We start from the raw sequence: 57671 nt of genomic DNA, 5'->3' as shown, positions 1-57671 counted from the left end.
GACAACAGAACACCGCCCGCGACCACGAATGGAATCATGTGTGAAGTGCCGTACAACAAGTGTTCTTTAAGGCGATTGAGAGATTGAGCCCAAGGGCTGAGCGGCTCGATGTACACTTCATGATAGTTGGAGGCGTAGTTGTCAAAAGAGTCAGAATTAGCTTCGAGAAACAACTCTAAAGCTTCCTCTACCGACTCCATCGCCTTTAATTTTGTAACAAAGTCATCTTCAATCAGTTTGGTCGATATTTGAGCCAATACCTCGATATGGTGATCATCATTGTTATCGGGTGAAGCGAGCATGAAGAACACATCAGACAATTCACCACCGTCGGCCCCATAATCGATTCCAGAACGACTGATACCAACGGCGACAGCAGGTTTAGCTACGGCTTTACTTTTCGCGTGTGGAATCGCAATACCATCATCAAATCCAGTATTACCTATAGCTTCACGCTTCCAGATATCATCAAGGAAATCACTTTTACTCGAGAGCTTACCGGCACGGTCGAGCAGTTCAACAAGCTCTTCAAATACCGCCTGTTTCGAGTCTGCCTGTAATTCCAAGCAGATAATCTCTGGCTCGATAATGTTAGTGATATCCATATGCTGCCTCGTACGAGTGCCGATTTAAGTAAATGAGCTAAAGAAGTTAATGAGATGAAAAGATTAACGACGCATGGCTTCTCAATATATAGGACGAAAAGTGCATTAACTGGATAATTGTAACCAAGAACTCAGAGTGTGACGTCCACCTTTGAATTAAAAACGGCAATCCATAAAATCCACAGATTCGGATAATAGTATCTGATCCACACAAGCCGAGAATAATAATGAGAATTGTAGCGGTAACTGCGTGCCCTACAGGCATTGCCCATACCTACATGGCAGCGGATGCATTAATTAAAACTGCCCCTAAGTTCAACGTTTCAATCAAGGTTGAAACGCAAGGTGCTATGGGTATCGAAAACTTACTGACAGATCACGACATCGTGCAAGCTGATAAAATCCTGATTGTCTCCGATATCGACATTGAACAACCAAACCGATTTGATCCTGCAAAAACCGTGTTGATCTCAATGGAGGAAGTACTGTTAAGCGTCGAAAAGGTCTTTATCAAGCATTGTCGTGACCTAAAACCTTGTCGTGATACGAAGCCTTGTCGCAGCTAATCCTCGGTATGAATGAATATCAGATCACCTTCTTCGTAGACGACCCAGCGGCTAATTCTCACGTTGCGCAGCCTCTCACCCGTTTGGCGAAGAAGTTCAAAAGTAACATCCGTATTATCAACATCACTCAAAATCGAACGGCCGATCTATCCAAATCTGTCGCGATGTTACAAGTCGGTCTACTTCGTGGTGATTTGTGTCAGATAACCGCTGTTGGTATCGATGCGGAACTGGCGTGCTTTGTTCTTAAAGACATAATCGCCGAGCATTACGCCATGGTTGGATCGCAAGTAAACCATGAGTTCTCTAACGATTTAATTCAGCGTATGCCGCAGATATGCCCACCTTGTGAGATCAAATGGCATCATGCCAAAGCACAAACTCAATTAACCAAATTCGAATGCTTAAAAGGACTCGCTCACTTAGTTCACCCAGACGATCCTGATGAGCTTATTCTGGCTTTCATTAAGCGAGAAGAACGCTCTTCAACGTGTGTATCGCCGGGCATCGCATTACCTCATGTGATGTTTGAATCGACCAAAGATCTTTCCATCGCGGTCATCGTCAGTGACGAAGCGATTGATTGGGCGTCTCAAATTGGCCAAGTACACGTTGCCATCGCACTTGTACTGCCAACCAAACCACAAAGAGAACATATTGTAGCGGCCACCAATCTAACCAGAAACCTGCTCCACGATCAGGTCAACGAGCGTTTACAGAAGACCCGCAGCAGCGTCGATCTGCAAGCCCTGTTGATGTACATCTCATCTCGCCTTATTTGATTCATCAAATAGCTTGGGACTAGATAGATCCACGGTATTCGGTTGGGGTTTTTCCGGTTCGGTTTTTAAATACTCGGCAGAAGTAGTTCACGTCTTTGAAGCCGCAACGAACCGACACTTCATTGAGCTTGAAGTTGTACTTCTTGAGCATGAATTTAGCGCGGTCAACTCGCACACGGGTGATGTATTCTGCTAGCGTCATGTGGCCTTGTTGACGGAACATTCGCGACAAGTGGTTCGATGAAATGCTAAAGCGCGAGGCGATGCTGTCTCGGGTGATTTGGCGGTGGAAGTTCTCTTGAATGTAGATACAAATCCCCTGATACACATCCTGAACTCGGCTGTGAGATTTTTCGACAGGCGCTTCCAGCATGGTTTTACTGTATTGCAGTAGAGCTTGCAGCAATAACTCATCCATCGGCTGCTTGTTACTCTCTCTCGCTAACGAGCTGAGCGCCTCCAAAATGTTATCAATCGCAAACCCAGAGCGAGTCTGAATACTGTGCTTTTGAATATCGTAAAAGCTCTCTTCCCCTTTGCGCTTACTCACCAAACTTAAACCCAGCTGACGACGCCCAAACAACATGCTCAACACAGAACAATCGGTATCCCAATTAGGCTTATTCCAGCAGTTAGGCGGAATGAAAATCGCATCTCCGGCTTTGGCAATAACGTTAGTTATCTTGCGATCATGACTTTCCATTTCATTAATATACTCTCCGTCAAGAACCAACTCTAAACGCGGAAAGTTCACCTGATAACTAAAAGCTGAAGGAGTATGAAAATCTCCAGCAAACCAGATGTTATGAAACGCTTCTCTCTCATTTAGCACCGAGGAGATTAAGTCATGAAATATCATTATTCGTACTCTGATGGGCAGCAATAAGGCTACGAGAATAGATATACCCCTTAGTGAAACATAGCGCTATTGAGCAAAATCACAATTTGAGATCTAGGTTACAAAAATCTAGTCTTGGAAATAAATCTCCAGTGAAGAAACCGATGAAGAACGTTATTTCCCAGATAACAAAACACGCCGCAGCCCTTATAAGTAAAAGCTTCAAAGTACGACAAACCTTGTCAACACAGGGCTAAAAACGCCCGTTCGACCGATCAAAATCACACTCCACTTATAACGCAACAATCATCCAGTAAATGCATTTTTTCTTCACTACAGAAGGCAAGCCGTAGATTCCAGAATACCTCTAACAAAATAAAAACAGAGTAGGGGTTCATTATGATCACGACATTGATCAATCAAGATTTGATTAAGCTTTCACTTAGCGCTAATTCAAAAGAAGACGTATTTAAAGAGCTAATAGACGTGCTTTATGCACAGGGTCGAATTTCAGATAAAACACAATTTCTTGCCGATATTAAGGCGCGTGAAGCACAAGGTAATACTGGCTTTGAAGAAGGTATCGCTCTTCCACACGCGAAAAGTAGCGCGGTAATCAAACCCGCGGTTGTGATCGGCGTCCACAAGCAGGGCATCGACTACGGCGCAGATGACGGTCAGCCATCCAAACTCTTTTTTATGATTGCCTCTCCAGATGGCGGCGATAACCATCACATCGAAGTTCTAGCAGAACTTTCTTCAAAACTGATTGAAGAAGGCTTTATCGAAAGCTTCATGAATGCCGACTCAGAACAAGCGGCGTTGGAACTACTGCTTACTAAACCTGAACCATCAACAACCGAAACCAACGTTGAGAAGCAAGGCTTCATCATTGGCGTGACTGGTTGCCCTGCAGGCGTTGCACACACTTATTTGGCAGCAGAAGCACTAGAGAAAGGCGCGGCGGCACTTGGTTACGACATCAAGGTCGAAACCAACGGTTCTATTGGTGTTAAAAACAGCCCAACTCAAGAAGAGATCGAACGTGCTGACGCGATTGTCGTGGCTTGTGACAAGCAAGTCGACATGGCGCGCTTTGCGGGAAAACGCGTCATCAGCACCAACGTAAAAGCACCAATCAAAGACGCACAAGGTTTGATTAAGCAAGCGCTCAACGCACCAAGTTATCAAGCAGACCAAACGCCGACCAACCAATCTGTTGTAGAAAAAGCCTCACAAGCGCGTTCAGACCTTTATCGTTACTTGATGAATGGCGTATCACACATGATCCCATTCGTAGTAACTGGCGGTCTTTTGATTGCGCTTGCACTGGCGATTGGCGGCGAGCCAAGTGAATCCGGCATGGCGATTCCTGCGGGCAGCATGTGGAACCAAATTCTAGAAGTGGGCGTGGTTGCCTTCACCCTAATGATCCCAATCTTGGCTGGCTACATTGCTTACGCAATTGCTGACCGCCCAGCCCTAACCCCTGGCTTGATTGGCGGTTGGATTGCGAACAACGGTTCTTTCTACGGCGCTGACGCAGGTACAGGCTTCATTGGCGCAATCATCGCAGGCTTGTTAGTCGGTTACTTCGTTAAATGGATTACCTCATTTAACTACCACAAATTCGTTCAACCACTTGTGCCTATCATGATCGCTCCGATCACTGGCTCTCTGTTCATCGCGGGTCTGTTCATCTTTGTGATTGGTGCACCTATCGCTGGGCTGATGGATGCACTGACTGCACTGCTAACGAGCATGAGTACAGGCAACGTGGTTCTACTAGGTATTGTCCTTGGTGGTATGGCAGGTTTCGATATGGGCGGCCCATTCAACAAGGTGGCGTTCCTATTCTCGGTCGGCATGATTGCCAGCGGTCAAACTCAATTCATGGGTGCAATGGCGTGTGCAATCCCTGTGGCTCCACTAGGCATGGCTATCGCGACCAGACTTGGACGTAAGTTCGACCTATTCGAATCATCTGAAATTGAAGCAGGTAAAGCCGCTGGCGCAATGGGCTTAGTGGGCATCTCTGAAGGTGCAATTCCTTTCGCAGCTCAAGATCCGATGTCGGTTATCCCTGCCAACGTACTCGGCTCAATGACTGCAGCGGTTATGGCGTTCTCATTTGGTATCACCAACAGCGTGGCTCACGGTGGCCCTGTTGTGGCTCTACTAGGTGCAATGAACTACCCAATGCTAGCGCTGCTGTGCATGGCGTCTGGTGCGGGTGTGACTGCGGTGACTTGTATCGCGCTTAAAAATCTACGCAAAGCCAAGCTAGCGACAGCAGCGGCTTAAGCCATTTCAACTCCAATGGCTTGAGCCCTTCTACTCTACTGTTTTTAGTAGCTAATACTTTAGTTGCAAATAGGCCGAATAGAGCTCAAGCCATGTTTCCCTTCATGGTGATTTCGATGTCTGATTTTTCTTTAGCGAACGACTCGTTCGTACAACGCTTTTTCTACCCTATGACCAACGTGATTCAAAACTACGCATGGGGTAGCCCTTCTTCGTTTAGCCAACTGTTTGGTATTGATAACCAATCTGGTGAGCCGCAAGCGGAGATCTGGATGGGCGCTCACCCCAATGGTTGTTCTATGGTGAACAATAACGGGCAGCAGACCACCCTATCGAGCTTGATCTCTCAGAACCTAAACCTGTTTCTAAGTGAGAAAGTGGCGAGTCGTTTTGGTGAGCTGCCGTATCTGTTTAAGGTATTAGCAGCAGAGAAAGCGCTCTCAGTTCAAGTACACCCGAATAAGCAACAAGCGGAATCTGGGTATGCACTCGAAGAGCAGCAAGGCATTCCAATGACGGCGGGCAACCGTAACTACAAAGATGCCAATCACAAGCCAGAACTGGTGTATGCCCTAACGGACTACACTGCGATGAATGGTTTTAGATCAATCAGCGAGATCCTTGAGCACTTCCACTACCTCGATATTCCAGAGCTGCATTCGATGATCAACGATTTAGCGGGCGATCAAACTCCCAATGGATTAGCGAGCTTTTTCGCAAGCCTGTTATCTTTGGAAGGCGAACAAAAAGGAATGGCACTCACCATGTTGTTGATGAAGGCCAAGCTTTCAGATACACCTGTGTTCCAGTTGATTTCAGAGTTGGAACAACAGTATCCGGGTGATGTCGGCCTGTTTGCCCCGCTGCTATTGAATGTGATCACTCTAAAGCCAGGGCAAGCCATGTATTTGGATGCCGAAACGCCCCACGCTTACATCAAAGGGACTGGATTAGAGATCATGGCGAATTCCGATAATGTGCTTCGTGCCGGGTTGACACCTAAGTACATGGATATCAATGAACTAGTCTCTTGTACTCAATTCAATGAAAAGCCTGCGGATAGGTTACTGCTAAGCCCAGTTGAGCAAGGTGATGTAATGGAATACCAAATTCCCGTCGAGGATTTTAAGTTCTCTATCGTCCTGAATTCTCATAAGAGAGAGATCACTACTGAGGGCGCAGAGATCTTGCTGCCGCTCGATGAATCCATGGTGCTCACCCATCAATGCGGTGAAACCTGTGTGATAGAGAAAGGCCAATCGGTTTTCATTCCCGCTTATGCTGAGAGTTACAAATTGGATTGTGTTGGGCGTGTTGCACGCGCTTACAGTTAGTCAGCACTGAGCAAATCTAAATAAACTCACACTGATCATGCCCTGCTTTTGCGGGGCATTTTTGTTTTTACGAAGCCTATTGGCGTATCAAAACATAATCAAAACGCCATTAAGTATGACCCGTATCACACTGCATTAATGATGCAAATCACACTTAATTTTGCTTGGTACAAATATGCAGTGAAGGGCTTTTATTTGCTATTTCGCGAATCGGGTTAATCCATTAATTTTAATTCAAGAACTTCAATAGTGAATGAGTTAATAAATGATCACACAGCTAACTAACGTCAACTTAATTAATAACAACCTTCAAGCGAAAAATAAAAAAGAACTGTTTGAAGAATTGGCAGGCATGTTATTTGAAAACAAGCGAATCAGCAGTAAAGAAGCCTTCTTGGCAGACATCGAAGTTCGTGAATCTCAAAGCATTACCTCAATGGACGGCATTTCTTACCCACACTCAAAAAGCAAGGCAGTCACTGAACCCGCAATTGCTGTCGGTGTTAAGCGTGAAGGCATTGAGTATGGCGATGAAGACGGCATCAATCCAACCGTATTTTTTATGATTGCATCACCAGATAACGGTGCTGACCATCATATTTATGTACTACAAGAACTATTTGGAAAATTCAGCGATGAATTTATTCAAAATATCCATAACGCAAAAGACGAACAACAAATCCTTAATATTTTAATTAATTCATAAGGCGTAGAAAATTATGAGCACCCTAGCAAATCAAGCTACCAATACCAGTAGCAATTCTAATAATAAGAATAGTAGTAGCGACTATAAAAAAATCCTCAGTACTATGAAAGGTCACCTGCTTTTTGGTACATCACACATGCTACCTTTCATCGTAGCCGGTGGTGTTCTGTTGGCTTTAGCGGTAATGGCATCGGGTAAAGGCGCAGTACCTGCCGACGGCTTGCTGGCAGACATCTCTAATATCGGTATCAAAGGCCTTGTTCTTTTCCCAATCATTCTTGGCGGCTTTATTGGTTACTCAATTGCAGATAAACCAGCACTTGCTCCTGCTATGATTTCTTCTGGCATCATGGCTGACATGGGCGGCGGCTTCCTTGGCTGTATCGTGGCAGGCTTTATCGCCGGTGGCGTCGTCTTCCAGCTTAAGAAGATCCCACTTTCTGCGAACATGACAGCGCTGGGTGCGTACTTCATCTACCCGCTTCTAGGCACTTTGATCTCTGCAGGTATCGTTCTTTGGGGCATCGGTGAGCCAATCAAACTGTTCATGTCTTCTATGAACGAGTTCTTAGCTTCAATGGCTGGCGCATCTAAGATGGTTCTAGGCACAATCCTTGGCGGTATGACGGCGTTTGACATGGGCGGCCCTATCAACAAAGTAGCGACCCTATTTGCTCAAACTCAAGTAGACACACAACCATGGCTAATGGGCGGTGTAGGCATCGCGATTTGTACACCACCTCTAGGTATGGCATTGGCGACTTTCCTATTCAAAAACAAGTTCTCTAAACAAGAGCAAGAAGCAGGTAAAGCAGCAGCAATCATGGGTTCTATCGGTATCTCTGAGGGTGCTATCCCATTCGCAGCGAATGACCCAATGCGCGTACTTCCTTCAATCGTTGCCGGTGGTATCGTGGGCTGTGTGTTCGGCTTCATGACAGACGTTCTACTGCACGCACCATGGGGCGGCCTAATCACTGCGCCAGTATCAAGCAACATTCCAATGTACGTGGTCGGTATTGCGCTTGGCTCACTAACCACAGCCGTTATCGTTGGCTTCTGGAAACCTGTAGCGGTTGAAACCGATGAAGACATGGCTGAAGCACCAGTACAAGCTCAAGCGGCTCCTGTAGCAGGAGAAGGCGAGTACGACATCGTAGCAGTAACATGTTGTCCTTCTGGTGTTGCACACACCTTCATGGCAGCAAAAGCATTAGAGAAAGCAGGTTTAGCAGCAGGCCTTAAGATTAAGGTAGAAACACAAGGTCAAAACGGTATTCAGAACCGCATCAGCGACCTAGATGTGGCTAACGCAAGGCTGGTTATCTTGGCTCACGATATTCAAGTGAAAGACGCACACCGCTTTGCTAACGCGAACGTGATTGAATGCTCGACTAAAGAAGCGATGAAGAAAGCCGCGACTATGGTCGCTATTTAAAGCCAAAGGTTATCTAAAGCCAAAAGCTATCTAAAAGAATCAATAAATTAGTGAATGCTCACTATTGATAAAGTAACTACCCCCTAGTAACTAAAATCCCCATTCGTTTATCAACGAATGGGGATTTTTTATAGTTAGGCTAACAGTATCCTTCTCGATACAAGTCATCTGTATCCCTGTCGCTTAGATGAAAAAATATTACGTTATGTTGTTGAACATGGTTCTTTTTCAGGGGTAAGACTTACTTTTAACTGTTTGGAGGACATCGGGTAGCCTAGATAATAACCTTGGGCTTGTTCGCAATTTAACGTTTTCAAAATTGACAACTGTTGAGCATTTTCAACCCCTTCAGCCACGACATTAATGCCAAACCCTCGCGCGATATCAATAATACCAGACGTTATGGCTCTAGAACGATAATCATCTTCTAACCCATTGATGTAACTGCGATCGACTTTGATTTCATCTACATCTAATTTGCTAAATATACCAAAAGAAGTGTAACCAACACCAAAGTCATCTATCGAAAAGGACACCCCTTGTTTTTTTAACGTCTGAACAGCGATTGCACACTGATCTATATCTTTCAAAATAGCGGTTTCAGTGATTTCAAGACAAAGTAAGCGAGCAAACTCGGGATCCTTTCGTAGATATTCATCCAGATGGTTCATGTCATCAACGCTATTTAGCTCTACCGCTGAAATATTGACCGAGACACTATTAAGCTCATTTCCTAGCAAGCCATTAGCCCTAAGTTGTGACGCAGTCTTCTCTAGAACTAACGTAGTCAAATCACGACAAAAATGATTCTCTTCTGCTAGCGCGACAAAGATATCCGGTGAAACGACACCATAGCGCTCATGCGTCCAACGAGACAACACTTCCACGCCAGCGACAAATTTACTTTCAATGTTGTATTTAGGCTGAAACACAATATCAATCGCTTTGTCATCAATCGCTTTACGTAATTCTTGCACCATTTCTTGACGTTGACGTTCAAGCTCTGTGAGTTTAGGGTCATGAAACTCAATCGTATTCTTGCTTTTCTTTGCTTCAGTTAAGGCGTGGATTGCTGATGCCATAAGTTGCTTGGCATTATTTCCATCAGAGGGGAATAGAGCAGCGCCAATACAACAAGTGGCGTTGATATCATAACGATAAGCACATTGGTTAAATCTACGATGTACGAGAGCAATGTAGGATTCAATATCTTCCTTATCATCGAGTTTGACTAAACATGCGAAACCATCGGAATGTACCCGTGACGAAAGTGGTTGATGCTCAATAGGAAGTTCAATCGATCGGGCGATGTCTTTTAAAAATAAATTCGTATTTTCGAACCCAATCTGATCAGCTACAGATTTGAAGTTATCAATGTCGAGTAAGAAGAGGACATAATGGTCACTGGCCTGGGATTTTTTTAGCCTTTTGTTTAAATATCGATAAAAAACTGATGGGCTATGAAGCCCAGTGACACTATCAAGATCGTTAGCGCTCTCTAAATCTCGATTATTTTTCCGAACCATTACCCATAACAAAGCAGACGTTAGAATGATAAATACCAGGCCTTTGACTGTCTGTGCTAAGGCGTGTTCTTGCAAGTCATTTGATAGTGATTCGACCGCGAGATCAGAAAATAAAACCCATAAAGATGACAGTATTAAGTAACTGAATACTATGTTGGCCGGATATCTTTTTGTCTTGTTCATCGTTAGCTGCTATCTCTCAGTCTAATGTGTCATGACTTATATGTTATAAATTGCTCATAACGTAGCACCAACATAAATCGCAATCTACCGCTCGCGTTTTTATTTTTAACTTTTGTTTACCGATTTTCGTCATCACTCTGCGCGACGAAAACCTTTAAAGGCTAAAACATGCCAAGAACAATTTGAGTGGATATTAGCTCTTAGCCAAACTAAGAGCTGCCAATCGCTTTTGTTGATGTCGAGTAACTGTCATATGACTCTTCAATTACAATTGTATTTCGTCCTTTAAGCTTTGCTTGATAAAGCGCCCTATCAGCGCGATCGACACAGTCTTTCCATTTTTCATTTTCTGATAGCAAGCTAATACCAAAACTAGACGTAATTGTTAAAGTTGGTTGTTGCTCAAGTTTGATCTTCTGAATTGCTGAGCGTAATTTCTCTGAAAGGGCTGCACACCAACTGCCAATGTTCTTGAAACAGTCGCTCGCAATGGGTGTCTTCGCTTTCGAGCTTGCCGTTAGTCAGTTCGATATCAACATTCTGACAAGGGGTGGTTGATGGCCAGTCCACCAGCTGAATATCGAGCCTGATAAAAGAGTATTTTTTATAGAAGGGTGGCAGGCGAGGAAGGCTTCTAAACTTTTTAGCTGCTGACTCACCGCAGCTTGTGTAACGCAAAGCTCTCTCGCGGCAGCGCCAATGGAACCGAGACGAGCAACAGCTTCGAACGCAACAAGGGCGCGTAGAGGGGGTAACATGGCTTCATTGAGCGATAGATCCAAGCTCGCATCAGACTTATCTATTCTTTGATGTAGCGATCTTTGGAATAACGCAGCTCTAGAAAATGCAGATATTTGCGAAGCACGCACCGCTTAAAGACGTTGAAGAGAGTAAACCCATCACATCTAAAGTAAGAGTACTCGCTCTACTATTTTAATATGATGAGTTTCTAGAAATTAAGGCTAGACGTATTTAAATAGCGCTCTAGCCTAACTGAATAAAAGTCTGATAATTCCTCGTCTTCTTCATCGTGGCAATCTATACAGCTATCCTTAGGATCAAATTCTTCATGAGGAAGATGACACTCGACGCACTCCATCTCCTCGCTCTCTTTGTGCTTTAGATTATGCTGGTGCCCCTCTAGATGCCCAAAATCATCATGACACTCCACGCAGCTGTTATATTCAAACTCAAGATCGTCAGAAGGTTCCTCGTCTAGATGGCACTGCCCCGCACATGTTTCATCCTTCAGGTGAATATTCGCTAGATTATGCTCATCTGGATTAGGTAAATCTTCAGCGACTACCAGAACGCATACTCCAGCAAGTAATACACCAATTAAATATTTAGTCGTACTCATAAAACTGGCTCCTTCTTACCGATGCGACTTAAGCGCTTTCTCACGCAGAATAGCTTCATGGCAGGTTGCACATAGCCCAATACGGAACTTCTTACTGATACCGATAATCGGGTCTGAATCTCGATGTAAATTGTGGCAGTTGGAACATGTTAATTTGGTGGCGTGTACATCGTGGGTCCACTCACTGGCCCTCAAGCTTTCTGGAGAATGACAGGCGATACACTTTTGGTTTTGTTCGAAAATTGGTAAGTCGACATGATCATCGAATGGAATCACACTCACTAAATCAGAATCTTTGGGGTGAGAACCTTTTCTGCCATGACAAGCCGTGCAGTTGTTGTGAAACTCGGTACTGGCATGTGCGCCTACAGAAGCGATGGCATCAATATTTTTAAGCAGACGCTTTTTTTGATGGCACCGTATACAACGCTTATTTTCTTTTATTAAAATCTGCATTCCCGCTTCATTGGTAATTTGGCTAGAAAACGGTTCTACATTATGGACAGCGGAATCCTGAACTGTTGGCTCAGAACAGAGCGATAACGGAATAAAGAACATACTCAACGTGGTCAACACAAATAAATAAGAAACATATTGAGTAACTGTTTTGACCATAATAGTATTCTTCTGTGAAGAAATGATTTGAGCCGATTATTTCGACACAAATCATTTCAGTTAGTGACGAGTGTTATACTTATTTAAACTCAAGATTTAACACACCACGATGGTATATGTGATTAATTTGAGAGTTATCAAAAACCGCAACACCAAATGGATATAATTGGCTCAAGTCGTTAAATTGCACATCTTGCGTTTCTGAATTTTCACCCGTAGTGACAAGCTTACGCTTCATTTCAAGAGTCCAAATACCCTCTTTCCAAACGGCACCGACTTCGATATCACCACGAGAACCGGTAAATGGCTTACCCGTTAAACCTGGGATTCGTTCCAACTGATTGTAGTCAGGTGTAAATGGTTTCTTCCCTGAGTCTAAAATCAGTAACGTTTCATTAGTCAAGTTATCTGATACATAGGCTGGCTGGCCGTCTTTTACGTTATTAACGTACCCACCACCTGTTTTGCTGTCACCTTTACGTCCCCAACCTTTGTTTTGTTCTGGATCAGTATTGTTATCGACGTATTGGTCATCGAGCTGGTTATGAACCGCAGTTCTCACACCTTTCCAGTGCCACATATCAATAAACTCACCTTCACGATTGGTGTATTTCCGTGCAGGGTTCTTGTCATCACGCCCTGCGTTTTTTCCCTTTTTAGCTCTGTGACACGCAGCATTACACCCCTTATCAGAAAAGCCTTCAGCATTGATATTCCAATAGACCGCAAATTTGTCTTCGTAGTAGGTATTGTCATGTCCGGTGTCATCTTTATTTTTTAACTGTTTCCATGAACCATCCTCTTGCTTAATCCAAGGAAAGCGGTCAATACTTTTGGTCGGATCGGCATAACTAAACAAGAAATAAATGTATTCATCGTCATACATTGATTTCATTTCCACGCTGGTTTTTTTAATACCCTCATAGCCATTATTTGGCTTATACGGTAATTTATTCACCTTCTGAGTCAGTGGTTTAGCTTGATCCCAAACGGCATCAACGCTGCCATCGATAACTATATTTGAGGCAAGCTTACTGCTCTCTAGTATCTTATCTTTTGCTTGAACAGCACTGGCTGGAATGATCATAAGTACAGCCACGGCTGATAGCGTCATCATTGAGTACTTCATTATTACCCTCCTAAATCCCATTGCTCTATTTATATAATTAAGCGTAGGAATGAATTAGGCTTTTTCAATTGATCGATATCAACTTAAATACAAATAGACTAAATAGAAAAATAGATATTTAGAACTCAACAAATAGAGGGTAATTTTTGCAGAAAACCTCAAATATTATAAATATCAATAGCTTTATTGTGGCTCTTCGTAACGAATTCACAAATAATAATGGTTAGTATCGACTTCGAGCCTCAACGTTCATTTATAGGCAGCTAAAATTTCCTATAAACAGCCTTATCTAAAACAGAGATATAATAAAGGGACGTTAATCATATATTTATGTTCAACGTCCCTCTTCTTCTTTTTTTGATCTTTATGCGCTATTTCTTAGATCCGTCATGTCTTCAAACCGCCATATCAGATCTCACAGTTAATCTATCTATTCTTTGATATAAAGATCCTTAGAATAGATGCGCCCTTCAACGTTGTTCTTAGCAAAACCACCGACACTTGGTCGCACTAGGCGAGCCTGCATGTAGTAATAGATTGGCGCGATAGGCATATCTTCAGCCAGTAACTGCTCCGCTTGATCATAGAAACCTTGGCGATCTTGCTCATTGGTTGCGGCTAATGCGCTGTCCATCGCTGAGTCGTACTTGTCGTTGTTGTAACGAGCAAAATTACCCGATGACTCTGAGCGCAATAGGCTCAAGAAGGTCGACGCTTCATTGTAGTCACCGCACCAAGACGCTCGCATTACATCAAAATCACCTTGGCGACGTGATACTAGGTAAGACTTCCACTCTTGGTTTTCTAACTCAACTTGCGCGTCTAGATTGCCTTTCAGCATGGATGCAATCGCCACCGCAATCGACTTGTTCGATTCACTGGTGTTATAAAGCAATTTGAAATCTAATGGGTTAGACGCATCGTAGCCCGCTTCTTTCAGTAGCTCTTTTGCTTTTTGGTCACGTTCCTTTTGAGTCCATGTGCTGTATTCAGGCTGAGTCGCATCAAAGCCTGCTGTATATTCATGAGCAAAGGTAAAAGCCGGCAAGTTACCCACCTGAGTGACGCCATTGGTAATCACATCACGCATCATTGAGTAAGACACAGCTTTACGCACTCTCGCGTCATCAAACGGAGGTCGTGTGGTATTGAATGCGTAGTAATAAGTACACAGTAGAGGGACGGCGGTATAAGCATCTTGATACTTTGTTTTCAGCTGTTGCGCCATATGTGTTGGTACATCAGACGTGATATCAACCTCACCCACCGCATAACGGTTAATCGAAGAATTTTGGTTCTCAAACGGAATGTATGTCACTTGAGTTAGGTTCGTATCTGAACTGTCCCAATAGTTAGGATTTTTCTTCAGTTCAATCCGTTCGTTAACCACCCACTCGTCTAAAACAAAAGCGCCATTCCCCACAAACTGCTTAGGATCGCTCCACGGCTTGTCGCTGTTTTCTAGCGTTGTCTTGTGAACTGGCATCATTGAGGTGTGGCCTGTCATCGCCACAAAGTAAGGCACTTTACTATCAAGCTCGAACTTCACCGTGTATTTATCGACAGCAGAGACACCTAACTCTTCAACGGGCTTCTTACCTTCCGCCACGTCAGCAATATTGCTGATTTGAGTAAGTTTAAGATACCAAACATTCGGCGAAGCCAGTTTCGGGTCGACCGCTCGTCTTATCGCATACACGAAATCATCGGCTGTCACCGGGTCGCCATTAGACCATTTAGCATCTTTACGCAAGTGGAATACAAACGTCTGGTTGTCTTCGGTTTCCCAAGATTCCGCAACACCCGGGGTGATATTGCCATCGCGATCTTGGATCACTAAACCTTCAAATAGGTCACGTAGAATGTGCATTTCAGGCAAGCCTTCTGCTTTCGCAGGGTCAAGCGTCGCAGCTTCCGCATCATTGGCACGCACCAGGTGTTGCTCTTTCGCCAGAGAAGTTCCGGCAGGCAATGTTTCAGCAACGGCAGTCACTGAGATAAAAGGGGTCAATAAAGATGAAATGATTAAAGCCGTTGAATGTTTCTTAAAATCCATGTTTTTTTGCTCTCCTAGCCTATCTTTGAAGCAAAGTAATAAAATTAACAATGCGACGGTTGACGAGTTTTGACGCTATGGTTTATTTAATAGAGGTCATCTAAATAGTAGTGACACTTTGATAGTACTTGATCAATCAGGAGATTAAGGTGAGTTTAATTCCAAGAACGGAAAGAGCTGCGTTTTCGATAAAGCCGCTGTCATATGGAAAATCGGGGTTGGGTGCGCCTTTGCTCTATTTCCCCGCGCAAATAGAAAGCGAATCTCGCGGGCTGATTTTAGCAGGCACACACGGCGATGAAACCGCATCTATCGCAGGTTTGTCTTGCGCGCTAAGAAGCTTGCCTGCCGCCAACTTACGACACGATGTGATTCTGTCGATGAACCCAGATGGCAATCAATTGGGTACTCGTGCCAACGCTAACCAAGTCGATCTCAACCGCGCCTTTCCGACACAAAACTGGACTAAAAACGGCACCGTCTATCGCTGGAGTTCTCACACACCAGTCAGAGATGTAAAAGTGAAAACGGGACAAGCCGAGCTGCTTGAACCCGAAGTGCAATCGCTCATCAACCTCATTGAACAGCGCAAACCTAAATTCGTCATCTCTTTCCACGAACCACTCGCTATGGTCGACGACCCAACCCAATCTGAACTCGCCATTTGGCTGGGTAAACAGTTCAACCTACCACTTGTCGAAGACGTCGATTACGAAACCCCAGGCTCATTCGGCACTTGGTGCCAAGAAAGAAACCTACTGTGTATTACCGTAGAACTACCGCCCGTTTCTGCGGATTTGACTATCGAGCAGTATTTGGATGCGTTTGTGGCGGTGTTGGGGGGAGAGGGAGGGCAGGTTGACTTATTGTTGGACAAAAGTGTCTCAGGACTTACTCTAAATTAGCAATTCGTGGATAACTAAAGGTATGGAAAAGTGAGTATTGGAGAGCGAGCGCGATGCGTAAAATCGCACTAGTAAAAAGGTTGGTTTAGATGCCGACTAAATGCGGTTCCGCTCAAACCACTATTATTGAATAAAAAGCCTTTAGCGGTGGAGCTAGAAGAAATTCATCCTTCGAATTGACTTTGTAGTGTAAAAACGACTCCCTATCGGGAGCCTGTCATATGTCTAAATCTCGGTGCGGATTAAGTGCAGTTAAGTTCAATCAACTATCGATGTTGCATGAAGGTTGTATTTAATTACATCGAATGTAATCAGATTCCAAACATATTTTAGCTCTTTTTTTCGCCTTATTGACATCGATTAATGTCATTCTTTTAGTCATTATATCGAAGTCGTTTTGCATCCCTTCCTTGCCATTATATTGAGCTAATTTTAACCACATGTAAGATGTTTTATCGTTTTTAGTCACACCTTTACCTTCTGCGTACATTGATCCAAGATTGTATTGAGCTGTCGCAAGTCCTTGCTCAGCTGCCTTTGTGTACAAAGACACCGCCTCTTTATAGTCCTGAGAAACACCTCGACCTTCTGCGTACATAACGCCTAGATTGTTTTGAGCTGTCGCAAGTCCTTGCTTAGCGGCCTTTCCGTACCAAGACACCGCCTCTTTATCATCTTGAGAAACACCGATGCCTTCATCGTACATCCACCCTAAATGGTTTTGAGATCTCGCATGCCCCTGCTCTGCAGCCTTTTCATACCAATACACCGCTTCTTTATCGTCTTGAGAAACACCCGCACCTTGCTCGTAAGACATTCCAAGGTTATGTTGAGCATCTACAAGCCCCTGCTCAGCGGCCTTTTTATACCAAAACACCGCTTCTTTATCATCTCGGGAAACACCTCGGCCTTCTCCGTACATAACGCCTAGATTGTTTTGAGCTAGCGCAAGTCCTTGCTCAGTGGCTTTTCTATACCAAGATACTGCTTCTTCATAATTTTGAGAGATACCTCGACCTTCTACGTACATGCTGCCTAGATTGTTTTGAGCTAGCGCATGCCCTTGCTCAGCGGCCTTTCTAAACCACAACACCGCTTCTTCATAATCTTGAATTACACCCACACCTCGTTCGTAAGACAATCCAAGATTATATTGAGCATCCATAGCACCCTGCTCAATGGCTTTTCTATACCAAGACACCGCTTCTTCATAATTTTGAGAAACACCTCGACCTTCTGCGTACATGGTGCCTAGATTGTTTTGAGCTAGCGCGTGTCCTTGCTCAGCGGCCTTTCTATACCAAGATACCGCCTCCTTATCATCTTGAGAAACACCTCGGCCTTCTCTGTACATAACGCCTAAATTGTTTTGAGCATCAACAGAACCCTGCTGAATGGCTTTTCTGAACCATGACACCGCTTCTTTGTCATCTTGAGAGACTCCTCTGCCTTCTGCGTACATAACACCTAGATTGTTTTGAGCTAGCACATGCCCTTGCTCGGCGGCCTTTCTATACAAAGACACCGCCTCTTTATCATCTTGAGAAACACCTTGGCCTTTTTCGTACATCCATCCTAAATTGGTTTGAGCTCTCGTATAACCCTGCTCAGCGGCCTTTCTATACCAATACACCGCCTCTTTATCACCTTGAGAAACACCTCTGCCTTCGTCGTACATAATGCCTAGATTGTTTTGGGCTCTCGCATACCCCTGCTCTGCGGCCTGTCTATACCAGGACACCGCCTCTTTATCACCTTGAGAAACGCCAGTGCCTTCGTCGTACATAATACCTAGATTGTTTTGGGCTCTCGCATACCCTTGCTCTGCGGCCTGTCTATACCAAGACACCGCCTCTTTATCATCTTGGGAAACACCTCTGCCTTCGTCGTACATCCACCCTAAGTTAGTTTGAGCTCTTGCATACCCCTGCTCTGCGGCCTTTCTATACCAAGACACCGCCTCTTTGTCATCTTGAGAGACACCTCTGCCTTTTTTATACATCCATCCTAAGTTAGTTTGAGCGCTCGCATCCCCCTGTTCAGCGGCCTTTCGATACCAAGACACCGCCTCTTTGTCATTTTGAGATACACCTCGGCCTTTTTCGTACATAACGCCAAGATTGTTTTGAGCTCTCGCATGTCCTTGCTCAGCGGCCTTTCTATACCAAGACACCGCTTCTTTGTTATCTAAGGAAACACCGATGCCTTTTTCGTACATCCATCCTAAGTTAGTTTGAGCGCTCGCATCCCCCTGCTCAGCGGCCTTTCTATACCAAGACACCGCTTCTTTGTCATCTTGAGAAACACCTCGACCTTCGTCGTACATCCATCCTAAATTGTTTTGAGCTCTCGCGTTCCCCTGCTCAGCGGCCTTTCTATACCAAGACACCGCTTCTTTATCATTTTGAGATACACCTCGGCCTTCGTCGTACATCCATCCTAAATTGGTTTGAGCTCTTGCATACCCCTGCTCAGCGGCCTTTCTATACCAAGACACCGCTTCTTCATAATCTTGGGAAACACCATTGCCCTCTTCGTACATCCATCCTAAATTGGTTTGAGCTCTTGCATACCCTTGCTCTGCGGCTTGTCTATACCAAGACACCGCCTCTTTATCATCTTGAGAAATACCTCGGCCTTTTTCGTACATCCATCCTAAATTGGTTTGAGCTCTCGCATGCCCTTGCTCAGCGGCCTTTCTATACCAAGACACCGCTTCTTTGTCATCTTGAGAGACACCTCGGCCTTTTTTGTACATACGTCCTAAATTGGTTTGAGCTCTTACATATCCCTGCTCCGCAGCCTTTCTATACCAAGACACTGCTTGTGTATCATCCTGAGATACACCTTTCCCTTCTTCATACATAACGCCTAGATTAAATTGACCGTGAGCGTCCCCTTGCTCTGCCTGATGAAAGTATGCAGCTTTTTTTGCTTCAATATCGTCTTGATGTCGATCTTGAGTGCACCCAGCCAAGCTAATAGAAACTATTAAAAAAATTAAAATTCGCATCTCTGACTCTGTTGTATAAGTAATAATTATTATTTATGTGTGTAACTTGTGATTTCCACAAAATCTATGACAAGTAGTAGTAAAGTCGCTATAGCGACCTTTAAATAGCAAGTAATAAGATAATGCGATCTTCTCTTTGTGACTTTTTATAAAATCAATAAGTTAGAAGAAAGTCAATCGAGTGAATTGCTTATTGTTGCATATGTTGAATATTTACTGCGTTTGAGTGAATTCTAGTCGGGAAAGGCTCGTCGCTAAATTATGTAGAGTATTCAATCTGTCAAATAAACGGGCAGGGATGTAACAGTCGAGAATCAACCAACTCGACTATTGAGAAGTTAACTAGGAATAAGTTCTTGAGGGTAATCCTCGATTGAAGTTTCTCTACAGACAAACAAAAAGGACCCACGAATTCATCTTTAGTGGGTCCTTCTTTAATCCAATGATCTAGAAACCTAGTCAGCTATAACAAAGCAATGAAACTTAGTTTACTGTCGTAGAGCCTCTAAGAATATCGCGCTTCACTTCACCTTTCAGATCGGTCAGTGTTTGTTGGTCGATATCAATCAAGAAGTGGTCACTCGCTTGGCCTGTTGCGAATTTTTCAAGAATCACGAACAAGCTACCAAAACGAGAGCGGAACACTTCACCAACGGTATATTGGCCAAGGTCACCCAGTTCAGAATCCACGGTGCCGTCAAACTCAGCAAGCTCACGGCTTAGCAGTTCGTATTGGCGCAGTTGTGTTTCACCGATATCACGGAACGCCAGTTCGTCTGCGTTACGTAGTCGATAGAAATCTGTCGCTAGTAGCTCACCGATCCACTCTGCAAAGTCAGCTAATTCTAGTCCCTCTAGAGAAGCCAGCTTTTCAGCAACAGCCTTGGCTGTCTGCCAATCCTGTTGGAATTGCTCGTAGTCATCCACACCATTTTCAACACAAGTACCTACGTCGTAGCCGAGTTTGTTCGCTAGCTGACAGACCGTGAAGTTGGTTTGTAGCTGAGACATAATCATCATCTCTTCACCGTTCATGCGCATGATCATTTCACGCATTTCGATTGGCCAATCACTAGGAAGGAAACGCAAGCGCGTTAATTCACGGATATGCCAGTCAGTCAGTTCTTAGTAGCTCTCTGAATCCAGAATATCTTTGTTCCAGATCTTAGCTTCTGCATCAGGGTCTCCATTCGCAGCTTGAGTAAGGTATGCATGCTCTTCTTCGTAGTGACTAAACAGTTCGTTGTAACGTTCAACTTGATCGATAACCACAGTCTCGACCTCGATTTGGTTATCAGAGCGAATGTTCAGCAGCTTGTAAGCTGGGATGTAACCCGCTAACGATGGCGCTTGGATATTAAAGAGCGTGTGCTGAACACCATCGATATTGAAGCTTTTCTTACCTGTATCGTTAAAGTGCATGTGACCGCCAACGTGGATGTTTAAGCCCGTTGCAGCCAATGCTCGGCTGGTATTATCATCTGGTTCACGAGCCAATTGATGGCTTCCTTCTCCAAACAAATCTTCAATCTCTTCAGAGGCACCGTTGTAGAAATCGGTCATTGGGAAGTGTGAGAAAGAGACCAGAGTCTTATTCTGTTCATTCGCTGCTTTTACTACATCAGAGATCCAATCGATCACATGTTCTTTGTGGGTCAGCATCATGTTGTAGCCAGCACTGCTTGAGCCATCAAACGTATTTCCATCTAAAGAACTATCAGACGAACCTTCTTTGGGACGATAAACATTCGCGTCGATTGCCAACAACCAAAGTCCTTTCACAGGCTCTACTAAATAGCTGGTATCAGGCACTTCAGAACAGCTTGAGTAACCGCTCTCTTTGTAACTGCCTCCAGTGCCTTCGTAACAGATCTCGTACATACGTTTGTCAAAGGCCGCTTCTTCTTTAGCTAAGTCATAGCTGTAGTTAGCACGAGCTTGGTCACTACTGTAAGGCGTTTCAAAGTAGAGATAATCTTGCTGAGGGTAGAAGCCGTGAGTTCCAAGGATACCCATGATCTCTTCATAGCCCCACTCACGTACTTCTTCAGTACATATGGTTGCTAAGTTGTCGCCTTGTCCAGGAATGGTTGTCCACTCACCCTCATAGCCAACACACTCTTCTTTACCGCGGCTGTAAATGCGTTGATTCTTACCACCTTCTCCTAGGTAATCAGATTTACCTGCAGGAATAGTAAATGGACGCACTGGATCGTGGTTGCCTGGGGCGGCGAAGAACTCAAGGCCGTACGTGTCACGATAGTGATCAAAAATGCTAACTAAGCCACGCATATGAATCGGCTGGCCGTCGTCACTGAAGTCACCCGGCAGGGCTACGTATTTCACGCCACGCTCAACCACATCATCAAGCGCTGCGATCATCGCAAAGTAGTTTTCATTGAACAAACGAGTAGAGTTCATCTGCGACTCCATCGTTCGAATTGTCGCATACTCACCACTATCTGAGTTGTAGAGCCCAGCGAACGAACCGTCTTTAAAATCACCGTAAACGTCATGAAAATGGATATCAGGCATGAATGCGACTTGCACTGCACTCTCTAGATTACCGCTGTCATCACTTGGCGAACTTGAATTACAACCCGCTAATGTGGCTACTATCAAGCCTGACAGTACGGTCAATGTACTCTTTTTCATTTTCTCTTCCCAAAAAGTTAGAACTCAAAATTTGGCGAGGAGATTAGGTGAGAAAAATGACATTATTGTTTCTGATATCTTACAAAACGTCGCATATAGAGTGCTTATGCGACCTTGCTTCAATCCTTAAAATTCAATTAGTTAGTTAACATCACAAGCGTCAATAATTTGATAAGACAAATCACATGCAAGTATACAATCCATCACGCATCGAACGACCGAACATCAATGGTAGCAATGCATCCAAGTGATTCAAAGTACCACCCCTTTCCTAAAAGTGGCTTGTTGGTCTGAAGGTTTACGACCACTAAGTAGTGGTTGACTCTCAATACCTATTATTACAAATACGTAATAATCATTTTCTATTTAAGGGGATTATCAAAACATGCACTCACACCTATACTAGCTCCAACAAAACGAGAGAGCGGAAACAATTAAGCTCAACTACTCTTAACGGGTTGAAGCTAATTGCACAGTTATCCGCTGTACTGACATATATAGGAAGCATCCAATGACAATCGAAATTAAACCTGGTCAAACTCATATCAAATCAAAAGCAATGGTTGCATGGGCAGCTGGCGAGCCACTAAAAATGGAAGAAGTTGATGTACAACTTCCTAAAGCTGGTGAGGTTCTAGTTCGCATCGTTGCTACTGGTGTTTGTCACACTGACGCATTCACATTATCAGGTGACGATCCAGAAGGTATCTTCCCTTCAATCCTTGGTCACGAAGGTGGCGGTATCGTTGAGATGATCGGCGAAGGCGTGACAAGTGTTGAGATTGGCGACCACGTTATCCCACTTTACACAGCTGAATGTGGCGAATGTAAGTTCTGTAAATCTGGTAAAACTAACCTGTGCCAAGCGGTTCGTGAAACGCAAGGTAAAGGCCTAATGCCAGACGGTACAAGCCGCTTCTCTATCAATGGCGAAACAATCTTCCATTACATGGGTTGCTCGACTTTCTCTGAGTACACGGTACTTCCAGAAATCTCTCTAGCGAAAGTAAGCAAAGAAGCACCACTTGAAGAAGTTTGTCTTCTAGGTTGTGGTGTAACAACGGGTATGGGCGCGGTACTGAACACAGCTAAAGTTGAAAAAGGCGACAACGTTGCTGTATTCGGCCTTGGCGGTATCGGTCTTTCTGCAATCATTGGTGCTCGCATGGCTGGTGCTGACCGCATCATCGGTGTTGATATCAACGAGAGCAAATTCGAGCTAGCTAAACAGCTTGGCGCGACCGACTGCATCAACCCAACTAAATTCGACAAGCCAATCCAAGACGTTATCGTTGAGATGACAGACGGTGGTGTTGAGTACTCTTTCGAGTGTATCGGTAACGTAAACGTAATGCGTCAAGCACTTGAGTGCTGCCACAAAGGTTGGGGCGAATCAGTCATCATTGGTGTTGCGGGTGCAGGTCAAGAGATCTCAACTCGTCCATTCCAACTAGTAACTGGTCGTGTATGGCGTGGTTCTGCTTTCGGTGGTGTTAAAGGCCGCTCTGAGCTTCCAGAAATCGTTAACCGTTACATGGCGGGTGAGTTTGGTCTTCAAGAGTTCATCACTCACACAATGGGTCTGCAAGACGTAAACGAAGCATTCGACCTAATGCACAAAGGTGAATCTATCCGTACTGTTCTACACATGGATAAGTAACACCCCTCGGTCTCGGCACTTAGGTGTCGAGACCACAGTTCTGACTTAACCATCAGAGCGAAACTGTCTTCACCACCTCCTGCCCGGTGGGTGGTGAAACTTTAGATAATATAGACATGTTATTCCCCAAAACCATCAACCTAACGGAGCACAATAGATGACAATCGAAAACATTAGCCAAGCAAAGGTTGCTGGTGGTTGGCACAAACAATACACCCACTTTTCTGCAACGCTTGACTGCAACATGCGTTTTGCGATTTTCTTGCCGCCTAACGCAAGCAAAGAAAACCCAGTTCCTGTTTTGTATTGGTTATCAGGCTTAACCTGTACCGATGAAAACTTCATGCAAAAAGCCGGCGCGTTCAAAGCTGCGGCTGAGCAAGGCATTGCCATTGTTGCCCCAGACACAAGCCCACGTGGCGAAGGTGTTGCCGACAATGAAAGCTACGATCTCGGCCAAGGTGCAGGCTTCTATGTGAATGCCACTCAAGCACCATGGGACAGCCATTACCACATGTACGATTACGTGGTAACAGAGCTTCCAGCATTGATTGAATCTTTCTTCCCTGTGACTTCGGTGAAATCGATTTCTGGTCACAGCATGGGCGGACACGGTGCCCTAACGATTGGTATCAAAAACGAAGATAGCTACCGTTCTATCTCCGCATTCAGCCCAATCACCAACCCAATGCAATGCCCTTGGGGACAAAAAGCATTCAACCAATATCTAGGCTTAGATATTGAAGAATGGAAGCAATACGATGCCTCTGAGCTTCTAAAAACCAAAGGCACTAAGCTGCCAATGTTGGTTGACCAAGGTGAAGCCGATAACTTCCTGATTGAGCAGCTTAAGCCTGAGCAATTAGTCGAAGCGGCTAAGGTAACCAATGCCGATTTAGAGCTACGTATGCAGCCAGGTTACGACCACAGCTACTACTTCATCTCTAGCTTTATTGACGAACATATTGAGTTCCATGCTGCTTACCTAAACAAGTAGTCACACCGAATTAGCCCACACCTTGCAAAGCGTGAGGTGTGGGCTTTTTTGTACCTGCTGTTTGGGCAGCTCGTTGTTATTCAATAGCAGCAACAAAGATTCACTCTTTCAAACACTCCGCTATACCAACAAAAACAATACAACTAAAAGGTACGACTATGAGCTGGTTTTTCTTAATGATGGGCGTGATGGCGGAAGCACTTTCTCACGTAGCACTTAAAGCAACCGACGGTTTTAGTTTGTCTAAACCCATCCCTGCTCTATTGGTGATTTCAGGACACTTGGCGGCATTTCTATTTTTGAGCCAAGCAATGAAAGAGATGCCTGTAGGTGTGGTTCACTCTTTGTGGGCGGGCTTGGCTATCGTAACCGTGAGCTTGATTTCTACGTTTGTTTACCGCCAGCACCTCGATACTATGGTGTGGGTTGGTATGTTATTTGTGGCGGCAGGTGTTGTGATGATCAACCTATCTCAAGGTCACTCACACTAGTGTAGATAGTGACTTATTAACAGTGTGTCAATTCATTCAAACTTCCTAACAGAAAGGTGTCGCCTTCACTTATTCATACTCTTACAATCAGCAAATCAAACCTGTTACCATAGCGTCTTCAACATCACCTATTTTGAAGGTTGCTATGAAAGCAATTAAGACTCTTTTCTTCCTGATGGTTTTATTGAGCGGTCTGTTTACCGCTTGGCTGTTTATCCCGATTCCAGCGACCATGGACAAGCAAACGCTTGATGTTCCATTAACGGAACCATTCAAGCTTGTGGCGTACCGCAGCAACCCAAATGATGCGAGCAAGCCGCTGACCTACCACTACTATGTGATTTCAGATGTGGTTGGCGTGGACGACATGGACCCGTTCCTAGTTACCACAGACCAGTTCGTGAAGCTTGGCGAATTCGACGAGAACACGTTCAGTTTAACGGTTAACGGCAAGATCGAGAGCTACACCAACGATTTGTGGATCAAGAAAGCTGACGGCAAACTGCAACACTGGTACGTAAGTGTTGATGCGAACTATATTCGTTAGAGTAAACCTTAGATAAGATTTATCTTCAGACTGCGCTTTGGCTTCCAAGCGCAGTTTTTGTTTCTAGCGCAATTTTTTTCAAGCCGCCCGCTTTAAACTCTCCCTCACTTTTACCCACCACTGCCGTGCTCTTAAAAATGCTACAAGCAGAGCAGGTGTTATAAGCCCTTAAGATGTTATAAGCTCCACCTATGCTCGACTCCCAATAAATCAAAAATAATAAAGGATCACCCGTGGAATTTACGCTCGACAAATTTAACGGCATCATCATTGACCCAGCAACAGCCCCTCACGACGCTGCCTCATTCAATGCCGAACTAAGCGAGATCACCCAATTTTCAAAGCAGAATAACAAAGGCATTATTTGGATTAGCTTGCCTATTTCATTGTCGCACCTTATTCCGGTGGCGACTGAACTTGGCTTTGTATTTCACAACTGCTTAGAAGACGAGATTACGCTGATTCATAAATCCGAGATGGTAGAATTTGTACCTTTCATCCCTACCCACACCTTGGGTGCTGGCGCGTTGATCACCAACGAACAAAACCAAGTGCTGATGATTAAAGAGCACGGTATGACTGGCTACAAGTTACCTGGCGGCCATATTGAGTTGGGTGAAGGCATTGAAGAATCGGTTGTTCGAGAAACCTTGGAAGAAACCGGTATCGAGGCAACGTTCGTTTCTGTGGTTGGCATGGCGACAAGGCACCCGTATCAATTCGGTAAATCGAACCTCTACTTTATTTGTCACCTTATCGCTCAAACTCAAGAGATCGCGATTCAAGACACTGATGAAATTGCAGAAGCTAAATGGATTGATGTTGAAGAGTATATTAACAACCCCGACAGCTACCCATTTAACCGCCAGTTGGTCGGTACTCTGATCGGAAAGCAAGGTTTGGAGCTCACTCAGCTAGAAGGCAACTATGGCCCGGTCCACAAGCCCGAGATCTTCTTTTCGAAAAGCTAGAGTGCTTCAGATATAAAAACGCCCAATTCGAATGAATCGGGCGTTTTGGTTTTACTTTTTGTTTTTATTAAAGCCGACTGCGTTGTTAGTTATTCTTTGTACCCATGATTCATTCTCATTCTTTTAGAACGAACCTGTATTAGAAGAAGCCCAACGGATTAGTATCGTAGCTGATCAACAGGTTCTTAGTATTTTGGTAGTGGTCGAGCATCATCTTGTGTGTCTCACGGCCGATGCCTGATTTCTTATAACCACCAAACGCGGCATGTGCTGGATAAGCATGGTAACAGTTCACCCAAATACGCCCCGCTTCAATGTTGCGCCCCATGCGATACGCTAGGTTTGCATCACGCGTCCATACGCCTGCACCCAAGCCATACTCGGTGTCATTGGCGATCTCTAGCGCTTCTGCTTCATCTTTAAACGTCGTTACCGCGATAACAGGGCCAAAGATCTCTTCTTGGAATACACGCATCTTGTTGTGCCCTTCCAGCATGGTTGGTTGAATGTAGTAACCGTTGCCGAGATCATCTGGTTGCTGCGCTATTTCACCACCTGTCAGCACTTTCGCGCCTTCTTGGCGGCCAATTTCTAGGTAGCTCAGAATCTTATCGAACTGCTCTTTAGAAGCTTGTGCGCCAACCTGCGTATCAGTATCTAACGGGTTACCTTGTTTAATAGTTTGAGCACGCTCGACCACCTTGGCGATGAACTTGTCGTATACCGATTCATGGATCAGCACACGTGATGGACAGGTACACACTTCACCTTGGTTGAAGAACGCAAGCAGCATGCCTTCGACACACTTGTCTAAGTATTCATCTTCATGGTTAAAGATGTCTGGGAAGTAGATGTTTGGAGACTTACCGCCAAGCTCAACCGTTGATGGAATCAAGCTTTCAGCCGCACATTTCAGAATATGATGTCCAACTTCAGTTGAGCCAGTAAACGCCAATTTCGCCAAACGATCACTGGTTGCTAATGCTTGGCCTGCTTCGCTACCAAAACCATTCACGATGTTGACCACGCCTGCAGGTAGAAGATCGGCGATCTTCTCCATCATCACCAAAATCGATGTCGGTGTTTGTTCGGCTGGTTTCATCACCACACAACAGCCCGCAGCAAGTGCTGGTGCCAATTTCCAAGCCGCCATTAAAATCGGGAAATTCCAAGGAATGATCTGCCCCACCACACCAATCGGTTCTGGGAAGTGGTAACTCGCAGTGTTTGAATCTAGCTCAGCTGCGCTGCCTTCTTGTGCTCGGATACAACCCGCGAAATAACGGAAGTGATCGACAACCAAAGGAATGTCTGCCGCTAAGGTTTCACGCACAGGTTTGCCGTTTTCCCATGTCTCGGCGACTGCGATTTCTTCCAGGTTTGCTTCAATGCGGTCGGCAATTTTAAGCAGGATGTTCGAACGTTCAGTCACACTGGTCGCAGCCCAACTTGCACGAGCTGCATGCGCGGCATCGAGTGCCAAGCTGATATCCGCCTCGGTTGAGCGTGCCACTTGGCAATACACCTGACCATTCACTGGGGAAGTGTTATCAAAATACTCGCCGCTAACAGGTTTCACCCACTCGCCACCGATAAAGTTATCGTATTGCGCTTTAAAGTTAACCACTGCGTTATCACTACCCGGCTGTGCGTAAATCATAGTTAGATCCTTCTTTGATTTTTAGTCGTTGTTATTTGTTATTGAGCTTATGTTGTTGAGCTAGCATGGCGGCTTCCCTTGAGAACAGATCTCGTGAGAAGAAAGCTCGTAAGAAGAGAGCCACCATGTTTGTGCTTTCTGTTTAAAACACTGATACTTCGTGTTTTCTTCACAACAGTAACAACGCAAATCACACGCCAGAACTTCAAAACTTGTTGTTAATAAATTGTAAAACTATGATTACCAAACGTTTACAACCCAAAGTGAGTTGGCATTGAACGGACGTATGGAAACCACTCCAGTGTTCAACTGTTCCAAATTGGTACACCCTCACTGTTACGACATGGAACAGTCATGCACCTTCAACAAGCAAACACCTCAGATTGGCTTTCATCCTCTTGGCACCGCAGCACAGAAGCGGGTCTAAAACAGAGACGACTTCCCGAAGACATTCGCCTGCCACAATCGATTCTTAAGCAGCGACGTCATCAATCGTCTGACTTGATTCAGATCGTCGAACGCAATGCGCTACCTCTGTTTAATCAGATGTTTGCACGCACTGACAGCCGCTTGATTTTGACCGATATTGAGGGAGTGATTCTGGCGAGTTGGGGACAGGAGCGGTTTAAGGAGAAACTAACTTCGATTGCACTCAGCTCTGGGGCGTGTTGGCAGGAACAACTTAAAGGCACCAACGCGATTGGCACCGCGATTGTTGAAGCCAAGCCAGTATCGATCATTGGCGAACAGCACTTCATCCACCAGCATCGTTTTATCAGTTGCTCAGCGAGCCCGGTGTTTGATCACCAAGGTCAAATGGTGGGCGTATTGGACATCACCAGTGAGCAGCAACAACACGATACTTCGGTACAGCTACTGGTTCAAAATATGGTTCAGCTTGTTGAAAATCAGCTACTGAGTCATATCCCACAAGGCACCACTCGTATTGACCTTGCGTGTGAAAAATCGTTGTTACACAGTGGTTGGCAAGGGATAGTGATAGCGAACGAAGCTGGCGAGGTAGTGGCGCACAATCAAGTTGCCTCTCAGCTGCTGGATCAAACCTCAATCGTCGGCGAGTGCATCGACACTCTCTTCAACCGAACCTCATTAGACACGCCCTTTGTGTTTGAGAAACAGCATCTCAAACAAACAACGACCAAGCGCACGCGTTCCATTTCAGCATCGTGCGATTTGCACCATGGCGAACAACAGATAGAACACGCTTGGCAGCAAGCTAATAAAGTTATCGATAAAGGGGTCAGCCTATTAATTCTAGGAGAAACAGGGGTCGGAAAAGGCGAATTTGTTAAAGCATTACACAAACAGAGCCAACGTAAATCGTCGCCTCTCGTGGCGGTAAATTGCGGTGCTCTACCGAAAGATCTTATCGAATCAGAACTGTTTGGTTACGCGCCGGGCGCTTTTACTGGCGCAAGCCACAAAGGTTTCCAAGGTAAGATCCGCCAAGCGGATAAGGGGATTCTGTTTCTCGATGAGATTGCCGACATGCCTTTGGAAGCTCAATGCCGATTACTGCATGTTCTGCAAGACAAATCCGTAGTGCCTGTTGGCTCAAATCAGAGCTACCAAGTCGATTGTCAGATCATCGCCGCGACGCATAAAAACCTAGAACAGTTAGTCGCAACTGGAGAGTTTCGACAAGATCTCTTTTATCGCCTGAATGGCTTGGCCTTTACTCTGCCAAGCTTGCAACACCGACAAGACAAACACGCCTTAATCGAGCACATTCATCGTAAATACGCCGAAGATGAGCAAACAATCTGCCCGCACTTAATGAGCTTACTGTGCGCCTATTCTTGGCCGGGCAACATACGTGAATTAGACAATTTACTTAAGGTCGCCGCCCTACTCGCCAGTGACGAAGCAATACTCACACTAGAGCACGTACCGAGTCACCTCGCTCAACACCTCACGTCATTAGCGCAAGATAATCATCATAAGCCCATGACACTTAACACCATCGAAAGTACACCAAAGTCCGATTTAAAAAGCACCGTTGAAGAAACCTTGCTGCAAACCTATCAAGCGAACCAAGGCAACATCAGTAAGACATCTCGAATACTCGGCATCAGCCGCAATACCATTTATAGAAAGCTAAAGAGCTTGGGGATTCTTCAATAATCACCATGGACGATCCTAGCCCGCCCTTTTACTATCAATAAATAAAATATTCATTTCCAGTGAGACATTTTGCCCTCTGATTCGTAATGCTTCAAAACGAACGAGGGCTCAGATGCAAACAATCAACATAGTGTGGCTAAAGCGAGATTTAAGACTCACCGACCACGCCCCTTTACTACACGCTTTATCTGATAAACACCCAACGATATTGCTCTACATTTTCGAACCCATGCTGTTAAACAATGCCCACTATTCTGAGCGACATTGGCGATTTGTTTGGCAGTCACTCCAGTGTATGAACCTGTCATTGAAAGAGTACGGGCATCAGGTTTCAGTACTCCATGGTAACGCTATCGACTGCTTCGAAGCAGTCCAATCTCGTTACCACATCCAAAATGTATTCTCCCATCAAGAGGTAGGATTAAATTGTACTTTCGATCGTGACATACAACTCTCTGCTTGGCTTAGAGAGCACAACATCCATTGGCAAGATTTCGCACAGGGCGCTGTCGTGAGAGGGTCGAAAGACCGAATCGGTTGGGATAAGCACTGGAACAGTGTCATGCGCGCTCCCATATCAGAAATTCAGTTGACCACGGAATCACTGTATACCCTGGATACTGAAGAGCTTAAGTTAGCTATGGAACCTCCAGAAGCATGGTTAACCAAAGGTAACGGCATACAAACGGGCGGCAGCGCACTGGCATGGGCAACTTTGCATGATTTCTTTGAACGCCGTGGTCGCGATTACTACCGCAGCATCTCAAGCCCAGAAGCCTCACGACACGCTTGCACTCGCCTGTCCCCGTATTTGGCTTGGGGCAACATATCGCTACGTGAAGTTTATCAACACCTATTGGAACACTGGCAAGTTGCAGGGTTTCGTCGCAGCCTAATTGCCCTTTCTTCAAGGCTTCACTGGCACTGTCATTTCATGCAGAAGTTTGAATCAGAATGCGAGATGGAATTTCGCTGTATCAATAACGCCTACGAAGCACTATTACAAAAAGAAACGATAAAAGATCCAGCACGTTTACAGGCATGGAAGATAGGGGTAACGGGCGTGCCATTGGTCGATGCCTGTATGCGCTGCCTACATCATACGGGGTATATTAATTTCCGTATGCGCTCTATGTTGGTGAGCTTTCTCACTCATCATATGAATATGGACTGGCGTGATGGTGTCACTCACTTAGCGCAGCTGTTTCTCGATTTTGAACCCGGTATTCATTACCCACAGTTTCAAATGCAAGCTGGGGTAACAGGGATAAACACTATCCGAATTTACAATCCAACCAAGCAAGCACAAGAGCACGACTCTGATGGAGACTTCATCCGTAAATGGGTGCCAGAACTTTCAGACATACCCACCCCACTTTTGTTTGAACCGTGGAAGATGACACCCATGGAGGTGATGATGCATGATTTCGAACCTAACTCACCCTACTTAGATCCAGTGATAGATTTAGAGGCGAGCGCAAAAGAAGCACGCGTACGTTTGTGGTCATGGCGAAAACTGACTGAGGTAAAACAAGAACGAAGCCGTATTTTGGCTCGCCATGTCAGGCCGTCAAAGAAGCAAAGCAAATCGACACGGGCGAGCTAATACAACGCGTCCCCTCTTTAAATTACTTATAAAAAGATTAGTAATTCATTAGGTTAAATAAAATTAATTGTGACCGTTGTCATATAATGAGTGATCGACACACGGTCACAAACTAGAAAAGCTGAATCGCAGCCTTAGGAAAACATTAAGCTGTCCTAATTATCATGAACACTAATAAATACATAAGGTTAGCGATTGCTAAATGATGATTTTTATCTTCCTCTAGACGTTGCGACCAAAGCCAAAACTACACGTTATGCAATCCTATTTATAATTTTGATCTCCCTATTCTTTTTGTGTTCATTATTCTGAATTTTCCATTCACTTATCTTGTTTAAAATCTCTGTAAAACTACCACTATTTGGTTACAGGGATCTTATGTTTAACAGTATACGTACGCGAATTGCGGTGAGTGCAGGTGGAGCAATGGCTTTCACTCTGTTGATCGCAATGGGCATGACCACCAGCGCCTTTACCGATGTGAACAAACAAGTCACTGAAAAAGTAAAGACGCAGCTGACAGAAGCCACAACGACAGATTTGCAAAACACAGCCATTCAACAAGGTTTAAACATTGCCAACCAACTTGACCCTGTACTAGCAAACCTTAAGCAAGCACGATCTATTATAGAGTTAAGTTCAGAAACCAACGCAAGCGCAGACCTTATCGTTAAACAGTTTACTGCCGCCTTGGAAGCGCAAAACAAAGCTGTATTTGCGGGTTACATGGTGTGGGAGAACAAGACTTGGCCACAACAAACCGATCTGAATAACGCGATCAGCTTTAACACCGAATTAGGTTTTAACAGTCAGGGCTACCTTGCGCCTTTCTTCTCTCCAAATGATCAGAACAGCTTTGACGCCGTCGCAATGGAGAGCTTCAGCAATACCGAACTCAACAGCAACGGTGAGCGCAAAGACGACTGGCACTTAATGCCATACCAAACCGGTAAGACATTTGTGATGGAACCCTATTTCTATCCAGTTCGCGGTAAGCAAGAGCTCATCACTACCATCAGCCAACCAATCAAACAAGACGGAAAAATCATTGGCTCAATTGGCTTTGATTTGTCTTTGTTTGAGCTTCAAAGCCAAAGTGAATTGCTTGCACGTAACTTGTTTGATGGCGAAGGAAAAATCCTTATTACATCATGGAAAGGCATAACTCTCGCCAATAGCCGAGCTGGAAACATGGTGGGTAAAAGAGTCTCTTCTGAATTGGAATCCGAATGGTCGACAATTCAATCTATCGCTAAGCGAGAAGGTGCAGGCCTTGTTAATTTCGGCGGCGATGAGTACGCAATAACAGCCATTGATACCAGTGATGCGCCATGGGTAGTCATGGTATCCGTTCCCAGTAGTCACCTTACAAAAAGCGTCGACGACTACACGCAATGGAGTGATGCACAGAATTCAAAAGCACTTGAAAAAGGTGTGTGGGCGGGGATCATCGCAGCTATTCTAGGTATTGCCTCAATGGCATTCATTGCCAATTCTCTGGGCAAGGTTCTAAACAATTTAGTAGAGCGTTTTAAAGATGCTGCACAAGGCGAAGGCGACTTAACTTACCGCATTGAAGTGAAAGGAAAAGATGAAACCGCTCAGCTTGCACATTGGTTCAATACCTTCCTATCTCGTATGCAAGAGATGCTACTTACCGTGATGGTAACGGCCGACCAAGTAGATAAAAACGCAACAGAAGGCCAAGCTCGTGCTGAAGTTTCACGTGACCAGTTGAACTCTCAGGTTAACGAGGTGAACTCACTTGCCACAGCCATTAATGAAATGAGTGCGACTGCGCAAGAAGTGGCAAGCTCAGCCGTTCAAGCAGCCGCGGCAGCAAGCCAAGTACAAAGCAACAGCCTTAATGGCATGACACGCATGGACAATGCCGCCAGCGCGGTAGATAGCTTGGCTGTTCAGGTCAATGACGCACAACAACAAACGCAAAATTTGGTCGATTCGAGCACCGCTATTCAGGGTATCTTAAGCGAGATTGGTGGTATTGCAGAACAAACAAACCTACTAGCGCTTAACGCGGCGATTGAGGCTGCACGTGCGGGTGAAGCAGGACGAGGCTTTGCTGTCGTGGCAGATGAAGTGCGTAACCTCGCCAATCGTACTCAAGGTTCGACAGAAGAGATTCGCTCGATGTTGGCTCGCCTAGAGCAAGAGACTCAATCTATCGTGATATTGATGGAGCAAAGCCAGAAGCAAGCGAACGATACCAAAGGCGAAACTCAAGCTGCACACCTCGCCTTGTTTGAAATCAACCAAGCAATTGAAGTGATTAACGACATGAACAATCAGATTGCTTCGGCTGCCGAAGAGCAAAGCTCAGTATCAGAAGAGATTAACCGTAATGTAGTGATCATCAATGACACCGCTGTGGAAGTGATGGGCACCATGACATCATCAGTAGCAATCAGTAATGAGCTGACAGTGAAAGCCGGAGATTTGCACGGTGAGTTAAGCAAGTTCAAGCTTTCTTAATTACCAACAACGTCTCACAATAACTAGGCCGAGAAACACCATGTTTTCTAAGAAACACAATGTTCTCGGCCTCTTCATTTCTTAATTCCCACTCAGCTCCAAACTCATCGATTGCAGTTCATCTATTAAATTTTACGGAACAAAGCTAATCAGACTCTATTTCCACGAGCTGATTGAGCACTTCTTTGTCTAATACGGGGTGATGCTTACTCGCAAGGATCAGCACAATATCCACTGCTGGTAACGGCGGCATATCTTCAAGGATTTTCAAATCCGGAGTCACGCTAAGCTTACCCATAGCACCAATCGCTAAACCCGCTTTAACAATTGCTCGCTGCGCAGAAGCCGTGTTACTGCACGCCAGCAACTGATAAGACGTACCTTGCTTGGTTAAACCATTCACTGCTGCAGCATGATATTTACAGTCTGTTTGAAACAAGGCTAATGGAACAGGCTTGGAACCATCAAACACATAATCAGGGCTGCTTATCCATACTCCCACATCATGTGTAAGCCAATACCCCTCTTCGCTGTCGGGCGCTCGGGTGACAATTGCGGCATCTAAACGGCCGTCATCCAACCACTCTCTCAGCGTAATGCTGGGCAGGCTGAATATTTGGATTGAGCACGTAGGCTCCGCTTGCTGTAACAGGCGAATCACTTTCGGAAGAATGGTGTCGTTGTAATCTTCAGGGCAACCTAATCTTAAGGGCTGTTTGTCTTCGTAACGCTTTACTTGCTTGAGGGCTGTATTGTGGAGCGCGACCAACTGTTCGGCATGAGAACGCAGCGCTAAGCCCGCTTCAGTCAGTATTAAATTACGTCCTTCTTTTTGGAAAAGAGTGACGTTGAGTTCTTCTTCCAACTTACGCATCTGAGCACTGAATGCCGATTGGGTGCGGTTGATCTGCTTCGCGGCACGCGTGAAGCTGCTGGTTTCCACAAACGCGAGAAAGCCTCGCAACGCATCAATATCCATATCGAAATCACCACCCATCGTTTTTATTAATGTATTGCATCAAAATTATCCGTTAGTGCCTCGCAATACAATCCCCTAAGCTCAAAAGCATACCCACCAAACGCAAGGAAGCATCTATGCAGCTTTATATTGGAAACCAGAACTACTCAACTTGGTCACTGCGCGCATGGCTGATATTCGACAACTACAACCTGAATGCAGAAGTCATCAAGCTTAAACTTTTCACCTCTGATTTCTACGACACTCTGGCGAAAGTGACACCAACGGCTAAGGTTCCAACCCTAGTTGATGGTGACGTTGCAGTGTGGGATTCATTGGCGATTCTCGAATACGTTAACGACGCCCACTTGAACGGTGCAGCGTGGCCTAGTTCAGTGAAAGAACGCGCCCATGCCCGAGCAATTTCCGCAGAAATGCACTCTGGATTTTTTGCCGTCAGAAATGAAATGCCAATGAATTGCCGCGCACAACGAAAGCTAAAACTCAGTGAAGATGCACTGAAAGACATCGCTCGTATCGATGCAATATGGTCAGCGCAAATGGAGCAATATCCAGAAGGCTGGTTGTTTGGTGAATGGTCTATTGCCGATGCGATGTTTGCACCTGTGGCGCTGCGCGTAGAAACCTATGGCATCAAACTTTCAGAGAAGGCATCACAGTATCAGCAACGCGTGCTCAACAGCCCATCAATACAAAAATGGCTGGCAGAGGCAAGCTTAGAAACCGATGTGGTTGAAGAGGACGAGGCAGGCAAGCCTGTATAAATAGTTAGCAATGAGTCTCGATAAGGGCATCGAGACTCGTTCATTATTAGATAATTAGAAAGCTATTTCCTTACCGGCTACTCTCAGCAACGCTGTCTTGATGATCATTCGGTTCAAACTCCAAAATATCACCAGGTTGGCACTCTAAAACTTCACACAGCTTATCGAGTGTCGATAGCCTTACCGCTTTAGCTTTACCATTTTTTAATACTGATAAGTTGGCTTCAGTAATCCCAACTTCTTTTGCCAATGTCTTCAATCGCATTTTTCGTTTGGCCATCATAATGTCTAAATTAATGCGGATAGTCATGACAAGTCCTTTAAATGGTTTGGCTATGTTCGTCAGCCAGAATATAACCTTCTTTCATCACCCATGAGATGATCAAAATAATTATACCCAATATCAGTGTTAAAAAGTCCATACCAACAAAACTAATCTCAAAGATACGTTCACCTGGTGGATTATTGAACGACAGAATCACTGACATCAATGAACCATAGATAACTGAACCTAATACCCAATAAAACAGGCTATATCCGAGCTTCTGGTAAGACATTGCGTTTTCTAAAGAGAAGATCTCACCTCGTTCATAGTTACGGAATAAACGTATCAGAACCATCAGTGCGTACATAAGGATGCTGGACATCAATAAGCCTGTGAACGCAGCAACGATTCTTGTTGTCATAGTAAGCGGCAACATCGTGAAATACCCGATGTCGTAGGTAAGATAAAAAATGCCCGTCGCACTAATAAAGTCATAGGGAGTCTCAACTGTTAGCCAGAAGTAGCACACCATTATAGGGGTAAGTACAAAAAGGGATTGCAATAGCATACGTACACGTCGGCTTTGTTTTTGGATGTTAGACATACTTATATTCCTGTTGAATTGACAGGAGGATACTAAGATCAAAACAAACGCTAATCAATAAAAAATTATCGAAAAACGATAATTTTTTATTGATTAGCGTTTGACAAAGAAGCTATTCGCTATTTTATTTTCAGAGTATATTTTCCAACAACCCACTAAATCTAGACGCTATCCACTGATGCGAAGCGGATGTAAATGTACGTTGATGCTGCAATAAATAGAGATCTACGTGATATTGTTTACTGTCTACGAAATCGTAAATGTCCACAAACCGACTATCGAAATCCGGTAATGAACTCAGCGCGTTCATACCAAAAATTACCGCGTCTGAGCGAGACGCAATCTCCATTAACACATGAGTTTGAGTACTTCTAAGTTTTGGTCGTTTATCGCTTTCAAGCTCTAACAATATTTGCTGAAGAGGCGTGTTGAATGCTTGTTTGTGGTCTTCTTCTACATTCATCGCGAGCACTGGGTATCGCATGATTTCATCTAATGTAGTAGTACTTCCCACTAGAGGATGGCCTCTCCGAACAAACAGCTTGGGATAAATGGTACCTAACTTTGTCGCTTGGTATTTTTGATCTAGCGAACTCGAATAATGAATCGCAAAATCTAACTTCCCTTTATCGAGCAGATCATAAGGATTACTTTTCGCTGCCATTTCTATCAAGTTCACATCCGGAGCTTCATCAAATAGCCCCAAAGCCAAATTAGGAAGAATGGTACTGCCCAGAAAAGTAGGCAAGGAGATCGAAAACGTATCGTTACATTCTCGAGGATCAAATTGATTACGCTGAAACAACGCACTTAGTTGTGGCAGAATGTGTTGCAGTTCTTTGCCTAACTCTAATGATTTTGCTGTCGGTGTCAGGCCTGTCGATGTTCGAATAAAGAGAGGATCATCGAACGTTTCTCTCAACCGTTTTAAGCTCCGACTCATGGCTGACTGCGAAACAAACAACGCCTTAGCAGCATTGGTGACATTACGTTCCTTAAGCAACGTATCAAAGGCCACCAGCAGATTTAAGTCGACTCGATTCAACTGATATGAAATATCTTTTTGCATAAGCCCTCTAGCTAGATTGAACAATGACATTGTTTAGAACGAAATAACCATAACATGAAAAGATACCCCCAGTTAAAGGGGTATCCAATCTAGATTAGCTTTCTATTCTACTTTGATAGAATCACTTGTTTACTTTGATAAAGTCACTTGGCTTCCATGAGTTATCAAACCACTTTTCTGTTGGTGAATACATGCGGAAAATAATATTAAAACCCTTACCTTCCGTCGTTTGAACCCAGTTATTTTCCATTCCTTTGGGTGCATTAGGAGCAAAGTGGATGGTGATAGAACCATCGGCATTTTTCTGAATACCATCACTCAAACCATCAATACCCGCAGACTTTTGATCCGTTTCTAACATAGAACGCGTCTGGTTATCGTAGATCATAAATGACCAAAACTTCTCTACAGGCGCATTCGGCGGCAGTGTCACCGTGTAATGTTGGCTACCATCCAATACTTCTTTGTTCGCATCACGTGTCGCTAATAGGTAATCCGAGCCTTTGCCTACGGTTTTTGTCACCATATCAGGGGTAATACCCGTCGCCATGAAGTGGAAGGTGGCTCGCATGTCAGAGTCAATCACGCCATTCGCGTCTTTAAATTCATGGCCAGAGACTAACGGAGTAAACCATTGTCTATCATCGTAGCGGAACATTTCCTCTTTAGGATGAAAGTAGGTTGAGCGCGCTTCAGCCGTTGCTATTTTTGCCGCTTCCGACAGTATTTTCTGCATGCGTTTATTAGGAGCAAACTCTTGCCCTTTTTCTATTCCAATATCTTTAGCCAGCGACAGCCATTCAGCATCAAAAATAGCCGTAGGCTCATATTGAATCAATGCGTTGATTTCATCATAAAACGTCGCGTCCATTGCATGAATAGTGTTGTAGTCGGCACCTGAAATGTTCATGAACTCTGTCTTATCTTCTTCTCCATACGGGTAAAGCTTGGTGGTCGCTTTTAATGCTTCAATGCTTTCTTTCATCTCTTCTGGAGAACTCACAAGGCGAAGTAATAACCAGTGCTGGTAACCTTCACTGACAATCTCAATGTACCCCTCTGGTACTTCGCCTTTCCATGATGAATGACGAATAAAGTACTTCCCTGATTTAGCGACATTGTCTGGATGAGTCACACCAATTCTGTCTACATATTTAAATGCAGCATTGTCGAGCAAACCAAGTACTGGATTGGGAATATCCAAAATGACGGGGCCGTTTCTTACATCAATTTCTGATGTGATATACGGTGTGGTCGTGTTCGCTGTTAACCAAAGGCTATTCGCGTCTAGATTATCTTCTGAAATTGCGATGGTTTGATTCGGTTTCATTCCGATGCTTTCATGTCCCAGCAGCAAACCTTGTATTGAAGCAACGGGGATACCGGATAGAAAAACACGAACGGCATTGGACACCTGAACAAAATCTTGCACCTTGGAGTGCGTTTCAGCTGTCGGTGCGCCATCGGTATAATTCAGTTCACCCAGATAGGTAGACTCAACCTTATTTGGCGTGATGATGCTCTCTGGCACTTGTGCACTAAATTTAGGTTCAGCAAATGCGAAAGACGAACAACCTAAAGTAATCAGCAACGTAGCAATAATCGATTTTTTCATAATAGTTTCTCTTATCTAAGGTGATTCAGATAGCCTAGGCCGCACCAATTGATATTCTTCGCTTAGGTGTCACGCTCTAGGCTATTTATTTCCAGAAACGGGTTAGCGTTTATTGCTGGTTAGCCACTGATTTTATCCATGTCTTCTAGCATCCAGTTTTTAAAGAACGTCTTCGATGTTGGACGGTAAAGTCGGAACAGTAAGAAGTAATCTTCACCACCGGTAGGAACCCAGTTTTCCTCTTGTCCTTTTGGTGCTTCTGGGCCGAAGTACAAATCGTAAGAACCATCTGGATTCTTTTTCATCGTGTCTGCATTTCTAGACGATAGTCCTACTCGGTCGACTCCTTTAACAAAGTTTTTGGTTTCCATGTTGTAAACAATGGCAGACCAAAAATCCTCAACAGGCGTGTCGGCTGGCACATTAAGCTTGTATGTCGCTTTGCCATCTAACATCTCACCTTTTGAATCACGTAAACCCGTTAGATAAAAGGTTGAACCGCCCAGTTGCTTCGGCAAATACGTTACGTAGAAATACGACGCAGCACGCTTATCGACCAAAACTTCATCTTCATCCACAAAAGGGAAGCCAAGCTGAGCTTGAGGGCCAAAATTCCAGAAGGACCATTGCGACAAAGGCTCGCCATTTTCATCTTTCCATAACGCACTCACCGTCTGATCAGGTTCTACAAATTTCGACTGCATGTGCGCATAAGCCATCAATACACCTTCACGTATCGCTTTTTTCTGCTCATCTGTTGGGTCGAATTTTTTACCTTTTTCGATACCGAGATCTTTTAGTAATGACGCCATCGCCTTGTCTTGAGCTCTGACCGGGTTCTCTTGGATAACGTCATTGATGTCTTGAAAGAACGTCTCGTTGTAATACGGGAGGCTGTCATACGCGACTTCCGTTGCATCTAAGTAGTCTGTTTTGGGTGGGTTTTCAGCATCAACAAGATTGTAGATTTTGATTTTCTTCGCGTAGTTACCCGCATCTAAATCTGTCGCACCATTTGTTAACGATGGTCTGAATGAAAAACCATACAGATAAGTGTCGGTTTCAAATACCAGATAACCTTGCCTTTCTAGCGCTAGCTTCGAACCAAACTCGTTGTTGTAACCTGGCGGTAAGAAAAGATATTTGCCTCCTTCACCTTCATCAGCACCTTTGTAGCCAACATCCGTGATCGGCACTTCCCACTGATTCACAACCGAACCAAAGTAATTCACTTTGTCTGTTGCTGCTGGCACTTCGATAACGACTGGGCCATTTTTCGAGGTTGTGGTTGCCCACGCATAAGCTGTGGTGTCATTAGCAGTGAGGAACCCCTTTTCTGAGCCGAAAGGTTCGTTCACGTAAACCACGTCATTGTAGTCGCCATTCAAATCACGACGGGTTGCTTTCAAAAAATCAATCTGAGTAACGGCAGGCATATAGTGAATAGCCGTTTGAGTGGCACGCTGCACCATCATTTTGTATTCAAGGTTTTCAATCTGCGATGCGCGATTAAGGATGTCGTCGGTATCATCAAACGATTGAGAATAAACAGGCATTGTGCTGATAGTGAGTAGCGAAGCTAATAGAAGTTTTTTCATGTTGAGCATATCTCTTCGTAAAGGTGAAACATTCAATTGTTCAAAAAACATCCTTTGTTTGAACCGAGTATACGAACGCGACCAAAATTCATCCAATGACTTATAGTCATTACTAATTATTCTAATTTTGGATAATGCTCGATGAGATTCGATTAACTCAATACGACTCAAGGACCTTTAAGTTTCCCCTCTAAACCGTTTTAATTTGATCGATTGTGATCACCGAATCACAATGTGCAGATGTGATTGTTTATATTCAACGAAACTCAAATCATTAAGATAAACATCATGTTACGAGCAACGATCGCATTACTCAGCGTGGCCAGTTTCACTGTATCTGCCAATGTCCCCCTTCCTTCCGGAGAAGACTGGATTAATCATGCTTCTGAAGGGCTCGCACCTTACTGGCTAATGCCTAGCGCTCAGGGAGAACCGATAGGCAATTTCCCGACGTTTCGTTGTGATGACGGTACCTTGCTTGATGTTTCTGATGTGTGTCCTGAATTAGACAGAGGCTGGATCACTCCCCACTTCGGCAAAGAGTTTACGCGCATGAAATCACGTCAAACTTATGCCTATGGCGTGCTCTACCATCTTACCGGAGACAAGCAGGCTTTAGCGCTTGCCAAACAAGGTGCCTACTACCTCATTGATCAACTAGAAGATAAGCAAAATGGTGGCTTTATTGGCTACACAAAAGAGGGCAAAGCAGGTCAGAATTGGCAGCAACGTACCTCTCAAGATCAAGCGTATGCGCTGGTTGGACTCGCGATGTATTACTACCTGACGCAAGACAAAAAGGTAGAAGAAGCTCTCATCGCCCAACAAGCTTTTATCTTTGATAAGTATCGACTTAGCGACAACAGTGGTCTTGCTTGGGTACTTGCTGACGGTGAAGATGGAAAAGCCACACGACGTGAATTAGTCGCGCAACTTGATCAAATTAACGGTTACATGCTGTTAGTCGCCCCTTTACTGAAAGAGCCCACCAAATCAAAATGGCTTGATGACCTAAATTGGCTAACACAAGCTATGATCGACCACTATCACTCTGAAGATGAACAACGCTTCTACGGCGCAATTCATGATAAAGCTGCGATGATGCCGAATGCTAATCACAATGATTTTGGGCACACCATCAAAGCGTATTGGATGACCTATCTAACCGGTCATGCATTAAATAATTCCGATTGGTCGGAGTTTGGTTTAGACGGCATGAAACACACTCTGGATCAGGCGCAATATCAGAAAGACTTTGCCAATGTATCTAACTACTTTGGTGAGCGACTTCAGAAGATGTGGCAAGGGCAAGATATCACGGGCTGGCAGAGCAGACCGCACAGCCAGTGGGCGTCATCATGGGAGTGGGCTGAGCTTGATCAAGCGGCCATGACGGTTTCGCTGGTCGATGGTTCAATGAAAGACGTCCTGCAATACACCTTACCGACCTTTCATGATGTATGGGTCGACCACAAATACGGTGGCGTTGGGCTTGATCCTAAGCGTACTAAAGCTTTCCATTGGGGCAATGGCTATCACCAATTTGAACATGCGCTGATTGGCTATTTATATACTCAGCAAGTTGACGCTAAACTGGCTGTATTGCACTACGCAAGACCGACCAACAGCAATATGCCAATGGAACCGTATTACTATCAAGGGGACGTGGTTAAGTTGGAGAAACTTGGAGATGGTACGCAGAAGGTCAGCTTCAATAACATTCGACCTTAGCATTGGTTGTTAGCTCTGAATGAACTTTATGTGCGAGGAATGGGCAAGGTCAAAGAGCTAGCACAATAGTGATGTCGCAGACCAAACAAAAGCCGCTGTTGATCAGCGGCTTTCTTGATGGAGATAAGCGGAGGTTAGTCGTCCAACCCTTTAATTGGGTTCATCGAGTGATAAACGGTGTTCACGTCACCAGTCATCGACAATGAACTCAAGTCATCAATGAAGAAACGGCTGGTCATTGTGTGCTTACCGCCATTGATAAAGATTTCGATCACTGACTTATCGACATATACCTCGATGGTTTGCTTAGTGCTCAACCTCGGAGCTTTTCTCACCGAGCCAAACTCTTCCGCGTAGAGTTGAGACATCTTACTGCGATCAAGCATGAACTCCGATTCCGTGGCACTGAACACGATGTTATCGCCCGCAGCGTTAGCAAGCGTTAACTCAAACTCGTCCGTTTCCGTTTCAAGCTGAACCATGAAGCTGGTTGTATCCAGTTCAAGAACGCTCTCAACCGCAACAACTTCGCCTTGCAACGCGTTCAATTCAGGTAAAGTCGATTGCACCAGATAGCCATCTTGGATGTTAAGCTCGCGTGGTAATGACAACATACCCGCCCATTGGTGCGCTACAGATGGAGCGTCGATATCAGGAAGGCCTACCCAAGCAATCAAGATCCGACGACCTGAATCGTCTAAGTAAGTCTGAGGAGCGTAAAAATCAAACCCGTAATCAGGCTGCGCGATATCTTGATGGTTTTCAAATTCCATCGAATCTAAATTCAAACAATCACCAACAATGTAAGCCACTGAGTAAATGTTTTTAAAATCGTACGGATTATCGCTAGAGACACCTTGTGGAGAAAACAGCATCACCGACTGATTATCGATTTCAAAGAAATCTGGGCATTCCCACATATAACCAAGGTTGTTGTAACGAGTTTGAATAGAACCTTTATGCTGCCAGTTCATGAGGTCACGACTTCTGTACAGCGCCATTGAACCACGTTCTTCTTGGGTCTGAGCCCCAACAACCATCAAGTAATCGTCACCGCCCTTCCACACTTTTGGGTCGCGGAAATGTTCGGTGTAGTGTTCATTTTCGATAACCACACCATGCTTTTCTATTTGCCCTTTGACAGACATCTTGGCAAAACACTGAGTTGAGGACCTTTCCCAGTTTTCATCACGATGATTCCCCGTGAAGAATAAAATAGCTTCGTCGTTTTCAACGAGAGCTCCACCAGAATAAACCCCATGAGAATCGTAATCTTGGTCTGGGTGCAAGCCAATGCCGTGGTCTTCGAAATGAACGAAGTCTTTGGTAGAAAGGTGGTACCAGTACTTCATACCATGGACTGGGCCAACTGGCGTCCATTGGTAAAATAGGTGGTGTTCACCATTAAAAAAACACAGACCATTCGGGTCATTAAGCAGACCAAACTTAGGCGCAATATGGTAGCTCGGATATCCAGCATCTTGTTTGCGAAGCTTTATCATCGCATCAATGCTGTCTTGTGAAATCGCTTCTATACGACGATATCTTTGCTCTACCGTCCAGTTCGAGTTCAAACTCATACACTCTCCTCGACGGCATTCGTATTTGAAGAGTCTTTTTGAATAAACTGAGTTAGAGCCTCTTGCGATGGAAGTGCAGTCATCGCACCTTTTTGCGTGGTTGCCAATGCACCACAGCCATTTGCCCACTGGATTGCAGAGTCAACGACTTGTTGATTATTCCACTCTTCATGTTGAGAAAGCTTTGCAAGTAAGCCGCCAACAAAAGCATCGCCTGCGCCTGTAGTATCCACTGGCGTCACTGAGCGACCTGAAATCAACACACCTTGGTTTTCAAATACTCGCCAAACGCCTTTCGCGCCCTGCGTAACCAAAACAAGCGTGTTGTTAAGATCTGCAATGTTAGCCAAACCTTGTTCCATCGAAGTTGAATCGGTTAAGGAATCCAGTTCTTCTTCTGAAAATTTAACCACATCAGCTAATTCAACCGCTTTCATGACCACAGACTTAATTTCAGGTGGGTTTTGCCACACTTCATCACGAAGGTTTGGATCGAAGCTGATGTAACCACCCGCGGCTTTCATACGTCGGATCGCTTCGAAGGTACTGCTTCGGCTTGGTTCATTAGCCAAAGAGATTGAGCAGACGTGTAGCCACTCGTTTTTCTTAAATTCGGGAATGTCTTCAACAGACATAAACTGGTCGGCACTTGGCTTAACCATAAACGTAAAGCTGCGCTCGCCTTGGTCATCAAGATCGACCACCACAGTGGATGTACGTTGTTCAGGGTCCTTCACCAAACGGTCGGTATTCACACCTTCCTTTTGCAGAGTCACTTCCATAAAAGTGCCAAACGGGTCGTTACCCACTCGGCCGAAAAATGCGCTTTTGCCTAAAAGGCGAGAAATCGCTACCGCGACATTAGCAGGCGCACCGCCCGGACATTTCAATAATGTCGCGTCAGTCTCCGGAATGAGGTCGACGACGGCGTCTCCAGTTACCCAAACTTGATTCATCTTTCTTACCTTAAAACTGAAAATCATGACAACCGAAAGCGATGGCAATCGAAAGCAGTAGCAACCAAAAGCAAGGTGACACTTCACGCTGTCATGTGAAAATATAAAAAGGCTAGCTAAGCCAAATCACCTAGCTAGCACCCCAAAGCTTAGGAAATGAAGTGAAAAGGGGGGCTTCACTTCTAGGGAGAAACGTTAAGCTGTTGCTTTAATGTTTTGCTTGCTGCGCTCACGCAGACCTAAAACAACGGTCAAAGCAAAGGCAGTCACGAACGCGATAATCATACCTACCACGTAGTAGCCAATTTTTTCTGGTGATATTGAGATGATGCCAGGAATACCCGCCGCACCCAGTGCTTGTGCTTTCACATTGAACATCGTGATAAACGCGCTTGAAACCGCAGCTGCACAAACCGCAGCAATGAATGGGTAGCGAAGCTTCAAGTTCACGCCGAACATTGCAGGTTCAGTAATACCAAGCAAGCCAGTCACACCAGAAGGAATCGCGATACCTTTCATTTTCTTATCTTTACTCATGAAACCAACCGCCAGTGCCGCTGCACCTTGTGACACGTTAGACATCGCCGCGATAGGGAAGATGAACGTACCGCCAGTCGTTGCTATATCCGCAAGCAGCTGAGTTTCAATAGCAATAAAGCTATGGTGCATACCAGTAATAACGAACGGCGCATAAATCAAACCAAACACCGCACCACCAATGAAGCCAGCGCTGTTGTATAGCCAGTTAAGACCATCACCCAGTAGGAAGCCGATATCACGTGTAAATGGACCCACAACCGTGAATGTCAGAAGGCCAGTCACGAAAATAGCCAGTAGCGGCGTTAGCAAGTTATCCAGAACCGAAGGAATAACTTTACGTAGGCCAAGCTCAACTTTCGCTAGAATAAACGCAGAAACAAGAACGGGCAGTACTGAACCTTGATAGCCCACTTTCTCGATTTCGAAGCCTAGAATGTTCCAAACAGGAATACTGCCCGACACTGATGCGCCACCGAAGCCCCAGCCGTTAAGCAAGTCTGGGTGAACCATCAACATACCTAAAGCCGCGCCAAGGTATGGGTTACCACCAAACTTCTTACTCGCTGAAAATGCTAATAAAATAGGTAAGTACACAAAAGGGGCATTAGCAAATGTATTGATCATGTTTGCTAAATCGGTCAAACCCGGATTAGCGTCGATTAAAGATTTGCCATCAATGAACAAGCCTTGAGCCGTCAATAGGTTGTAGATACCCATCAACAAACCACCAGCAACAATTGCCGGAATGATTGGTACAAAGATATCAGACAGACCTTTCACCGCGCGTTGCAGAATATTTTGGTTATCAGCACCTGCAGACGCCACATCGTTGGTCGACATTTCCGTCATTTCCGTCAGCTTAGCCAACTCAGCATAAACTTGGTTTACGATGCCTGAGCCAAAGATGATCTGATATTGACCCGCCACTTTAAACTGGCCCTTAACCCCCTCTAGGTTATCAATCGCCTGTTCATCAATTTTATCTTGGTCTGCAACCGCAAGACGCAGACGAGTCGCACAGTGTGCGAGTGCGGTGATATTACTTTTACCACCTAATAGAGAAAGCAGCTCTTTTGCTATTTTTGGATAATTCATTACATACCCCATTGGATTATCATTTGAGCCTTTGAATTTTCGGGAACGTTTGCAGAGCAAATTTTTGCCTAGAAATAGCAAATGATCAAAGATAACTGCTCAATACTGTGAGAATGATCTTCAAATTATCTCCCTAGGATAAGAAGACCGGGTTAAAATCTCCTAATAACAGGTGAATTTGATGATCTGTTTGCAAACAATCCCAAAACTAAAATTACAATTGGATAATGAATAATGGCTAGTCTTCATGATGTCGCTCGTCTCGCTGGAGTTTCCAAGTCGACGGTCTCAAGAGTAATCAACGATGAGTATGGCGTAAAAGACACAACCAAGGTGAAGGTGCGTCAAGCGGTTGAAGAGTGTGGCTACCTCCCAAACCAAGTCGCTAAAGACTTAAAGTCTCAAAAAACCAACCTGGTTGGCGTGATTGTTCCTAGGGTTTCTTCCCACGCCACCTCTCAGGGTGTCGATGGTTTAACTGCCGTCTTAGAGCAAGCGGGCAAGCATGTTTTATTAGCGAGCACACACCAAACACACCATAAAGAACTTGAATATATTCAGATATTTAACCAAAAACGCGTTGAAGGTATCATCCTGTACGCGACCCACCTCGACAACAAATTAGTCAAAGCGATTCAAAGCTCTGCTGTGCCGGTGGTATTGGTTGGTCAAGACGGGTCAATGTTTAACATCCCAAGCATTGTGCACGACGACACTCGCGTAGGGTTTGAAGCAGGTAATCGCTTCATAGCGAAAGGTTGTAAGCACATGGGGTTCATCGGCGTGCAAGGCGATGATATTGCGGTTGATAATATGAGATCGGAAGGCTTCGCTCAATCGCTTAAATTTAACGACCTCATACTGCAGTTTCACGCCCGTGGCGACTTCACCATAGAGTCAGGTTACCAACTGGCTAAACAGTCTCTAAAAGAGCACACCAAGCTCGATGGCCTGTTCTGCGCAACTGACCGTATCGCAATCGGTGCGATCAGAGCGATTCAAGAAGCTGGCCTCGTTCCAGGAAAGGATGTCTTGGTACTCGGCGTGGGTGATGATGAACTCGCTTCAGTATGCACACCAACGCTGTCTACGTTTAACTATGCGTTTGATAAAGCGGGAGAAAATGGAGCCAAGCTGCTGCTCGACCGTATTGAAAAAAAAGGCTTTGAAATGAGCAAGATGGTGTTGACCTTCACCACTATTGACCGAGAGTCTTGCTAGCGATTTATCTCAGAGATTAAGTTATCCCAAGATGAAAAAATGCCAACCTTCGAGTTGAAACGATAAGGTTGGCATTTGATGATGCGACTATCACATCATGATTAACACTCTCTATCTAAACGATATATCAGGTAATTAGAACCAAGTTTCCATCTGCAGTGCAAACAGAACCTCGCCGCCCTCTCCCATCGTTGCAGCATCTGCTTCAGTGCTGATCGAGTAACCATTCAGGTCTTCACTCCAATCCACATAACTCACAGCGAAACGCAATTCTGGTCGGTCAAAGAAACCAGTGCTGGTTGAAAGCTTGAGTGTTGGTGCCACTGTCGCTTTATAGAAACCGCCGCTCGCTTGCTCTGTCGAGTTGTCTAAATCCATGTACTGCAATGAACCTTCGTAAACCATCTCAAAGTTCTCTGTGAACTCTTGAGCCAATCGAACGTTTAAAGAGGCCCATGTGAACTCGTCATTCTTCTTCAGACGGTCTTGGCTATGCTCTGCCATTAATGCAGGTGCTAAGCGCCAGTTGTCGCCAATGCGAGTGACACCGTAGCTAAACAGGCGAACGGCTTTTGCGTCATCCAGTAGATCACCATTAGAACCGATGCCTTTTAGCTCTGCACCTAAGCCACTACCCACTAACACACCCGTTTTAGAGAAGCCTTCGCTCAGACCAAAGAAGTTGCCTCCATGGTACGCAAACATGGCGTGTACACCGCTTTCAGCTGCGCCATTTAAGCGGCTATCGTTGTCTGCTGAGGTCATGCCGCTCAACATCACTTGCCATTGGCCAATACGGTTATTCATGGTTGCAATGTAGTTTTCTACATCTGTTGATGAGCTATCAATCTCACCAAAATCTCGGCCATAAATAGAAAAATTCGCTTTCCAGTTGTCGCTCATCTGAACATCGTAAACGCCCGCACCAGTACCTGATAAGAAGACAATATCCGAATCGAAAAAGTGAATATCAAAGTTGTCGCGATCGAATCGTTTACCCGCCCAAAACGTTGCTTCAGAAAACGCTTCGGATTCAGAGAACATGCTCAGACGGTTCAGTTCTGAATACACTTGTCGTACATTCAACTGGCTTTCACTGGCTGTCCATTCGTTATTTGTTTCAGTACTGTCGGCTAACATGATACGAAACAAGGCACTAGAGCCATCATCCGCAAAGCGCTTATGAATCAAGTTCGCTTCAACGTAATGATCATCTTCCACACCAAGTCGTCCAACTGGTGCACCAATCGCACCCGCCGCTGTCATATAAGGACCAGTACCTGTCGCGCCGTTTAGGTCGTCGTTGATCAATAATCCAGAGCGTGCATAGCCGTAAAACTCAAACGAAGAAGCCTTTTCATTAGCTTCGGTAGAAACCTGCTCCGTTTGTGCAACTCTTTGTTCTAATTCATTAATACGTTGCTCTAATGCTGCAACGTCTTCACTTGCTAATACCGATGTAGTCATTAGCCCCATTGTTACAGCAACCGCTAAAGTGTGTAGTTTCATTCTTATGTTCTCACGTTAATTGTTTGGATTGTTTGCAAACGTTCCCAAAATAATTCGTAAGCGCATTTCGGCTTATACTTTTGATGTACAAGCTCTATATCGAAGAAAAAATAGAAATCAGTCGTGTTGATCACTTCACTTTTGTATCTGGATGGATGATAGATCGATACTTTCGGGAACGTTACCGAAAATGCATAATTCTGATAGCTTTGTCACAAGTGAAATTGATTAATGGGCGAAAAATAGTGTATCGCGCACATTGACAGCTTTAGCAAGGTAGTCGATAAGCTTGAGTGAATAGCGCACAAAGCGTGACTCGCCACTCAATAACAACCCACCTTAACTGATGGATAGCTCCATTATCGAAAGTAAAGACGGTTTTGTTCAATCTCATAAATGACGATTGAATGATAAAAGTAGGAGTTAGAAATGAATCCACATGGTTATGAAAGCGCCTAATAAAAAAGCCAAGTTGAACTTGAGTAATCAACTTAGCTTTAAATGGCTCAATGAGTGCTTTCTAGAGCGTTGAAACGCTACAAAAGTAGAGATTATTTAATTGGATAATGTCGCTCTAAGAACGCAATCACATGCGGTACATACTTATCAGTAGCAAAAATTGGATCACTATGGCCAACACCTTCCTCGATAAATAGCTGATTCTCAATGCCGTATTTATCCAAAACATCTTTAAAGATCTGGCTTTGCGCTAAAGGCACTCGCTTACAAGTGTTCCATGAAACTGAATGTAAGGCGGAGCATCACTGTTTATATAGCTGGTCGATGAAGTATTGAATGCGTCACTTCTTCTTATTCTGCTCAACCAGCTTTTCATTCCACGCTACGTTGCCGTCTCGCTTACTGACATCATACTCAGAACAGAACTGCGATATGGTCATGTTGTTATCGCCCGTCGCTAACTTTAATGCCAACTGAACTTGTTGAAGCTTGCTTTGAAGGCGAAGGTTTTGGCCTGCCTTTGGGCTTTTTTCTTTGGCGAACTTTAAGGCGGCATGTTTACGCTCGGCGGCACCCGCTCGGCGATCGGCTTCTGATAATAGATATTTTAGCTGCGCGACACTTCTCCCTTTTTTAAAAGCAGGTTCAAGCAGTTCGACACACTCATCAAATGATGGATTTATAACATACGGATCAATTTTATGCGCTTGTTGGCGCATCCACTCTAGCGCGAGCTTTTCATCTGACATTTTACAATCTTTACCAATAAAACAGCCGTACATGGTATCGCTCAATAGCAAACCGCTGCAATAAAAAGTTGACCAAGTTTTGCCTTTTTAACGAGTACTTGTAGTCAGGTATCAATAACGACAAATCGGACAGCGGCTCCAGCCCCGCAACGAAGAGCCAAAGTTGACGCTATTGATAGCTATTTCGGTCTTTTTAACGCATCACAAACAGCTCTTCGTGATAATTCTGGTCAACGTTGAACTTGTACGTACCCAATTCTTTTTTAAGCGATGTTGAGAACAGCTCTGGCCCGCAGAAATACAGTTCATAATCGTTTAAATCACCACACTGGTGAGCAATGCGTTCAGCGTTTAATCGAGGTGAGTGCAAGGTGTCTATCACGTTCAACTTCACTCCTACTTGATGTGCAAGGTGCCATAGCTCATCCACCAAATGCTCATCGACACCACGAGTGCAATAGAATAGCTCGATGCGAGAGTGAGTCTTCTCTGTTTTGAGCGCTTCAAGGGTTGCAAAAAACGACGCTATCCCAACACCACCCGCAATCCAAATTTGTGGCTTACTTCAGTCAAACTCAAGTCGACCATAAGGCCCTTCCACCGTAACAGCATCGCCCGTATTTACTCGTTCATAAAGACCATTCGTAAAGTCACCCAACTCTTTAATCAAGAAACGCAGTTCTGAATCTTCGCTGCCCGAAACAATGGTAAACGGGTGCGGGTCTTCATTCCCGAAGCGCAAGTACGCAAACTGCCCTGCTTTGTGGCCTCGCCAAGATGTTCCGGGTTTTAGCACCAACTCCATCACTTCGACCTGTGGAAAGTAACGAGTGGAAGAAACAGCAGCAGAGTGACGATTACGACGCCCTACAAAACCCAACAAACTGTACATCGCTGCGACAGACCCAATCAAAGCAAAGGCCACCGTTAGGTAATAAATGGGCTGACCCCAATAGGCATGTTTGAGCAGTAATACCGAGTGAAACGCGATCAAAAGATACGCGACAGACATCAAGCGATGTGACAGTTTAAACGGTTTGTATTTCACTGCCGCCCACAACGACGCCACCAGTAAAACAAGCAATAGATAGAAACCCCACTCGCCAATATTTTCAGCAAAGCCGTGGAGCCCATTGACCCACGCTTCCCAACCAGACATAGTTCTTGCCGGGCCGGAACCATCATGACGAACAGGCTTAGCCAACACTCCAGACATCACTAGCCACTTAGGGATCTGGTACCACAACCAGTGTGTCACACCCAGAGCTACACCACCGATACCCAACCATTTATGGACTCGATACGCTTTATCCATACCGTTGAGCCAATTCTCAACCATAGGTAGACGCATCGCCAAGATCATGGTGATGGACATTAACATCAGAGACAAAATACCCGAGTACTGAATCATGGCCGAGCGCCATTCAAATAAGTTGCTTGAAGCGAAGAGTTGCGGTTCCATCGCAAACCAAAAGGCTGACATTGTGGCAATCATTGCCCAGATGACATTGCGGACTGTTTTCATGTTTTCGCGCTCTCAAAGACTATAACTTTACTTTAGTTTCTTGAATGTAAAGGGACGTCAAAGTGCGTAAATCTATGCAAATAGTTTGCACCACATAAAAAATCACACTTTAAAGAAGCACCTGTTTCGCAAAATACCGACGAAACCAGTGCCACATAGCTATTCAGGGCAAACCCGTTGATCGATAGAAAGTGATACTGCGTACATATTGATCCGTTAGTAAGCAAGTTTGTGATAAACAAAAATGAGAAGAAGAGAAGATATGAAGGACATGACCCTTTCAAGACAAGATATCCAAACGATGGATCAGCGAGAGCGCGCTCGCTTAATTAACTCCTTATCGGGGTTCAAGAGCGCCAACCTGATTGGTACGTGTGACAAACAGGGGTTCGAGAACCTTGCTGTTATCAGCTCGGTAGTTCATTTAGGATCGAGCCCACCACTGTTTGGTTTTATTGTTCGCCCCTGCGAAAGTCGCCGCCACACGCTAGAGAATATTCTAGAAACTCGACACTTCACCATCAACAGTATCGGCGCTGATTTTGTTCAGAAAGCGCATCAAACTTCGGCTCGTTATCCAAAGTCGGCTTCCGAATTCAAAGCCGTCGGACTCACCCCTTACTATGACGACATGTTTCCCGCGCCGTTTGTATTAGAAAGTGCACTCAAGATAGGGCTAGTTTTGAAAGAACAGATATCAATAGAGAGTAATCAAACCCAGATGCTGATTGGAGAGGTTATTACGATTCAAGCACCCAAGCGTGCCGTGATGCCGGATGGCTACCTTGATTTAGAAGCGTTGGACTTGGTCACGATTTCAGGACTGGATAGCTACCATGTTACTCAAAGGCTGCATCGTTTAAGTTATGCCAAACCACATGAACCTTTGTTTCCGCTGACTCGTGAAGGTAACCCAACTTCATGGGAAGCTTTTGAACTCAATCTAACTCATTTTGTTCGGTAATTTTCCGTAAAAAGTGCTAACTTTCTTTGACTCCAAGAGAGGCAGCTCAAAAAAGGATTCATAAGGACGCAACTAAACGGTATGCATCCTTCAAGAGCATCTCACTCAATCTTAATTCTGTTCCCAAGGTCCCCCTTTGAAGTTAACTCACTTTAAATACAAAGCACGCAAAGGCCCAGACTACCGACATGGCGATCAGGTGTCTTTTATGGACATCAAGCAGACCTTCGGTATGGGCAGCATTCGCGTGGGAGCTTGGGTTTCTAAAGAAGAGAAGGAGCTGGCTGCGAACCTGATATTCGATTCACTAGCAGACTTGGCTTACATCTTGGCTCTGCCGCCAGAAGCGATTGGCCTGCGCGGCACGTTAGGCTTAGCCTTTGGCAGTGGTGGTAGGAAAGGTGTGCAAGCACACTACGCACCGAACCAACGAGAGCTAGCCCTCGCCAAGAACGCTGGCGCCGGTGCATTAGCCCACGAGTTCTGGCATGCGTTTGACCATTACATTGCCGAAAAGGCGTTTGAGATTGGTGATATGTCCGGCCCTCGAAAACACATCTTGTTCGCCAGTGATTGTTGGCTACACGATAGAAAGGTGCGACCTCATCCATTAAACGAGAGTTTGATGTCTCTGTTCGATGCCACACTACTCAGTGACAACAACCTAGATAAACACGACTACGTTGCGCGCAGCGTTATTGCAGACAAGGCAACGTCGGCTCGTTACTTCTCACTACCGACAGAAATGATGGCGCGAGCCTTTGAATCTGCGATTGAATCCTGCTCAGATATCGAGAATTCTTACTTAGTCGATGGCACCACCAAGCCTGAGATGTTCCCTTTATATCCCGATCTCGCGCATCGAGAAGAGATTTATCAAGCGCTTCAGGGATACTTCGCGCCATTAGGTCGTTCTCTAAGTAAGTAACGTCTTAAGTCGTTTGCTTGAAGAGATGACCAAGCAGTGGAAAATGTTTATAGTCGAGGCTCAAACTTCAACATGCATGATTTAGAGGCAGTAATGATCAGTTGGCCATCTTTGGTAAAACTCGACGGTGATGATGAGCTTATTTACGTTGCATCCGAGAACGATTTTCAAGCAGAATGCTCAGACATGATCTTGGGCGAAGAGGATTATCTGATTGATTCAGAGGGTGACAGCTACTCGCTTCAATCAAACTCAAATCAACTGTCTCTAGCGAAACGAGCAAACCAGTATTCGGTTGAAAGCGTGACTAAACTTATTCGAAATCACGAGTTCCAGAAAGCAGAAGTCTGCCTGATGAAGATCCACTTCTTGACTATCGAAGAAGCGATTCAGTCTTTGGCTTTTGAGCCACGTTAATAATGGTTATTAGTTCGAAACCTAACTTCGAAGCACAGTAGTGAATTAATACAGTACAAACAAAAACAGCGCCTCAATAGGCGCTGTTTTTCGTTTTATCTCGCTCGTAAATTACGCGACAAGAAGTTAGGTTAAGCGATAAAAATCTGTGCCAGTGCGTAGCCTAAACAACATGCACCTACTACACCGATTAAACCCACCGACATGAATGAGTGGTTGAAGTACCACTTACCAATCTTGGTGGTGCCAGAGACATCGAAGTTAACCGTTGCGATGTCTGATGGATAGTTCGGGATGAAGAAGTAGCCGTAAACTGCTGGCATCAAACCGATAAGCAGTGCTGGATCTAATCCTAAGCCAAGGCCAACAGGTAGCATCATACGTGCAGTAGCGGCTTGCGAGTTCACCACAACCGATACGATGAATAGCGCTAGAGCAAACGTCCATGGGTAATTCGTTACCATTTCCACGATGCCAGACTTGAACTGAGGCATTGCATATTGGAAGTAAGTATCCGACATCCAAGCGATACCGAAGATAGCAATTGCTGCCACCATACCCGATTTGAATACCACACCATTTGGTACATCACGTGGGTCAGTTTTGGTTGCCAGCAAGATGATACCGCCGAAACAGAGCATCATCATTTGGATGATCACCGACATCTTGATTGGCTTGTCGCCGTCTACGATAGTTCTGATCTCAGGCACCATCGCCACGATAACAATCACGACAATTGAAAGTAGGAAAATCAACACGGCATTACGAGCCGAAGTTGGAAGCACTTCATCCAAAGACGTCGCCGTCGTGTTCTCGATGCGTTTTTTCCACTCAGGATCTTTTAGACGTGCTTGATAATCAGGATCGTCGTTCAGTTCTTTACCGCGTTTCAAGCTATATAGAGAAAGTAAAAGTGTGCCGAACAGCGTTGCAGGAACCGTCACCATCAAAATGGAAAGCAGAGTAATGGAGTGTTGGACATCGGAAAGTTGCGCGAGGTAATACACCACTGCAGCCGAGATTGGAGAAGCCGTAATCGCTAGCTGAGACGCCACTGATGCCGCTGCCATTGGACGCTCAGGACGAATACCATTCTTCAACGCAACATCGCCGATGATTGGCATAATTGAGTAAACCGCGTGGCCAGTACCCAATAGGAAAGTCATCGAGTAAGTCACGAACGGTGCTATCAAGGTGACGCGTTTCGGGTTCTTTCTCAGTACCCTTTCCGCTACTTGCAACATGTATTTCAAACCACCCGCCGCTTCTAAAATCGAAGCACAAGTCACAACGGCGAGAATGATCAACATGACGGTGACAGGTGGAGACGTTGGTGGCATCTTGAAGACAAACACCTCGATAACCAAGCCAATCCCAGAAACAACACCTAAGCCGATACCGCCATACCGAGATCCGATATAAAGTACGACTAATAAAAATAGAAACTCAAAATACAACATAAGCAACCCTGCTAAAAATATGGACTAATGATATTTTGTCCTTTAGTTCAGCCTTTTACTTATTACTTGGTCACACTCTGATTGCAGGCTTCCGCAAATTGTTTTTTATAAGATTATGGTCACGCTAACACGTCTGTAAGTTTATGAATTGTAATAGGAAGCTAGGCACTCAACCTAGATTTGTTATGTATGATAGCCATTATTGTGTCTGTTAGAACCGCATGGCCTATCAAACATCAGACTCATAACTGAACGATATTATTCCAACGCAAGTTAATCAGACTTATCCTCATCTAGAAGCATATTACCGAGACAATTCGGCATATTCTTACTGAACACTGACTCGCCTATCTCCAGGCACTATGTCAAAATACTCGCCCTCATGATGACAACACATAAAGAACCACGGATATGAATTTTCAAGCTGCTATTTTTGATATGGATGGACTGCTGCTCGACACCGAGCGACTTTGTATGCAGGTTTTTGAAGAAGCATGTCACGCGCAAGGTGTTCCGTTTTTGCAAGATGTCTACCTAGGCATCATTGGCTGTAACGCAAAAACCATCGAACAGATCTTTAGAAATGGCTACGGTGAAGGGTTAGATTACCCTGCGCTGAACAACGAATGGCGTACTCGCTACAGTGCAATTGTTAAGCACCAAGCTATTCCAGTAAAAGACGGCGTGATTGAGCTTCTTGAGTGGCTGAAATCAAACGACATTCCAATCGCGGTGGCAACCTCGACTCAGCTTGATATCGCGAAAAAGAAGCTTGAGCTGGCTGGCCTAGATTCTTACTTCACCTCACTAAGCACAGGCTGTGAAGTGACCAATGGTAAGCCTCACCCCGAGATCTACCTGCTAGCGGCAGAACGCCTAGGAGTTGCCCCAGAAGCCTGCCTAGCGTTTGAAGACTCAAACAACGGCATTCGCGCATCAATGGCAGCCAACATGATCAGCTTCCAGATCCTTGATTTGGTTGAGCCTTGCGAAGAAGTGAAAGCGCTTGGACACACCATCAGCCCTTCATTGCACCATGTGTTAGCACAGCTTCAACA

At 44.8% G+C, this 57671-nt stretch carries 43 protein-coding genes and 5 pseudogenes (2 of these 48 cut by a window edge); 22 read left to right on the top strand and 26 right to left on the bottom strand.

From position 1 onward, the window contains the following. On the bottom strand, positions 1-605 hold the beginning of the coding sequence (locus L3V35_RS06235) for a fructose-specific PTS transporter subunit EIIC (RefSeq protein ID WP_065206325.1). 1267 nt of this gene lie to the left of the window's left edge; only the first 605 of its 1872 coding nucleotides appear in the window; the start codon lies at positions 603-605; the stop codon falls past the left edge of the window. A gap of 227 nt (positions 606-832) precedes the next feature. Between L3V35_RS06235 and L3V35_RS06230 the strand changes: the two genes are divergently transcribed. Continuing rightward, positions 833-1171: a PTS fructose transporter subunit IIB gene (locus L3V35_RS06230; RefSeq protein ID WP_054546249.1), complete on the top strand. Its 339-nt coding sequence runs from the start codon at positions 833-835 to the stop codon at positions 1169-1171. 8 nt (positions 1172-1179) lie between these two features. Beyond that, positions 1180-1953, top strand: coding sequence for a PTS sugar transporter subunit IIA (locus tag L3V35_RS06225; RefSeq protein WP_017074508.1), 774 nt, complete (start codon positions 1180-1182; stop codon positions 1951-1953). A gap of 19 nt (positions 1954-1972) precedes the next feature. Here L3V35_RS06225 and L3V35_RS06220 read toward each other — a convergent pair whose 3' ends face one another. Then, positions 1973-2812, bottom strand: a complete 840-nt coding sequence (locus tag L3V35_RS06220; RefSeq protein WP_237298880.1) for an AraC family transcriptional regulator — start codon at positions 2810-2812, stop codon at positions 1973-1975. A 378-nt stretch (positions 2813-3190) separates the two neighbouring features. Between L3V35_RS06220 and L3V35_RS06215 the strand changes: the two genes are divergently transcribed. From L3V35_RS06215 to L3V35_RS06200, 4 genes are all read left to right on the top strand, one after another. After that, on the top strand, positions 3191-5095 hold the full coding sequence (locus L3V35_RS06215) for a fructose-specific PTS transporter subunit EIIC (protein ID WP_237298879.1): 1905 nt from the start codon (positions 3191-3193) through the stop codon (positions 5093-5095). A 116-nt stretch (positions 5096-5211) separates the two neighbouring features. After that, positions 5212-6429 carry a mannose-6-phosphate isomerase, class I gene (gene manA, locus L3V35_RS06210; protein WP_237298878.1) on the top strand — a complete coding sequence of 406 codons (1218 nt, stop codon included), beginning with the start codon at positions 5212-5214 and terminating at the stop codon, positions 6427-6429. 265 nt (positions 6430-6694) lie between these two features. Beyond that, on the top strand, positions 6695-7135 hold the full coding sequence (locus tag L3V35_RS06205) for a PTS sugar transporter subunit IIA (protein WP_065206330.1): 441 nt from the start codon (positions 6695-6697) through the stop codon (positions 7133-7135). A 13-nt stretch (positions 7136-7148) separates the two neighbouring features. After that, entirely contained in the window at positions 7149-8573 is a 1425-nt protein-coding gene (locus L3V35_RS06200) for a fructose-specific PTS transporter subunit EIIC (RefSeq protein WP_065206331.1), read from the top strand. Between the two features lie 203 nt (positions 8574-8776). Here the strand turns inward: L3V35_RS06200 and L3V35_RS06195 are convergent, their stop codons facing one another. The 7 genes and pseudogenes from L3V35_RS06195 to L3V35_RS06160 form a co-directional block, all read right to left on the bottom strand. Then, entirely contained in the window at positions 8777-10282 is a 1506-nt protein-coding gene (locus L3V35_RS06195; RefSeq protein WP_114635681.1) for a bifunctional diguanylate cyclase/phosphodiesterase, read from the bottom strand. Between the two features lie 209 nt (positions 10283-10491). Continuing rightward, a pseudogene (locus tag L3V35_RS06190) lies at positions 10492-10734 on the bottom strand (diguanylate cyclase); the annotation flags it as partial. Beyond that, positions 10727-11040, bottom strand: a pseudogene (locus tag L3V35_RS06185) (LysR family transcriptional regulator); the annotation flags it as partial. The pseudogenes L3V35_RS06190 and L3V35_RS06185, both read right to left, overlap by 8 nt. 191 nt (positions 11041-11231) lie before the next feature. After that, on the bottom strand, positions 11232-11642 hold the full coding sequence (locus tag L3V35_RS06175) for a cytochrome c3 family protein (RefSeq protein WP_054546241.1): 411 nt from the start codon (positions 11640-11642) through the stop codon (positions 11232-11234). Positions 11643-11657: 15 nt separating this feature from the next. Continuing rightward, positions 11658-12257: a cytochrome c gene (locus L3V35_RS06170; RefSeq protein ID WP_054546240.1), complete on the bottom strand. Its 600-nt coding sequence runs from the start codon at positions 12255-12257 to the stop codon at positions 11658-11660. 79 nt (positions 12258-12336) lie between these two features. Then, on the bottom strand, positions 12337-13386 hold the full coding sequence (locus L3V35_RS06165; RefSeq protein ID WP_054546239.1) for an ethylbenzene dehydrogenase-related protein: 1050 nt from the start codon (positions 13384-13386) through the stop codon (positions 12337-12339). A 430-nt stretch (positions 13387-13816) separates the two neighbouring features. After that, positions 13817-15442 (bottom strand): ABC transporter substrate-binding protein, encoded by a 1626-nt coding sequence (locus tag L3V35_RS06160; protein WP_054546238.1) that lies wholly within the window; start codon positions 15440-15442, stop codon positions 13817-13819. A gap of 149 nt (positions 15443-15591) precedes the next feature. Between L3V35_RS06160 and mpaA the strand changes: the two genes are divergently transcribed. Next, positions 15592-16347 carry a murein tripeptide amidase MpaA gene (gene mpaA / locus L3V35_RS06155; protein ID WP_237298877.1) on the top strand — a complete coding sequence of 252 codons (756 nt, stop codon included), beginning with the start codon at positions 15592-15594 and terminating at the stop codon, positions 16345-16347. A gap of 292 nt (positions 16348-16639) precedes the next feature. Here mpaA and L3V35_RS25510 read toward each other — a convergent pair whose 3' ends face one another. Then, complete coding sequence (locus tag L3V35_RS25510) at positions 16640-19360, bottom strand: cobalamin biosynthesis protein CobT (RefSeq protein ID WP_276574049.1); 2721 nt, start codon at positions 19358-19360, stop codon at positions 16640-16642. 483 nt (positions 19361-19843) lie between these two features. Then, positions 19844-22015, bottom strand: a pseudogene (locus L3V35_RS06115) (metallophosphoesterase). Positions 22016-22526: 511 nt separating this feature from the next. On the opposite strand from L3V35_RS06115, the gene L3V35_RS06110 reads away from it, so the two are divergent. The 5 genes from L3V35_RS06110 to L3V35_RS06090 all read left to right on the top strand — a co-directional run bounded on the left by L3V35_RS06110 (position 22527) and on the right by L3V35_RS06090 (position 26681). Next, positions 22527-23675, top strand: coding sequence for an S-(hydroxymethyl)glutathione dehydrogenase/class III alcohol dehydrogenase (locus L3V35_RS06110; protein WP_012601124.1), 1149 nt, complete (start codon positions 22527-22529; stop codon positions 23673-23675). Between the two features lie 157 nt (positions 23676-23832). After that, positions 23833-24672, top strand: coding sequence for an S-formylglutathione hydrolase (gene fghA / locus L3V35_RS06105; RefSeq protein WP_102265547.1), 840 nt, complete (start codon positions 23833-23835; stop codon positions 24670-24672). 158 nt (positions 24673-24830) lie between these two features. Further along, positions 24831-25163: a multidrug efflux SMR transporter gene (locus L3V35_RS06100; RefSeq protein WP_237298876.1), complete on the top strand. Its 333-nt coding sequence runs from the start codon at positions 24831-24833 to the stop codon at positions 25161-25163. A gap of 145 nt (positions 25164-25308) precedes the next feature. Continuing rightward, a complete protein-coding gene (locus tag L3V35_RS06095) occupies positions 25309-25710 on the top strand; it encodes a hypothetical protein (protein WP_237298875.1) in 402 nt (133 codons plus the stop codon). A 233-nt stretch (positions 25711-25943) separates the two neighbouring features. Continuing rightward, on the top strand, positions 25944-26681 hold the full coding sequence (locus L3V35_RS06090) for an NUDIX domain-containing protein (protein ID WP_237298874.1): 738 nt from the start codon (positions 25944-25946) through the stop codon (positions 26679-26681). A 139-nt stretch (positions 26682-26820) separates the two neighbouring features. On the opposite strand, the gene L3V35_RS06085 is transcribed toward L3V35_RS06090, so the two are convergent. Continuing rightward, entirely contained in the window at positions 26821-28341 is a 1521-nt protein-coding gene (locus tag L3V35_RS06085) for an aldehyde dehydrogenase family protein (protein ID WP_004732897.1), read from the bottom strand. A gap of 354 nt (positions 28342-28695) precedes the next feature. On the opposite strand from L3V35_RS06085, the gene L3V35_RS06080 reads away from it, so the two are divergent. The 3 genes from L3V35_RS06080 to L3V35_RS06070 all read left to right on the top strand — a co-directional run bounded on the left by L3V35_RS06080 (position 28696) and on the right by L3V35_RS06070 (position 34585). Continuing rightward, positions 28696-30486, top strand: coding sequence for a sigma-54-dependent Fis family transcriptional regulator (locus tag L3V35_RS06080; RefSeq protein ID WP_237298873.1), 1791 nt, complete (start codon positions 28696-28698; stop codon positions 30484-30486). Between the two features lie 112 nt (positions 30487-30598). After that, on the top strand, positions 30599-32092 hold the full coding sequence (locus tag L3V35_RS06075; RefSeq protein WP_237298872.1) for a deoxyribodipyrimidine photo-lyase: 1494 nt from the start codon (positions 30599-30601) through the stop codon (positions 32090-32092). A 378-nt stretch (positions 32093-32470) separates the two neighbouring features. Continuing rightward, entirely contained in the window at positions 32471-34585 is a 2115-nt protein-coding gene (locus L3V35_RS06070; protein ID WP_237298871.1) for a methyl-accepting chemotaxis protein, read from the top strand. A 145-nt stretch (positions 34586-34730) separates the two neighbouring features. Here the strand turns inward: L3V35_RS06070 and L3V35_RS06065 are convergent, their stop codons facing one another. Beyond that, positions 34731-35582 (bottom strand): LysR family transcriptional regulator, encoded by an 852-nt coding sequence (locus L3V35_RS06065; RefSeq protein WP_237298870.1) that lies wholly within the window; start codon positions 35580-35582, stop codon positions 34731-34733. 98 nt (positions 35583-35680) lie between these two features. Between L3V35_RS06065 and L3V35_RS06060 the strand changes: the two genes are divergently transcribed. Next, positions 35681-36328 (top strand): glutathione S-transferase family protein, encoded by a 648-nt coding sequence (locus L3V35_RS06060; protein ID WP_237298868.1) that lies wholly within the window; start codon positions 35681-35683, stop codon positions 36326-36328. Between the two features lie 70 nt (positions 36329-36398). On the opposite strand, the gene L3V35_RS06055 is transcribed toward L3V35_RS06060, so the two are convergent. The 5 genes from L3V35_RS06055 to L3V35_RS06035 form a co-directional block, all read right to left on the bottom strand. Continuing rightward, positions 36399-36638, bottom strand: coding sequence for a helix-turn-helix transcriptional regulator (locus tag L3V35_RS06055; RefSeq protein ID WP_237298866.1), 240 nt, complete (start codon positions 36636-36638; stop codon positions 36399-36401). 10 nt (positions 36639-36648) lie between these two features. Continuing rightward, a complete protein-coding gene (locus tag L3V35_RS06050) occupies positions 36649-37197 on the bottom strand; it encodes a DUF2975 domain-containing protein (RefSeq protein ID WP_054546226.1) in 549 nt (182 codons plus the stop codon). A 130-nt stretch (positions 37198-37327) separates the two neighbouring features. Next, entirely contained in the window at positions 37328-38266 is a 939-nt protein-coding gene (locus tag L3V35_RS06045) for a LysR family transcriptional regulator (protein ID WP_237298865.1), read from the bottom strand. 121 nt (positions 38267-38387) lie between these two features. Next, positions 38388-39881, bottom strand: a complete 1494-nt coding sequence (locus L3V35_RS06040; protein WP_237298863.1) for a DUF1254 domain-containing protein — start codon at positions 39879-39881, stop codon at positions 38388-38390. A 119-nt stretch (positions 39882-40000) separates the two neighbouring features. Continuing rightward, positions 40001-41479: a DUF1214 domain-containing protein gene (locus L3V35_RS06035; RefSeq protein ID WP_237298861.1), complete on the bottom strand. Its 1479-nt coding sequence runs from the start codon at positions 41477-41479 to the stop codon at positions 40001-40003. A 288-nt stretch (positions 41480-41767) separates the two neighbouring features. Between L3V35_RS06035 and L3V35_RS06030 the strand changes: the two genes are divergently transcribed. Then, positions 41768-43210, top strand: a complete 1443-nt coding sequence (locus L3V35_RS06030; RefSeq protein ID WP_237298853.1) for an N-acylglucosamine 2-epimerase — start codon at positions 41768-41770, stop codon at positions 43208-43210. A gap of 134 nt (positions 43211-43344) precedes the next feature. Here the strand turns inward: L3V35_RS06030 and L3V35_RS06025 are convergent, their stop codons facing one another. From L3V35_RS06025 to L3V35_RS06015, 3 genes are all read right to left on the bottom strand, one after another. Then, complete coding sequence (locus L3V35_RS06025; RefSeq protein ID WP_054546222.1) at positions 43345-44790, bottom strand: sucrose-6-phosphate hydrolase; 1446 nt, start codon at positions 44788-44790, stop codon at positions 43345-43347. Then, positions 44787-45746, bottom strand: a complete 960-nt coding sequence (locus tag L3V35_RS06020; protein ID WP_054546221.1) for an aminoimidazole riboside kinase — start codon at positions 45744-45746, stop codon at positions 44787-44789. The genes L3V35_RS06025 and L3V35_RS06020 overlap by 4 nt, the downstream gene beginning before the upstream one ends. A gap of 195 nt (positions 45747-45941) precedes the next feature. After that, a complete protein-coding gene (locus tag L3V35_RS06015) occupies positions 45942-47381 on the bottom strand; it encodes a sucrose-specific PTS transporter subunit IIBC (protein ID WP_010432806.1) in 1440 nt (479 codons plus the stop codon). 234 nt (positions 47382-47615) lie between these two features. Here L3V35_RS06015 and L3V35_RS06010 point away from each other — a divergent pair, with 234 nt between their 5' ends. Continuing rightward, the gene (locus tag L3V35_RS06010) at positions 47616-48602 is read left to right on the top strand and encodes a LacI family DNA-binding transcriptional regulator (protein ID WP_054546220.1); all 987 of its coding nucleotides are present in this window, start codon (positions 47616-47618) and stop codon (positions 48600-48602) included. A gap of 135 nt (positions 48603-48737) precedes the next feature. Here L3V35_RS06010 and L3V35_RS06005 read toward each other — a convergent pair whose 3' ends face one another. From L3V35_RS06005 to L3V35_RS05990, 4 genes and pseudogenes are all read right to left on the bottom strand, one after another. Beyond that, a complete protein-coding gene (locus tag L3V35_RS06005; RefSeq protein ID WP_054546219.1) occupies positions 48738-50111 on the bottom strand; it encodes a carbohydrate porin in 1374 nt (457 codons plus the stop codon). Between the two features lie 551 nt (positions 50112-50662). Beyond that, positions 50663-50898 (bottom strand): annotated as a pseudogene (locus tag L3V35_RS06000) (alpha/beta hydrolase); the annotation flags it as partial. A 13-nt stretch (positions 50899-50911) separates the two neighbouring features. Continuing rightward, positions 50912-51319 (bottom strand): hypothetical protein, encoded by a 408-nt coding sequence (locus tag L3V35_RS05995; RefSeq protein ID WP_054546327.1) that lies wholly within the window; start codon positions 51317-51319, stop codon positions 50912-50914. Between the two features lie 193 nt (positions 51320-51512). After that, a pseudogene (locus tag L3V35_RS05990) lies at positions 51513-52844 on the bottom strand (ferric reductase-like transmembrane domain-containing protein). A 262-nt stretch (positions 52845-53106) separates the two neighbouring features. Here L3V35_RS05990 and L3V35_RS05985 point away from each other — a divergent pair. The 3 genes from L3V35_RS05985 to L3V35_RS05975 all read left to right on the top strand — a co-directional run bounded on the left by L3V35_RS05985 (position 53107) and on the right by L3V35_RS05975 (position 55153). Then, on the top strand, positions 53107-53808 hold the full coding sequence (locus L3V35_RS05985; protein WP_237298851.1) for a flavin reductase: 702 nt from the start codon (positions 53107-53109) through the stop codon (positions 53806-53808). A 136-nt stretch (positions 53809-53944) separates the two neighbouring features. Beyond that, positions 53945-54736: a CLCA_X family protein gene (locus L3V35_RS05980; protein ID WP_171312203.1), complete on the top strand. Its 792-nt coding sequence runs from the start codon at positions 53945-53947 to the stop codon at positions 54734-54736. 93 nt (positions 54737-54829) lie between these two features. Continuing rightward, complete coding sequence (locus tag L3V35_RS05975) at positions 54830-55153, top strand: DUF4144 domain-containing protein (RefSeq protein WP_171312205.1); 324 nt, start codon at positions 54830-54832, stop codon at positions 55151-55153. Positions 55154-55284: 131 nt separating this feature from the next. Here the strand turns inward: L3V35_RS05975 and L3V35_RS05970 are convergent, their stop codons facing one another. Next, complete coding sequence (locus L3V35_RS05970) at positions 55285-56613, bottom strand: anaerobic C4-dicarboxylate transporter (RefSeq protein ID WP_029225082.1); 1329 nt, start codon at positions 56611-56613, stop codon at positions 55285-55287. A gap of 411 nt (positions 56614-57024) precedes the next feature. Between L3V35_RS05970 and L3V35_RS05965 the strand changes: the two genes are divergently transcribed. Further along, positions 57025-57671 carry the 5' portion of an HAD family phosphatase gene (locus L3V35_RS05965; protein WP_237298849.1) on the top strand. The gene runs 13 nt beyond the window's last position, so only the first 647 of its 660 coding nucleotides appear in the window; it begins with the start codon at positions 57025-57027; its stop codon lies off the right edge, out of view.

It is taken from the genome of Vibrio sp. L5-1 (genome assembly GCF_021728315.1).
Taxonomy (GTDB): Bacteria; Pseudomonadota; Gammaproteobacteria; order Enterobacterales; family Vibrionaceae; genus Vibrio; species Vibrio splendidus_K.
The sequence above is the reverse complement of the archived record's forward strand: the minus strand, read 5'-3'. Positions and strand labels throughout refer to the sequence as shown.

Coding starts and splice junctions, on each gene's coding strand:
- L3V35_RS06170 (WP_054546240.1), bottom strand. CDS start 12,257: ATGGTCAAAACAGTTACTCAATATGTTTCTTATTTATTTGTGTTGACC.
- L3V35_RS06020 (WP_054546221.1), bottom strand. CDS start 45,746: ATGAATCAAGTTTGGGTAACTGGAGACGCCGTCGTCGACCTCATTCCG.
- L3V35_RS06035 (WP_237298861.1), bottom strand. CDS start 41,479: ATGAAAAAACTTCTATTAGCTTCGCTACTCACTATCAGCACAATGCCT.
- L3V35_RS06205 (WP_065206330.1), top strand. CDS start 6,695: ATGATCACACAGCTAACTAACGTCAACTTAATTAATAACAACCTTCAA.
- L3V35_RS06085 (WP_004732897.1), bottom strand. CDS start 28,341: ATGATTTACGCACAGCCGGGTAGTGATAACGCAGTGGTTAACTTTAAA.
- L3V35_RS06095 (WP_237298875.1), top strand. CDS start 25,309: ATGAAAGCAATTAAGACTCTTTTCTTCCTGATGGTTTTATTGAGCGGT.
- L3V35_RS06065 (WP_237298870.1), bottom strand. CDS start 35,582: ATGGGTGGTGATTTCGATATGGATATTGATGCGTTGCGAGGCTTTCTC.
- L3V35_RS05985 (WP_237298851.1), top strand. CDS start 53,107: ATGAAGGACATGACCCTTTCAAGACAAGATATCCAAACGATGGATCAG.
- L3V35_RS06225 (WP_017074508.1), top strand. CDS start 1,180: ATGAATGAATATCAGATCACCTTCTTCGTAGACGACCCAGCGGCTAAT.
- L3V35_RS06220 (WP_237298880.1), bottom strand. CDS start 2,812: ATGATATTTCATGACTTAATCTCCTCGGTGCTAAATGAGAGAGAAGCG.
- L3V35_RS25510 (WP_276574049.1), bottom strand. CDS start 19,360: ATGCGAATTTTAATTTTTTTAATAGTTTCTATTAGCTTGGCTGGGTGC.
- L3V35_RS06055 (WP_237298866.1), bottom strand. CDS start 36,638: ATGACTATCCGCATTAATTTAGACATTATGATGGCCAAACGAAAAATG.
- L3V35_RS06010 (WP_054546220.1), top strand. CDS start 47,616: ATGGCTAGTCTTCATGATGTCGCTCGTCTCGCTGGAGTTTCCAAGTCG.
- L3V35_RS06050 (WP_054546226.1), bottom strand. CDS start 37,197: ATGTCTAACATCCAAAAACAAAGCCGACGTGTACGTATGCTATTGCAA.
- L3V35_RS06040 (WP_237298863.1), bottom strand. CDS start 39,881: ATGAAAAAATCGATTATTGCTACGTTGCTGATTACTTTAGGTTGTTCG.
- L3V35_RS05995 (WP_054546327.1), bottom strand. CDS start 51,319: ATGTCAGATGAAAAGCTCGCGCTAGAGTGGATGCGCCAACAAGCGCAT.
- L3V35_RS06200 (WP_065206331.1), top strand. CDS start 7,149: ATGAGCACCCTAGCAAATCAAGCTACCAATACCAGTAGCAATTCTAAT.
- fghA (WP_102265547.1), top strand. CDS start 23,833: ATGACAATCGAAAACATTAGCCAAGCAAAGGTTGCTGGTGGTTGGCAC.
- L3V35_RS05975 (WP_171312205.1), top strand. CDS start 54,830: ATGATCAGTTGGCCATCTTTGGTAAAACTCGACGGTGATGATGAGCTT.
- manA (WP_237298878.1), top strand. CDS start 5,212: ATGTCTGATTTTTCTTTAGCGAACGACTCGTTCGTACAACGCTTTTTC.
- L3V35_RS06045 (WP_237298865.1), bottom strand. CDS start 38,266: ATGCAAAAAGATATTTCATATCAGTTGAATCGAGTCGACTTAAATCTG.
- L3V35_RS06230 (WP_054546249.1), top strand. CDS start 833: ATGAGAATTGTAGCGGTAACTGCGTGCCCTACAGGCATTGCCCATACC.
- L3V35_RS06075 (WP_237298872.1), top strand. CDS start 30,599: ATGCAAACAATCAACATAGTGTGGCTAAAGCGAGATTTAAGACTCACC.
- L3V35_RS06175 (WP_054546241.1), bottom strand. CDS start 11,642: ATGAGTACGACTAAATATTTAATTGGTGTATTACTTGCTGGAGTATGC.
- L3V35_RS06215 (WP_237298879.1), top strand. CDS start 3,191: ATGATCACGACATTGATCAATCAAGATTTGATTAAGCTTTCACTTAGC.
- L3V35_RS06195 (WP_114635681.1), bottom strand. CDS start 10,282: ATGAACAAGACAAAAAGATATCCGGCCAACATAGTATTCAGTTACTTA.
- L3V35_RS06005 (WP_054546219.1), bottom strand. CDS start 50,111: ATGAAACTACACACTTTAGCGGTTGCTGTAACAATGGGGCTAATGACT.
- L3V35_RS06060 (WP_237298868.1), top strand. CDS start 35,681: ATGCAGCTTTATATTGGAAACCAGAACTACTCAACTTGGTCACTGCGC.
- L3V35_RS06080 (WP_237298873.1), top strand. CDS start 28,696: ATGCACCTTCAACAAGCAAACACCTCAGATTGGCTTTCATCCTCTTGG.
- L3V35_RS06030 (WP_237298853.1), top strand. CDS start 41,768: ATGTTACGAGCAACGATCGCATTACTCAGCGTGGCCAGTTTCACTGTA.
- L3V35_RS06100 (WP_237298876.1), top strand. CDS start 24,831: ATGAGCTGGTTTTTCTTAATGATGGGCGTGATGGCGGAAGCACTTTCT.
- L3V35_RS06025 (WP_054546222.1), bottom strand. CDS start 44,790: ATGAGTTTGAACTCGAACTGGACGGTAGAGCAAAGATATCGTCGTATA.
- L3V35_RS06110 (WP_012601124.1), top strand. CDS start 22,527: ATGACAATCGAAATTAAACCTGGTCAAACTCATATCAAATCAAAAGCA.
- L3V35_RS06070 (WP_237298871.1), top strand. CDS start 32,471: ATGTTTAACAGTATACGTACGCGAATTGCGGTGAGTGCAGGTGGAGCA.
- L3V35_RS05970 (WP_029225082.1), bottom strand. CDS start 56,613: ATGTTGTATTTTGAGTTTCTATTTTTATTAGTCGTACTTTATATCGGA.
- L3V35_RS06160 (WP_054546238.1), bottom strand. CDS start 15,442: ATGGATTTTAAGAAACATTCAACGGCTTTAATCATTTCATCTTTATTG.
- L3V35_RS06015 (WP_010432806.1), bottom strand. CDS start 47,381: ATGAATTATCCAAAAATAGCAAAAGAGCTGCTTTCTCTATTAGGTGGT.
- L3V35_RS06165 (WP_054546239.1), bottom strand. CDS start 13,386: ATGAAGTACTCAATGATGACGCTATCAGCCGTGGCTGTACTTATGATC.